Origin of the sequence: Erythrobacter aurantius, assembly GCF_023823125.1 — a bacterium.
Taxonomy (GTDB): domain Bacteria; phylum Pseudomonadota; class Alphaproteobacteria; order Sphingomonadales; family Sphingomonadaceae; genus Erythrobacter; species Erythrobacter aurantius.
Genome location: NZ_CP090949.1, coordinates 55,015 through 111,692, shown reverse-complemented (window position 1 = coordinate 111,692; position 56,678 = coordinate 55,015). Strand labels below are relative to the sequence as shown.

The 56,678-nt window shown below is 59.8% G+C and carries 55 protein-coding genes and 1 pseudogene (2 of these 56 only partly in view); 35 read left to right on the top strand and 21 right to left on the bottom strand.

Features of this window, described 5'->3' with window-relative positions:
- The 4 genes in view from purT to purU are tightly spaced (at most 38 nt apart) and all read left to right on the top strand, a layout consistent with a single transcriptional unit that may run on beyond the window.
- Positions 1-794, top strand: the 3' portion of a protein-coding gene (gene purT, locus L1K66_RS00560; protein ID WP_252259042.1) for a formate-dependent phosphoribosylglycinamide formyltransferase. It extends 385 nt beyond the left edge of the window; 794 of the gene's 1,179 nt are visible here — the last part of the coding sequence; the start codon falls outside the window, past its left edge; its stop codon occupies positions 792-794.
- 38 nt (positions 795-832) lie between these two features.
- Positions 833-1,843, top strand: a complete 1,011-nt coding sequence (locus tag L1K66_RS00555; RefSeq protein ID WP_252259040.1) for an NAD(P)H-dependent flavin oxidoreductase — start codon at positions 833-835, stop codon at positions 1,841-1,843.
- 6 nt (positions 1,844-1,849) lie between these two features.
- On the top strand, positions 1,850-2,653 hold the full coding sequence (locus tag L1K66_RS00550) for a DUF4198 domain-containing protein (RefSeq protein WP_252259038.1): 804 nt from the start codon (positions 1,850-1,852) through the stop codon (positions 2,651-2,653).
- A complete protein-coding gene (gene purU / locus L1K66_RS00545; RefSeq protein ID WP_252259036.1) occupies positions 2,650-3,504 on the top strand; it encodes a formyltetrahydrofolate deformylase in 855 nt (284 codons plus the stop codon). Before L1K66_RS00550 ends, purU begins: the two co-directional genes overlap by 4 nt.
- Here purU and L1K66_RS00540 read toward each other — a convergent pair.
- Entirely contained in the window at positions 3,501-3,902 is a 402-nt protein-coding gene (locus L1K66_RS00540; protein WP_252259034.1) for a hypothetical protein, read from the bottom strand. The genes purU and L1K66_RS00540 overlap by 4 nt on opposite strands.
- An 84-nt stretch (positions 3,903-3,986) precedes the next feature.
- Positions 3,987-6,149 carry a PQQ-dependent dehydrogenase, methanol/ethanol family gene (locus L1K66_RS00535; RefSeq protein ID WP_407931963.1) on the bottom strand — a complete coding sequence of 721 codons (2,163 nt, stop codon included), beginning with the start codon at positions 6,147-6,149 and terminating at the stop codon, positions 3,987-3,989.
- A gap of 126 nt (positions 6,150-6,275) precedes the next feature.
- On the opposite strand from L1K66_RS00535, the gene L1K66_RS00530 reads away from it, so the two are divergent.
- On the top strand, positions 6,276-7,160 hold the full coding sequence (locus L1K66_RS00530; RefSeq protein ID WP_252260545.1) for a dienelactone hydrolase family protein: 885 nt from the start codon (positions 6,276-6,278) through the stop codon (positions 7,158-7,160).
- A 360-nt stretch (positions 7,161-7,520) separates the two neighbouring features.
- Here L1K66_RS00530 and L1K66_RS00525 read toward each other — a convergent pair whose 3' ends face one another.
- The 4 genes from L1K66_RS00525 to L1K66_RS00510 all read right to left on the bottom strand — a co-directional run bounded on the left by L1K66_RS00525 (position 7,521) and on the right by L1K66_RS00510 (position 13,546).
- Positions 7,521-8,489: a complex I NDUFA9 subunit family protein gene (locus L1K66_RS00525; RefSeq protein WP_252259033.1), complete on the bottom strand. Its 969-nt coding sequence runs from the start codon at positions 8,487-8,489 to the stop codon at positions 7,521-7,523.
- A 142-nt stretch (positions 8,490-8,631) separates the two neighbouring features.
- The gene (locus tag L1K66_RS00520) at positions 8,632-10,521 is read right to left on the bottom strand and encodes a hydantoinase B/oxoprolinase family protein (protein ID WP_252259031.1); all 1,890 of its coding nucleotides are present in this window, start codon (positions 10,519-10,521) and stop codon (positions 8,632-8,634) included.
- A 3-nt stretch (positions 10,522-10,524) separates the two neighbouring features.
- A complete protein-coding gene (locus L1K66_RS00515) occupies positions 10,525-12,582 on the bottom strand; it encodes a hydantoinase/oxoprolinase family protein (RefSeq protein ID WP_252259029.1) in 2,058 nt (685 codons plus the stop codon).
- A gap of 43 nt (positions 12,583-12,625) precedes the next feature.
- Positions 12,626-13,546 carry a hydroxymethylglutaryl-CoA lyase gene (locus L1K66_RS00510; RefSeq protein WP_252259027.1) on the bottom strand — a complete coding sequence of 307 codons (921 nt, stop codon included), beginning with the start codon at positions 13,544-13,546 and terminating at the stop codon, positions 12,626-12,628.
- A gap of 186 nt (positions 13,547-13,732) precedes the next feature.
- Between L1K66_RS00510 and L1K66_RS00505 the strand changes: the two genes are divergently transcribed.
- Positions 13,733-14,914: a CaiB/BaiF CoA transferase family protein gene (locus L1K66_RS00505; protein ID WP_252259025.1), complete on the top strand. Its 1,182-nt coding sequence runs from the start codon at positions 13,733-13,735 to the stop codon at positions 14,912-14,914.
- A 4-nt stretch (positions 14,915-14,918) separates the two neighbouring features.
- Here L1K66_RS00505 and L1K66_RS00500 read toward each other — a convergent pair whose 3' ends face one another.
- Complete coding sequence (locus tag L1K66_RS00500; protein WP_252259024.1) at positions 14,919-15,596, bottom strand: GntR family transcriptional regulator; 678 nt, start codon at positions 15,594-15,596, stop codon at positions 14,919-14,921.
- A gap of 225 nt (positions 15,597-15,821) precedes the next feature.
- Here L1K66_RS00500 and L1K66_RS00495 point away from each other — a divergent pair, with 225 nt between their 5' ends.
- The 8 genes from L1K66_RS00495 (at position 15,822) to L1K66_RS00460 (ending at position 23,741) form a co-directional block, all read left to right on the top strand.
- Positions 15,822-16,565, top strand: coding sequence for an aspartate/glutamate racemase family protein (locus tag L1K66_RS00495; RefSeq protein WP_252259022.1), 744 nt, complete (start codon positions 15,822-15,824; stop codon positions 16,563-16,565).
- On the top strand, positions 16,565-16,996 hold the full coding sequence (locus tag L1K66_RS00490; RefSeq protein WP_034955552.1) for a nuclear transport factor 2 family protein: 432 nt from the start codon (positions 16,565-16,567) through the stop codon (positions 16,994-16,996). The genes L1K66_RS00495 and L1K66_RS00490 overlap by 1 nt, the downstream gene beginning before the upstream one ends.
- The gene (locus tag L1K66_RS00485; protein WP_034955551.1) at positions 16,996-17,406 is read left to right on the top strand and encodes a nuclear transport factor 2 family protein; all 411 of its coding nucleotides are present in this window, start codon (positions 16,996-16,998) and stop codon (positions 17,404-17,406) included. Before L1K66_RS00490 ends, L1K66_RS00485 begins: the two co-directional genes overlap by 1 nt.
- Before the next feature lie 80 nt (positions 17,407-17,486).
- Positions 17,487-20,021, top strand: coding sequence for a TonB-dependent receptor (locus L1K66_RS00480; RefSeq protein ID WP_252259020.1), 2,535 nt, complete (start codon positions 17,487-17,489; stop codon positions 20,019-20,021).
- A gap of 27 nt (positions 20,022-20,048) precedes the next feature.
- A complete protein-coding gene (locus L1K66_RS00475) occupies positions 20,049-20,681 on the top strand; it encodes an isochorismatase family protein (protein WP_252259018.1) in 633 nt (210 codons plus the stop codon).
- Between the two features lie 91 nt (positions 20,682-20,772).
- Positions 20,773-21,921, top strand: a complete 1,149-nt coding sequence (locus L1K66_RS00470; RefSeq protein ID WP_252259016.1) for an acyl-CoA dehydrogenase family protein — start codon at positions 20,773-20,775, stop codon at positions 21,919-21,921.
- The gene (locus L1K66_RS00465; RefSeq protein WP_252259014.1) at positions 21,921-22,934 is read left to right on the top strand and encodes an acyl-CoA dehydrogenase family protein; all 1,014 of its coding nucleotides are present in this window, start codon (positions 21,921-21,923) and stop codon (positions 22,932-22,934) included. The genes L1K66_RS00470 and L1K66_RS00465 overlap by 1 nt, the downstream gene beginning before the upstream one ends.
- A gap of 9 nt (positions 22,935-22,943) precedes the next feature.
- Complete coding sequence (locus L1K66_RS00460; protein WP_252259012.1) at positions 22,944-23,741, top strand: enoyl-CoA hydratase-related protein; 798 nt, start codon at positions 22,944-22,946, stop codon at positions 23,739-23,741.
- Positions 23,742-23,744: 3 nt separating this feature from the next.
- Here the strand turns inward: L1K66_RS00460 and L1K66_RS00455 are convergent, their stop codons facing one another.
- From L1K66_RS00455 to L1K66_RS00440, 4 genes are all read right to left on the bottom strand, one after another.
- Positions 23,745-24,464 (bottom strand): hypothetical protein, encoded by a 720-nt coding sequence (locus L1K66_RS00455; RefSeq protein ID WP_252259010.1) that lies wholly within the window; start codon positions 24,462-24,464, stop codon positions 23,745-23,747.
- The gene (locus L1K66_RS00450) at positions 24,461-25,891 is read right to left on the bottom strand and encodes an O-antigen ligase family protein (RefSeq protein ID WP_252259009.1); all 1,431 of its coding nucleotides are present in this window, start codon (positions 25,889-25,891) and stop codon (positions 24,461-24,463) included. The genes L1K66_RS00455 and L1K66_RS00450 overlap by 4 nt, the downstream gene beginning before the upstream one ends.
- Before the next feature lie 129 nt (positions 25,892-26,020).
- Positions 26,021-26,296: a hypothetical protein gene (locus tag L1K66_RS00445; RefSeq protein WP_252259007.1), complete on the bottom strand. Its 276-nt coding sequence runs from the start codon at positions 26,294-26,296 to the stop codon at positions 26,021-26,023.
- 140 nt (positions 26,297-26,436) lie between these two features.
- Complete coding sequence (locus L1K66_RS00440; RefSeq protein WP_252259005.1) at positions 26,437-26,994, bottom strand: lasso peptide biosynthesis B2 protein; 558 nt, start codon at positions 26,992-26,994, stop codon at positions 26,437-26,439.
- Between the two features lie 31 nt (positions 26,995-27,025).
- Here L1K66_RS00440 and L1K66_RS00435 point away from each other — a divergent pair, with 31 nt between their 5' ends.
- The 3 genes and pseudogenes from L1K66_RS00435 to L1K66_RS00430 all read left to right on the top strand — a co-directional run bounded on the left by L1K66_RS00435 (position 27,026) and on the right by L1K66_RS00430 (position 29,629).
- The gene (locus L1K66_RS00435; RefSeq protein ID WP_252259003.1) at positions 27,026-28,936 is read left to right on the top strand and encodes an asparagine synthetase B family protein; all 1,911 of its coding nucleotides are present in this window, start codon (positions 27,026-27,028) and stop codon (positions 28,934-28,936) included.
- A 32-nt stretch (positions 28,937-28,968) separates the two neighbouring features.
- A pseudogene (locus L1K66_RS16520) lies at positions 28,969-29,067 on the top strand (lasso RiPP family leader peptide-containing protein); the annotation flags it as partial.
- 421 nt (positions 29,068-29,488) lie between these two features.
- A complete protein-coding gene (locus L1K66_RS00430; protein ID WP_252259001.1) occupies positions 29,489-29,629 on the top strand; it encodes a hypothetical protein in 141 nt (46 codons plus the stop codon).
- Between the two features lie 21 nt (positions 29,630-29,650).
- On the opposite strand, the gene L1K66_RS00425 is transcribed toward L1K66_RS00430, so the two are convergent.
- Entirely contained in the window at positions 29,651-30,130 is a 480-nt protein-coding gene (locus tag L1K66_RS00425) for a hypothetical protein (RefSeq protein ID WP_252258999.1), read from the bottom strand.
- 30 nt (positions 30,131-30,160) lie between these two features.
- Between L1K66_RS00425 and L1K66_RS00420 the strand changes: the two genes are divergently transcribed.
- Together L1K66_RS00420 and L1K66_RS00415 are read left to right on the top strand one after the other, a co-directional pair.
- Positions 30,161-30,358 carry a hypothetical protein gene (locus L1K66_RS00420; protein ID WP_252258998.1) on the top strand — a complete coding sequence of 66 codons (198 nt, stop codon included), beginning with the start codon at positions 30,161-30,163 and terminating at the stop codon, positions 30,356-30,358.
- A 35-nt stretch (positions 30,359-30,393) separates the two neighbouring features.
- Positions 30,394-30,669, top strand: coding sequence for a PqqD family protein (locus L1K66_RS00415; protein WP_252258997.1), 276 nt, complete (start codon positions 30,394-30,396; stop codon positions 30,667-30,669).
- Here L1K66_RS00415 and L1K66_RS00410 read toward each other — a convergent pair.
- Positions 30,666-32,333, bottom strand: a complete 1,668-nt coding sequence (locus L1K66_RS00410) for an ABC transporter ATP-binding protein (protein ID WP_252258995.1) — start codon at positions 32,331-32,333, stop codon at positions 30,666-30,668. The two genes, L1K66_RS00415 and L1K66_RS00410, sit on opposite strands and share 4 nt — an antisense overlap.
- On the bottom strand, positions 32,330-33,487 hold the full coding sequence (locus L1K66_RS00405) for a nucleotidyltransferase family protein (RefSeq protein ID WP_252258993.1): 1,158 nt from the start codon (positions 33,485-33,487) through the stop codon (positions 32,330-32,332). Before L1K66_RS00405 ends, L1K66_RS00410 begins: the two co-directional genes overlap by 4 nt.
- A gap of 181 nt (positions 33,488-33,668) precedes the next feature.
- Between L1K66_RS00405 and rfbA the strand changes: the two genes are divergently transcribed.
- The 10 genes from rfbA to L1K66_RS00355 all read left to right on the top strand — a co-directional run bounded on the left by rfbA (position 33,669) and on the right by L1K66_RS00355 (position 43,805).
- Positions 33,669-34,559, top strand: coding sequence for a glucose-1-phosphate thymidylyltransferase RfbA (gene rfbA, locus L1K66_RS00400; protein WP_252258991.1), 891 nt, complete (start codon positions 33,669-33,671; stop codon positions 34,557-34,559).
- Complete coding sequence (rfbC, locus tag L1K66_RS00395; protein WP_252258989.1) at positions 34,556-35,098, top strand: dTDP-4-dehydrorhamnose 3,5-epimerase; 543 nt, start codon at positions 34,556-34,558, stop codon at positions 35,096-35,098. The genes rfbA and rfbC overlap by 4 nt, the downstream gene beginning before the upstream one ends.
- Positions 35,098-35,955 (top strand): dTDP-4-dehydrorhamnose reductase, encoded by an 858-nt coding sequence (gene rfbD, locus L1K66_RS00390; RefSeq protein ID WP_252258987.1) that lies wholly within the window; start codon positions 35,098-35,100, stop codon positions 35,953-35,955. The genes rfbC and rfbD overlap by 1 nt, the downstream gene beginning before the upstream one ends.
- On the top strand, positions 35,948-37,006 hold the full coding sequence (gene rfbB, locus L1K66_RS00385; protein WP_252258985.1) for a dTDP-glucose 4,6-dehydratase: 1,059 nt from the start codon (positions 35,948-35,950) through the stop codon (positions 37,004-37,006). Before rfbD ends, rfbB begins: the two co-directional genes overlap by 8 nt.
- A gap of 113 nt (positions 37,007-37,119) precedes the next feature.
- On the top strand, positions 37,120-37,725 hold the full coding sequence (locus L1K66_RS00380; RefSeq protein ID WP_252258984.1) for a class I SAM-dependent methyltransferase: 606 nt from the start codon (positions 37,120-37,122) through the stop codon (positions 37,723-37,725).
- Positions 37,722-38,927, top strand: coding sequence for a polysaccharide pyruvyl transferase family protein (locus L1K66_RS00375; RefSeq protein ID WP_252258983.1), 1,206 nt, complete (start codon positions 37,722-37,724; stop codon positions 38,925-38,927). The genes L1K66_RS00380 and L1K66_RS00375 overlap by 4 nt, the downstream gene beginning before the upstream one ends.
- Positions 38,928-39,012: 85 nt before the next feature.
- Entirely contained in the window at positions 39,013-40,149 is a 1,137-nt protein-coding gene (locus L1K66_RS00370; protein ID WP_252258981.1) for a Coenzyme F420 hydrogenase/dehydrogenase, beta subunit C-terminal domain, read from the top strand.
- A 4-nt stretch (positions 40,150-40,153) separates the two neighbouring features.
- The gene (locus tag L1K66_RS00365) at positions 40,154-41,596 is read left to right on the top strand and encodes an oligosaccharide flippase family protein (protein WP_252258979.1); all 1,443 of its coding nucleotides are present in this window, start codon (positions 40,154-40,156) and stop codon (positions 41,594-41,596) included.
- A gap of 41 nt (positions 41,597-41,637) precedes the next feature.
- Positions 41,638-42,252, top strand: coding sequence for a CatB-related O-acetyltransferase (locus L1K66_RS16515; RefSeq protein WP_407931962.1), 615 nt, complete (start codon positions 41,638-41,640; stop codon positions 42,250-42,252).
- 293 nt (positions 42,253-42,545) lie between these two features.
- A complete protein-coding gene (locus L1K66_RS00355; RefSeq protein WP_252258977.1) occupies positions 42,546-43,805 on the top strand; it encodes an O-antigen ligase family protein in 1,260 nt (419 codons plus the stop codon).
- A gap of 45 nt (positions 43,806-43,850) precedes the next feature.
- On the opposite strand, the gene L1K66_RS00350 is transcribed toward L1K66_RS00355, so the two are convergent.
- The 5 genes from L1K66_RS00350 to L1K66_RS00330 all read right to left on the bottom strand — a co-directional run bounded on the left by L1K66_RS00350 (position 43,851) and on the right by L1K66_RS00330 (position 50,232).
- On the bottom strand, positions 43,851-45,302 hold the full coding sequence (locus L1K66_RS00350; RefSeq protein WP_252258975.1) for a hypothetical protein: 1,452 nt from the start codon (positions 45,300-45,302) through the stop codon (positions 43,851-43,853).
- 12 nt (positions 45,303-45,314) lie between these two features.
- Positions 45,315-46,304: a glycosyltransferase family 2 protein gene (locus L1K66_RS00345; RefSeq protein WP_252258973.1), complete on the bottom strand. Its 990-nt coding sequence runs from the start codon at positions 46,302-46,304 to the stop codon at positions 45,315-45,317.
- The gene (locus tag L1K66_RS00340) at positions 46,305-47,180 is read right to left on the bottom strand and encodes a glycosyltransferase (protein WP_252258968.1); all 876 of its coding nucleotides are present in this window, start codon (positions 47,178-47,180) and stop codon (positions 46,305-46,307) included.
- A gap of 114 nt (positions 47,181-47,294) precedes the next feature.
- The gene (locus L1K66_RS00335) at positions 47,295-49,505 is read right to left on the bottom strand and encodes a GumC family protein (protein WP_252258966.1); all 2,211 of its coding nucleotides are present in this window, start codon (positions 49,503-49,505) and stop codon (positions 47,295-47,297) included.
- Positions 49,506-49,509: 4 nt separating this feature from the next.
- A complete protein-coding gene (locus L1K66_RS00330) occupies positions 49,510-50,232 on the bottom strand; it encodes a polysaccharide biosynthesis/export family protein (protein WP_252258964.1) in 723 nt (240 codons plus the stop codon).
- 149 nt (positions 50,233-50,381) lie between these two features.
- Between L1K66_RS00330 and L1K66_RS00325 the strand changes: the two genes are divergently transcribed.
- The gene (locus L1K66_RS00325; RefSeq protein ID WP_252258963.1) at positions 50,382-51,071 is read left to right on the top strand and encodes a heme-copper oxidase family protein; all 690 of its coding nucleotides are present in this window, start codon (positions 50,382-50,384) and stop codon (positions 51,069-51,071) included.
- A gap of 22 nt (positions 51,072-51,093) precedes the next feature.
- Here the strand turns inward: L1K66_RS00325 and L1K66_RS00320 are convergent, their stop codons facing one another.
- Positions 51,094-51,576 carry a glycosyltransferase gene (locus L1K66_RS00320; RefSeq protein WP_252258961.1) on the bottom strand — a complete coding sequence of 161 codons (483 nt, stop codon included), beginning with the start codon at positions 51,574-51,576 and terminating at the stop codon, positions 51,094-51,096.
- Positions 51,573-52,031, bottom strand: coding sequence for a glucuronosyltransferase (locus L1K66_RS00315; RefSeq protein WP_252258960.1), 459 nt, complete (start codon positions 52,029-52,031; stop codon positions 51,573-51,575). The genes L1K66_RS00320 and L1K66_RS00315 overlap by 4 nt, the downstream gene beginning before the upstream one ends.
- 138 nt (positions 52,032-52,169) lie before the next feature.
- Between L1K66_RS00315 and L1K66_RS00310 the strand changes: the two genes are divergently transcribed.
- The 5 genes in view from L1K66_RS00310 to L1K66_RS00290 are tightly spaced (at most 60 nt apart) and all read left to right on the top strand, a layout consistent with a single transcriptional unit that may run on beyond the window.
- Positions 52,170-53,249 carry a CaiB/BaiF CoA transferase family protein gene (locus tag L1K66_RS00310; RefSeq protein WP_252258959.1) on the top strand — a complete coding sequence of 360 codons (1,080 nt, stop codon included), beginning with the start codon at positions 52,170-52,172 and terminating at the stop codon, positions 53,247-53,249.
- A 3-nt stretch (positions 53,250-53,252) separates the two neighbouring features.
- Positions 53,253-53,702: a MaoC family dehydratase gene (locus L1K66_RS00305; protein ID WP_252258958.1), complete on the top strand. Its 450-nt coding sequence runs from the start codon at positions 53,253-53,255 to the stop codon at positions 53,700-53,702.
- 60 nt (positions 53,703-53,762) lie between these two features.
- Complete coding sequence (locus L1K66_RS00300) at positions 53,763-55,694, top strand: DUF3604 domain-containing protein (RefSeq protein ID WP_252258957.1); 1,932 nt, start codon at positions 53,763-53,765, stop codon at positions 55,692-55,694.
- The gene (locus L1K66_RS00295; RefSeq protein ID WP_252258956.1) at positions 55,691-56,488 is read left to right on the top strand and encodes a peptidyl-prolyl cis-trans isomerase; all 798 of its coding nucleotides are present in this window, start codon (positions 55,691-55,693) and stop codon (positions 56,486-56,488) included. The genes L1K66_RS00300 and L1K66_RS00295 overlap by 4 nt, the downstream gene beginning before the upstream one ends.
- 17 nt (positions 56,489-56,505) lie before the next feature.
- A protein-coding gene (locus tag L1K66_RS00290; RefSeq protein WP_252258955.1) for a HupE/UreJ family protein crosses the window boundary here: on the top strand, positions 56,506-56,678 show its start. It continues 808 nt past the right edge of the window; only the first 173 of its 981 coding nucleotides appear in the window; its start codon is at positions 56,506-56,508; its stop codon lies off the right edge, out of view.

Here is a 56,678-nt window from a genome sequence, read left to right as displayed (position 1 = left end):
ATTTCGAGCAGGTCGAAGCCGCTGCCGCGCACACGGGCTTTCCCTGCGTGATCAAGCCGGTGATGTCGTCTTCGGGCAAGGGTCAGAGCAAGGTCGATGATACCTCAGGACTGCAAGCGGCATGGGATTACGCGGTCGCCAACATGCGCGGCGACCGTGCGCGGGTGATCGTCGAACAGTTCATCGATTTCGATTATGAAATCACCCTGCTGACGATCCATCACCGGGGCGGGATCAATTTCTGCCCGCCCATCGGCCACCGCCAGGAACGCGGCGATTATCAGGAAAGCTGGCAGCCTGCGCCGATGTCCGAAGCCGCCTTGGCCAAGGCCCGCGAAATGGCGGCGAAGGTGGTCGAGGCGCTGAAGGGCAATGGCAGAGGCTGGGGTATCTACGGGGTCGAATTCTTCGTGAAGGGGGACGAGGTGATCTTCTCCGAACTTTCCCCGCGCCCGCACGATACTGGCATGGTGACGATGGCGTCACAAGACAGGTCGCAATTCGATCTGCACGCCCGCGCGATACTGGGACTGCCGGTGTTCGGCGATCAGGCGGCGCGCTGCGGCGCTTCGGCCGTGATCCTCGCAGACCGCGACAGCGCCGACTTCGCTTTCGAAGGGCTGGCCGATGCGCTGGCGGTTTCGCCGGAGGTTGACGTGCGCATCTTCAGCAAGCCGACCACGCGCCCCTATCGCCGCATGGGTGTGGCTCTGGCACGGGGTCAGAATGCCGAGGACGCACGCGAATACGCCAAGGAAGCAGCCCGCCGCGTGCGCATTGCCTATCGCGACTGATTGATCTTTCGCAGGGGCGCGACTAACCGCGTTTTCCTATGACCGACTTTCCCAAGAGCGCGGCCCTGATGCAGCGCGGCACCGATTTCCTTGGCTGTGAACACGCGATCCTGTGTGGCGCGATGAGCTGGGTATCCGAACGCAATCTCGTTTCCGCGATTTCGAACGCGGGCGGCTTTGGCGTGATCGCCTGCGGGGCGATGACCCCGGAACTGCTCGATGGCGAAATCGCGGCGACGCGCGCGCTGACGGACAAGCCGTTTGGCGTGAACCTGATCACCATGCACCCGCAGCTGTTCGACCTGATCGACGTCTGCAAGAAACACGGTGTCGGCCACGTCGTGCTGGCGGGCGGCATTCCGCCCAAGGGCAGTGTCGAAGCGATCAAGGCGTTCGGCGCGAAGGTGATCGTGTTCGCCCCCACTCTGGCGCTGGCGAAGAAGCTGCTGCGTTCGGGCGGTGATGCTCTGGTGATCGAAGGGATGGAAGCGGGCGGCCATATCGGCCCGGTGGCGACCAGTGTTCTGGCGCAGGAATTCCTGCCCGAACTCAGCAAGGATCACGTCGTCTTTGTCGCTGGCGGGATCGGTCGGGGCGAAGCCATCGCGGGCTATCTCGAAATGGGGGCCTGCGGGGTGCAGCTGGGTACGCGCTTTGCCTGCGCCACCGAAAGCATCGCCCACCCTGAATTCAAGAAGGCGTTTTTCCGCGCCAAGGCCCGCGATGCCGAAACCAGCGTGCAGGTCGACCCGCGCCTGCCGGTGATCCCGGTCCGCGCGTTGAGGAACAAGGGCACGGAGGAATTCACCCGCAAGCAGATCCAAGTCGCCAAGCTGCTGGATGATGGCGCTGTCGACATGCTTGAGGCGCAATTGCAGATCGAACATTTCTGGGCTGGCGCGCTGCGCCGTGCGGTGATCGATGGCGACGTCGAGAACGGATCGCTCATGGCGGGCCAGTCGGTCGGCATGGTGACCAAGGAAGAGCCGGTTGCCGACATCATGGTGCAATTGATGCAGGAATGCGAAGCCGCACTGACGAGAAGGTAAGGGCCGATGATCCGCACCACCCTTGCCGCGCTGGCGCTCGGCATGTCGACCGCGGCAGCGGCGCATTCGTTCTGGCTGGAGCCTGCCGATCATACGATTGACACGGGAGAGGAAGTCCGGGTCGATTTCCGGATCGGCGATGCCGGTGAAGCCGGAGACTGGGCTGTCTATTGGGAACGGGTCGCGGCATTCAGGCTGCATGGCCCCGATGGTGTGATCGACCAGCAGCGCGCCTTGCGCATCACCGCTCCGGGGGAGAAGGGCGGCGCACAGCTTCGCCCGCGCAGTCCCGGCAGCTACATCCTTGCCTTTGAAAGCAACCCGAGCTTTTCCGATCTCGAAGCCGAACGGTTCGATCGCTATGTCGAACACGAAGGGCTGACGGCGATAGCCGCGCACCGCGTGGCGACGGGCGCAGCGTCGAGGAACGGCACCGAAATCTACATGCGCCGGGCCAAAACGCTGGTGCAGGTGGGCGACAAGATCACTCCCGACGTCACCCAGACCATCGGCCAGATTCTCGAAATCCGACCGCTGCAAAATCCTTTCGCGCTGGATGCGGGTGCGCCGCTCGATCTTCAGGTGTTCTGGCGCGGGCAGCCGCTGGGCGGGGCGATGTTGAGCGCGGCTCCACTGGATGCAAAGGGCGAGGTGAAGACATTCACCACCAGCGCCGACGGCGTCGTCCGGGTGGAGGCTCCCGGCGAGGACGCGATGCTCTATGCGGTGGTATGGGGTGTTCCCGCACCTAATGATGCGCGTGCGGATTACATCACCGTGTTCTCCAGCCTGACGGAGGCAGGCCGATGAGCGATCCCTTGATCCTGACGCTCGATTGCGCGGACCAGCCGGGGATCACTGCGCGCGTCACCGCCTTCCTGTTCGAGCGCGGGTGCAACATCCTCGACGCGCAGCAGTTCCGCGATCCGGGGTCCGACCGGTTCTTCATGCGCGTGGCCTTCGATCCGACCGGCACCTCGACCGAGGCGCTGCGCACGCGCTTTTCGAAGCTGGCGACCACTTTCGACATGAACTGGAAGATGGCGGCGGAAAACCGTCCGCGCCGCACCATCATCCTTGTCAGCAAGTTCGATCATTGCCTTGTCGATCTGCTCTATCGCTGGCGCACGGGGGAGCTGAACATCGATCCGGTGGCGATCGTGTCGAACCACCCGCGCGAGGCTGCGATCCATATCGATATCGGCGACATCCCGTTCCACCACATCCCCGTGACCCCGGATACCAAGCCCGAGGCGGAGGCGCGTTTTCGCGCGCTGGCGGAGGATAAGCAGGCGGAACTGGTGGTGCTGGCGCGTTACATGCAGATATTCTCCGACGAACAGAGCTCGCATTTCGCCGGGCGCTGCATCAATATTCACCACAGCTTCCTGCCCGGTTTCAAGGGCGCGCGGCCTTACCACCAGGCGCATGATCGCGGGGTCAAGATCATCGGCGCGACGGCGCATTTCGTCACCGCCGATCTCGATGAAGGACCGATCATCCATCAGGATGTCGAACGCATCACTCACACCGACAGCGCCGAGGATCTGGTGCGCAAGGGCCGCGATATCGAACGCCGCGTGCTGGCCGAAGCGGTGCGGCTTTTCGTGCAGGAGCGCGTGCTGATGAACGGCCAGAAGACGGTGGTCTTCCGCGGCTAGTTCACCCCGCGCAGGATCTGCACGCGGTTGGGCACGCAGGGCACGCCATTGACCGGAGCGGTGTAGGCGCTGGAAAACGGCGGGAGCTGCCCGTTGGTCCAGTAGGTCGTCAGATACCCCCCGCCAAGGTTCGCGCTGTAAGGGCACAGGCCAAAGGAATAGGCCGGGGGCGTCGCGCTGGCAGGCGGCGAATAGCGCGATTGCCGTTCGCGCAGCCGGGCAAGCTGGGTGCGTTTGCGTTCAAGACAGACGCTGTCGTAACCGGCGAAATCGCCGTCCCGATCATAGACCGAACATTGCTCGTAATCGCCCGAGGAAAGGCTTTGCGCGGCGGCTGGTGTCGCCACGCCGAATGCGCTCGCCAGCGCAAAAGCGGTGATTGTGCCGATGTGTTTCATGGATACCCCCTGATCGCCTGACCCAGAGGGTATCCATGAAGGGTTTTAGCCCCGCTGAACGGGCCTGTTGTCTTTCAGCAAGGTTTACCGCCTTGCGACTTTGCCTGCTCCCTCGATAGCCTTGTCCTCGTTCGCGCGCTGGATCACATAAGCGCGGATCGCGTCGATCTCGTCCTTGCTCAGCGAGTCCTTGAACGAGACCATGCCGTTGTCCTTGAGGATGCCGTCATGCACCACCGCCTGCCAGCTTTCCGCATTGCCCAGCGTGCCTGAGCGGCGAAGGTCGGGCAGCACGGTCGATCCCACAGCGCCGGGCGCATGGCAGACCGCGCAATAGCGGGCGTATTTGCTAGCACCGAGCGCGATCGTTTCGGCTGAGGCGCGGCTGGGCGGCGGGTCTAACGGGAGCGCCACCAGCGGCTTCTCTTCGGGCAGGGCAGCCGTCCCGCCCAGCTTGAACACCATCAGGCGCGATACATTGCGCACCGGCCCGGCATCGTTGATCAGCCCGCCATCGGCGGTGATCGCATAGGCGCCGCCCCATCCGGCCAGCACCGCGACATATTGTTCGCCATCGACGGTGTAGGTGACAGGCGGAGCGACGATCCCGGTCTGTGCGGCAAAGCTCCACAGCTTCTCACCCGAGCCCGCCGCATAGGCCGCGAACTCGCTCGACGAATTGCCCTGGAACACAAGGCCCCCTCCGGTCGCCAGCAGCCCGCCGTTCCACGGGCCAGGGAATTCGACCGTCCAGCGTGCCTCCTGCTTGACCGGGTCCCACGCCACCAGCTTCCCCTTGACCGTGCCGTATACCTCGCGGCGGAAGCCCATGTCCGGCGGCAGGTCGCCCGCGCCAAGATTGTATCCGACGTTGAAGCCGCGCGCCCTGTCGGGCTTCCAGTCGGCTTCGGGGGCGTAGACGGTCGCGGCTTCGAACGCCGGGATATAGACCAGCCCTTCGCCCGGATGGAACGCCATCGGATGCCAGTTGTGACCGCCCAGCGGCCCCGGCAGCACCAGCGCCGGCTTGCCCGTCTTGTCGACCCGGGTTTCGGGATTTTCGATCGGGCGGCCGTTTTCGTCCAGCCCGGTCGCCCAGTTGATCGGGATATAAGGCTTGCCCGAAATCAGTTCACCGGTTGCCCGGTCGATCACATAGAAGAAGCCGTTCTTGGGCGCTTGCATCAGCACCTGCCGCTCCTCCCCGTCGATTTCCATATCGGCGAGGATGATGTGCTGGGTCGCGGTGTAGTCCCAGGTCTCTCCCGGAGTGGTCTGGTAATGCCACGCATATTCGCCCGTATCCGGGTTCAGCGCGACGATGCTCGAAAGGTAGAGATTGTCCCCTTCGCCCGTGCCGTCTTCACCAGGCGAGCGATAGGCGCGGTTCCATGGGGATCCATTGCCCACCCCGATGTAAAGCAGATTGAGATCCGGGTCATAGGCCATCGAATCCCACACCGTGCCGCCGCCGCCGATGCCGTTGTCGCTGCCCAGCACATCGCCAAACCACGTGTCGGCCGCCTTTTGCAGATATTCCGGATCATCCGATGAATCGCCATCGGGCACGGTGTAGAAGCGCCACAGCTCCTCCCCGTCCTCCGCCGAATAGGCCGCGACATAACCGCGCACGCCGAATTCCGCCCCGCCATTGCCGATGATCACCTTGCCATCGATCACGCGCGGCGCGCCGGTGACGGTGTAGCTCTTGGTCTGGTCGACGGTGGCCTTTTCCCACTGCACTTCGCCGGTGTCCCGATCGAGCGAGACCAGCCGCCCGTCGAGCGTGCCGAGGAACAGCGAATTGCCCCATGTGGCAAGCCCGCGATTGACGACATCGCAGCACGCCTTGACCGCGGTTTCCCCCGGAACCTTGGGATCATATTCCCACAGCTTCTCGCCCGTGGCGGCGTCGAATGCCTTCACCTTGCTCCATGCGGTGGTGAGGTACAGCTTGCCATCCAGCACCAGCGGAGTCGCTTCCTGCCCACGCGCGGTGTCCATGTCGGCAAACCATGCAAGGCCCAGTTCGCCGACGTTTTCGGCATTGATCTGGTCAAGCGGAGAGAAGCGTTGTTCGGAATAGGTGCGACCGTGGCTGATCCAGTTGGCGCTGTCCCCGTCCGCGCCGACCAGCATGGCGGCGGTGATGCCTTCGCCCGCGCCATCGCCCATCAATTCGCTGCAACCCCATGCGCCCAGTGCCGCCAGCGCGAGCAGCGGTGCGGCAAGATATGCCTTGTTCATTCTTCTCTCCCATCGGGTTCTCTGACCCGTCGGTAGGCATGTTGCCTTTGCCGGGAACGCTTGTCCATAACCAAGCGTCTTGATGGTGAAGATGCCGCGATATGGCTGACAATTCGGGAGAACATCATGTGTGATGAGGCGAAACTGAAACAGTGGGCGGCAGGTGTTGTCAGCCGCCGTGATTTTGGAGTTCTGGCCAGCGCTGCTACGGTGATGGCCTGCGCCCCGATGGAAGGCGGCGATGATTATGCGGCGGACAATGTCGCGCGCGATCTGGTTGAAAGCATGGTCAGCTTTGACACCGCCGACGGCACGATGGACGCGTTTTTCGTCCACCCCGCTGACGGTGCGCATCCCGGTGTGATCTTCTGGCCCGACATCGCCTCCATCCGCGAAAGCAAGCGCAACATGGCGCGGCGGCTGGCGGGGCAGGGGTATGCCGTTCTTGTGATGAACCCCTATTACCGCGATGTCGCGGGAGAACAGTTCGCCGATTTTGCCGGCTTCATCGAAGCGGGCGGGTTTCAAAAGGTGCGCCCGTGGCGCGGCAAGCTGGATGCCGATGCAGTGGGCCGCGATGCGGCGGCTGCGGTCGCCTGGCTCGATCAGCAGGACGCCGTCGATACGGCGCGCGGCATCGGGACGCAGGGCTATTGCATGGGCGGCCCCTTCACCGTCTGGAGCTCGGCAGCGGTTCCCGCCCGGATCAAGGCGGCGGCCAGTTTCCACGGCGGCGGGCTGGTGCGCGGCGATGATCCCAAGAGCCCGCACAACATGCTCGATCAGGCGAGCGCAAGCTATCTGATCGCCATCGCCCGCGACGATCACGCCGAAAACCCCGAGGCGAAATTGCGCTTTGCCGAAGCCGCAGGCCGCGCCGCGCGCCCCGCCAATGTCGATGTCTATGACGGCGATCACGGCTGGACCGTGCCCGACAGCCCGGCCTACGCCGAAGCCGCAGCGGAACAGGCCTATGCCGACTTGCTGAAGCTTTACCGGGAGAATCTGTAAGCCTTGCGGGGCGGGCGCTGCGGATGCTCGGCCCGCAGGTGATGTTTTCCTACTCGGGCAAATTCTGGCTTGGTGCGGCGGATGGAAACCGTGCAATCCGATTTAGTCGTCTTTGCGCCTCGCTCCGTTTGGGCGACTTGCGCCCATCCGGGTGACACTCTTGCGCCCGAAAGGCGACAGTTTGCACGGCCAAAGAGTGACGCTTTCGCGGGAATGAGTGACAGTTCGCCCGCTAGAGTGACACTTTCTCGGCCTGGGGTGACACTTTCCCGGCGAAAGGTGACACAAGCGCGGTTATTTCTTCAGGACAGTGTTCCATGTGTTCCACCCTGTTGGGAACGCACGGGCCGTCGCGGCGAATCAGCCGGCGCTTTCGCGGGCTTTGCTGCGCTCGTTCGACAGGCCAAACCGGCCAAAGCTGCGATAGCGGGTCATCCACTTGTCGAGGAACTGGCCCAGCGGGCGCGGCTCGATCCCCAGATCGGCAAATCCAGGCGCGCCTTCGCTGACGGTGCTGCCGGGCTGAAGCAGCGTCCACTGGTCGCGGCTCATCGGCGTGCCGGGAAGGCTGGCGAACAGGCCCGAAAGCCCGTCAGGCATGGCGATGAAGCGGCGCTTGCGGCCCTGTGCTGCGGCAATGCGCTCGTTGATCTCCATCATCGAAAGCTGTTCAGGCCCGCCCAGTTCGTAGGTGCGCCCGCCATGCTGCGCCGGGTTCTCCAGCGCGACGGCGATCGCTTCGGCGACGTCATCGACATAGACCAGTTGCAGCTTTGCCTCCGGCCCGAACACCGGCAGCACTGGCATCAGCTCTATTAGGCCGGCGAACATGTTGATGAAGCCGTCGTCCTGTCCGAAAACGATCGAAGGGCGCAGCACCGTCGCCTCGGGGAAGGCGGCGAGGACGTTCTGCTCGCCCTTGGCCTTGCTGCTGGCATAGGCGGTGGAGGACGACGCATCGGCGCCGATCGCGCTGACATGGACAAAACCCTTGGCGCCGCCTGCCTTGGCGATGGCGGCCATCCGGCCCGGTGCCTCGCCCATGACTTCGCCAAGGTCGCCGTCGAATGCCCCGACAAGGTTGACGACGTAATCCGCCCCGTGGAGCGCGGCCTTGAGGCTGTCTTCACGGGTGATGTCGCAGCGTGCGAACTGCAACTGGCCGAGATTGGCAAGCGGCTTCAGCGGCCATGCCTTTTCGGGATTGCGGCTGGCGATGCGCACCCGCGCGCCGCGCGCGAGCAGCGCCTGGGCAACGTAATTGCCGATAAAGCCGCCACCGCCGAACACGGTGACGAGAGAGTCGGAAAGAGGCGAGGCGATGGACATGGCTCAGATCCCTTTTGAGCACGTTCGAGACGGAGAAACTGCTGCGTCCCATGCGTCAACACGGCGCAATGGGCAAGGGTCGCGGTGTGCTGCCGGGACGAAAGGCGGCATCCGATCCCTCAATGCCGCCTTTCGACGTCTGCTATTCGGCCGCCTCGCGCATGTCCGTATGCCACACGGGCTGGATCGGGGCGGGGAGGCCGGTTTCCGCTTCGCAGGCCGCTCGCAGTTCTTCGATACCGGGACCGTAGTCGAACAGCGGTAGTTCGCCGCGTGTCGCCTTGATTTCGGCACGCAGGGCTTCGGTCGCGCTTGCGTCCACCGCGCCTTCTGCGTCGGCCACTACGCCATAAGCGCGCGCGCCTTCGGGTGTGACCAGGCCTTGCCGGATTTCGAGCCCGACGATTGCCGGATCGCGTTCGAGCGGATCGCCCCATCCGCCTCCGCCCCAGGTAATGTAGTGCAGGAGATCTCCCGCCTTCACTTCGACATCCTCGACCTTGTTGCCGACGATTTCGGTGGAGCCGTCAGCGCGCTCGAGCACTTTCCGGGCGCGCATTCCCGGATGCCCGCCGTTCACGCCCCAAGGCGGCACGAACCAGCGGTCATCATGGATTGCAATGTTGCCATCGGCGAGGAAGCGGTAGGTCATGTGAATGCCGTTGCCACCGCGGTGCACACCGGCACCGCCGCTGTCTGGCTCGGTCGAATAGCGTTCGATCCGCAGCGGGAAATAGCGTTCGAGGAATTCGTTGGGCACGTTGGTAAAGCCCGGCCAGAGCGAGTGTCCGTCCGGCCCGTCGCCCAAAGGCCGTCCCGGAATGCCGCCGAAACCGATCTGGAACAGCTGGAACCACTCGCGGTTGCCCTTGCTGGTGTCCCAGCCGGAATAGAACAGGTGCGGCGAGGAAGAGAATCCGGCGGCATTGAGGAATTCCGGGGTTCCCTGGCCCAGCAATCCGCCCAGAATGTCGAAGATCCGGCCCAGCGCATGGGTTCGGCCCGAAAGTGCGGCGGGGAATTGCGGCTTCAGCAGCGAACCTTCGGGGATGCGCACTTCGATCAGGTCGTAGAACCCGTCATTGAACATGATCTGCGGGTCGAAGACCATGATCATGTAGATGCCGAAGAACATCTTGAACATGTTCTCGTTGAGATAGAAGTTGATCGAAGCCGCCGATTGCGGATCGGTCCCGTCGAAATCGAGGATGACCTTGTCGCCCTCGCGTCGCATCGTGCACTTGATCTTGTAAGGGCCATAGCCCTTGCCGTCGTCGCAGATGTAATCCTCGAAGCTCTTGGGCTCTTCCGACACCGCCATCCCGATCAGCGCCTTCATGGCGCGGTGATTGCGATCAAGCAGTTCCTGCGTGGCGGAGACATAGACATCATCGCCAAACCGGTCTGCCATCTCGATCACACGGCGCGCAGCCACACGGCACGACGCGATCAGCGCGTTGAGGTCTGCTTGACACCAGTCGGGCTTGCGCGTCTGGTGCATCACCAGCTTCATCAGGTCGGAATTGTATTCGCCTTTCTTCCAGATCTTCACCGGAGGAATGCGCACGCCTTCTTCAAAGATGCTGGACGCGCCGATGGGCATGGAGCCTGGCACCATGCCGCCAATGTCGCTCTGGTGGCCGAACATCGCGGTGTAAGCGAGCAGGCGTCCGTCCTTGAACACGGGGAGCAGCACCAGCCAGTCGTTCGAGTGGCTGATGGCCCCTTCGCAGGAATAGGGATCGCTGAGGAAGATCATGTCGCCATCTTCCAGCGTGTCGTCATAGCCTTTCAGGAAGCCGTCGATGAAGCTGCCGAACTGGCCGACAATCATCTTGCCCGCAGGATCGGCGATCAGCGGGAAGGCGTCACCCTGTTCGCGAATGCCGGGGGACATGGCGGTGCGCACCAGCGTCGCATCCATCTCGATCCTGGCATTGCGCAGCGCGTTTTCGATGATGTCGAGCGTGACGGGGTCGATCTTGACGCGCTCGAACGGGGTGGGGTTGGTTTCGATGATCTGTGCGGGCATTGTTCAGGCCTCCTGCACGGGATTGATGAGGATGTTGCCGACCTTGTCGACGGTCGCGACGCAGCCGCTTTCGACAAGAGTGGTCGAGTCCATTTCGGTGATGATCGCGGGGCCGGGGATTACGTCCCCCTGACGCAGGCGCGCGCGGTCATAGATCACCGCCGCCTGCTCCCGCCCGTCCATCCACAGAGTATGGTCGCGTATCTTCGCCGCCGAGGGATCGCCATCGCCCATCGGCAGTTCCGCCGCGGGAAGCGCGGGCGCCTGACCCAGCGCCACAGCGCGCAGGTTCACGACTTCGTGCGGGGTGTCCATGTTGAAGGTGAACAGCCGCAGATGCTCATCATCGAAGCGCGCCAGAATGCCTTGGATCCCGTCCGCTTCGAGCACCGATTTGTCGATAGTCAACGGCACTTCAAAAGCCTGCCCCGCATAGCGCACGTCGACTTCGAACTGCACCGTGATCTGGTCTTCCGGGATGCCATCAGCCAGCAATTCACCCCGCGTCTGCGCCGCCATTTCATCGAGCACCGCTTCAAGATCGGCGACGCTCGTGTCCTTGGCGAGCCGGGAGAAGCTGCGCGCGGTTTCAGTGCGCATCTGCGTGGTCGCGTCGCCCAAGGCGCACAGAACGCCGGGTGAAACCGGGGAGACGGCAGGCCAGCTGCCCATCAACCGGGCAACTGCGTTGACATGCAGCGGGCCTGCGCCGCCAAAGCCCATCAGCGCGAATTCGCGCGGGTCATAGCCCTGTTGCACGCTGATCATGCGCAGCGCGCCGAACATGTTTTCGTTGACGATATCGATGATCCCGCGCGCCGCCTCCATCAGAGTGACGCCCAAAGCATCGGCGATGGTCTGCACCGCCGCTTTTGCCCCCTCGCGATCAAGCCGGAAGCTGCCGCCCAGCAGGTCTTCGGGAAGATAGCCCAGCACCACGTTGGCATCAGTCACAGTCGGCAGAGTTCCGCCCTTGTTATAGGCAACCGGTCCCGGCACCGCGCCCGCGCTTTCCGGGCCGACGCGCAGCGCCTTGGTCAATTCGGGAACGTGCGCGATCGAGCCGCCGCCTGCGCCCACCGTCTTCACGTCCAGTGCCGATGCCCGCACGGACAGGTGCCCGACTTCGGTGGTGCGCACCCGGCGCGCTTCCAGCCCTTCTATCAGGGCCACGTCGGTAGATGTGCCGCCGACATCCAGCGTCAGGATGTTCTTGAGCCCGGCGTTCTTCGCCACCCATTTCGCGCCGGTAACGCCGCCTGCGGGGCCGGACATCAGGATGTTGACCGGATGCTCTTCGGCCTTGTGGCTGCTCATCAATCCGCCGTCAGAGCGCAGCAGCGACAGCTTGCCCTCAAGCCCTTTGTCCTCAAGCTTGGTGCGCAGGTTCGAGACATATTTGCTCACCACCGGACGCACCGCCGCATTGGCGACGGTCGACAGCGTACGTTCGTATTCCTGCATTTCGGGCAGGACTTCGTGGCTCAGTGACACCGGGATGCCGGGCAATTCTTCCGCAGCGATTTCGCCGATGCGCTTTTCATGCGCGCCGTTGACATAGGCGTTGATGAGGCTGACCGTCAGCGCTTCGATCCCGTTCGCCTTCAACTTGCGCAGGGCAGAGCGCACCGCGTCTTCATCAAGCGGGCGCACTTCCTTGCCGTCCGCACCCATCCGGCCCGGGGCCTCAACCGTGTCTTCGAGCGCGGCGAGCGGCTGCGGCTTGGGCCAGACGATCCACGCGGCAAGACCACCGGGGACGAAGCTGCGCGCGATCTGCATGATGTCGCGATAGCCTTCGGTGGTGACCAGCCCGACCTTTGCACCCTTGCCTTCCAGAACCGCATTGGTGGCGACGGTGGTGCCGTGCAGGAAATAGGCGATATCCTTGGCCGAAACGCCCGCCTCGGCCGTGATCGCCTTCACCCCGTTGAGAATCCCTTCGGAGCTGTCGTGCGGGGTCGACGGGGTCTTGTGCCGCCAGAACTTGCCCGTGGCCTCATCAAACAACAGCAGGTCGGTAAACGTGCCGCCCACATCAACGCCCAGTCTGTAAGTCATACTCTCTCCCGGATCGCCCCTATGTCGGGCCGGTTTGGAATGGTCAGGCCGCGCGTGCGACCCGTGAAGGCAGTTCGCGGCCCAGGACCTGTGCAAAGCCGCGGTTGGTCTGGATTACGGCATCAAGATCGATGCCGGTGTCGATCCCTGAACGCTCCATCATGTAGATAAGGTCCTCGGTAGCGATATTTCCCGTCGCCTTGGGGGCGAAGGGGCATCCGCCCAGTCCACCTAGCGAGGCATCGAACGCGCGAACGCCTGACTTGTAGGCGGCCCATGCATTGGCGATGCCTGTGCCGCGCGTGTCATGGAAATGGCAGCGCATGGGGATGCGACCGCCCAGAAGATCGCCCAGCTTGCCGAACAGGTCTTCGACCTGTGCGGGCACGCCCACACCGATCGTGTCGGCCAGAGCGATTTCGACTGGGTCTTCGGTGGCCATTTCCTCGGCAATGGCCAGCACCGTTTCGGGCTTGACCTCGCCTTCGAACGGACAGCCGAACGCTGCCGAAATGGTGACTTGTGCGGAAAGCCCCTCAGCCTTGGCAAAGCGGATCATGGCGCGATTTTCGGCGATCCCTTCGGCGATTGTCTGGCCCTGGTTCTTCTGCCCGAAGGTATCGGAGGCAACCAGCACGCAGCCCGCCTGGTCTATTCCGCGCTTGCCGCCATCCTTGGTGGCCAGGCCGCGCATGACCCCCCGCTTGTTCAGGGTCAATCCGATGTAGGTGACGTCATTGCGATCGGGCAGGCCGGCGATGACGTCTTCGGCATCGGCCATTTGCGGGACGCGGGCAGGATGAACGAAACTCGCCACCTCCAGCCGCCGCGCGCCATAGCTGATCATGCGATTGATAAGCGCCAGCTTGTCAGCGGTCGATACGATATCCGGCTCGTTCTGAAGCCCGTCGCGGGGGCCGACTTCGACGAGTTCGATACTCGGCTGCGAGCCTGTTTGGGACATGAGGATTCGCTCTTGCGTGCTGACAGGGATGCGAGACAGATACGCAAATTGTATACAAATGCAAATGCCATGATATAGGCGCAGCAACCCCTGACCGCCTTCTGTAAGCGCCTGAGTACCTTTTAGGCTGCTTTCAGCACCTCCTCTGTGTCGTTCAGGGTGAATGCGAATCGGAAAGGTTTTTTCATGGCTCAGGGTGCACTTGCCGGACTACGGTTGATCGAGATGGGGCAGCTCATCGCGGGGCCGTTCTGCGGGCAATTGATGGCCGATCATGGCGCCGAGGTGATCAAGATCGAGCCTCCCAAGGTAGGCGATGCCATGCGCAATTGGGGGCAGGGTATCCCGCTGTGGTTCTCCGTCGTTGCGCGCAACAAGAAGTCGATCACGCTGAACCTGCGGGAGAAGGAAGGGCAGGATATCGTCCGCAAGCTGGCGGCAAAGTCAGACTTCCTGCTCGAAAATTTCCGGCCCGGAACGCTGGAGCGGTGGAACCTGGGATGGGATGAACTCCACGCCATCAACGAAGCGCTGATCATGATTCGCGTATCAGGCTATGGCCAGTCCGGCCCCTATTCGGCCCGCGCCGGATATGGCGGCATCGGCGAGGCGATGGGCGGAATGCGTTACATTGCAGGTGAGCCGGATCGCCCGCCCAGTCGTGCCGGTCTGTCGATCGGGGATTCGCTTGCAGCGACCTACGCCTGCCTTGGCGCGCTGATGGCGCTCAACCACCGGCACCAGACCGGCAAGGGCCAGGTGGTGGATTCGGCGATTTACGAAGCCGTGCTTGCGATGATGGAATCGACCGTGTCCGAATACACGGTGACGGGCCATATTCGTGAGCGGACCGGATCGATCCTGCCCAAGATCGCGCCTTCCAACGTCTATCCGACGAGCGATGGCAGCGTGCTTGTGGCGGGCAATCAGGACAGTGTGTGGAAGCGCATGGCGACGATGATGGGGATGCCCGAACTGGGCGATGATCCGCGTTTCAACAGCCACGTCGCGCGCGGCGCCCGTCAGGCCGAACTCGATGACCTGATCGGCGAATGGACGAAGCAATATACGAGCCAGCAAGTGCTTGATATGTGTGAGGAACATGGTGTTCCGGCGGGCAATATCTATCGCGCTCCGGAAATGCTCGCAGACCCGCATTTTGCGGCCCGCGAATCCATCATCGAGCGCCCGCACCCGCGGCACGAAAACTTCAAGATGCAGAATGTCGCCCCCCGCCTTTCGGAAACTCCCGGCCATGTCGAATGGGTCGGCCCCGAGCTGGGTCAGCACAATGAGGAAATCTACGGCGAGCTGCTTGGTATGGACAGCCGGGCGATGAGCGACCTTCAGGATCGCGGGATCATCTAGGCGGTTATTCCGCGGCCTCGCGATCGTCATTGGCTGCAGGCGAGCTTTCGGCTGCGTCAGCGAATGTGTGGAATGCGCGGCGCAGGTGGCTACCCATGACACCTTTCGCCCAGATCGGATCATGCGCACGAAAGGCTGCAATCAATTCGTCGTGATCGCGTGCAGATTGCTTCAGGTCATCGACGGAGTAATTCCGTGCCGTTCGCAAAACGATGGGCTGTTCAACCAACTGTGAAAGCACGTGAGCCAAGCGAGGGGAGCGTGCGGCGTTGGTGATGATTTCGTGGAATTCCCGATTGAGATCCAGGAATCGAACCACGTCTGGCGGTTCGCATTCGACTGCCTCGTGCAGCTTGCGATTGAGAGCTTCTAGCGCGTCGATCTCTGCGTCGCTTAATCGATTTGCCGCTCGCTGGGCAGCGTGGCCTTCGATCATCTGCCTCAGCGTGAACATTTCGTCGATATCGTCGCGCGACCAATCGGCAACGAAGATCCGTTTCGAAGGGCTGCGCACGAGCAGCATTTCGGTTTCGAGGCGCCGCATTGCTTCACGCACGGGGGTGCGGCTGACACCGGCGATTTCCGCCAGCTGTTCTTCGGTGACCTGAGATCCGGGCGCGGCATTTCCGCTCAGCAGAAAAGCGCGAATCTTGCTGTAGGCGGTGTCCGAGGCGCGGCTCATGAAACCGCTCCGGCAAGCAGGGCTGAAGGGGTTTGAAAGGAGGCTGAAGGCGTCACAGAGCTTCGAGCCTGACCTTCAACGTCCGCGAGACGCTCCAAGATGTGACCAAATTCCAACATTGGAGATCCCTTCCAACAGCATTTCCACGCCAATACCAATTTTCCTTGACGATCACAAATTGTATACAATAGGTCGCATGCGAGGGAGACTTTTGGAATGCCCCCAATGCACCGCATCAAGGTAATTGTCCCGATCCCTATGGATGAAGCGGGAGTTGCCAATCGTGCCGAGCAATTGCCGGAGGGTTTCGTTCGCTCCGGTTTCCAGCCTGAATTCGAAGCAGTGAAATGGGGGGCTGCGTTAGGCGACTCCTACCATGATACGCTGCTGATGGACTGGACGGTGTTCCAAGCTGGAGTGACTGCCGAGGCGGAAGGCTTTGCCGGAGTTCTGATTGACACGGTGAGCGACAGCGGGTTGCGGCCCTTGCGTTCGGCCTTGAACATACCCGTGGTCGGCCCTGGCGAGGCCAGCTTCGCCATGGCGATGATGCTGGGAAAGAAGTTCTCCGTTCTCACCATGTGGCCCGAATGGTTCCCGCTCTATCAGAAGACATTGACCGAATATGGCTGGTGGGACCGATGTGCTTCTCTTCGCTCGATTGATACGAGGCCTGATGTAACCGAATTGCTGGAAGGCAAGGAGGAAGTGGTTTTCGCCAAGCTGAAGGCGGAGGCCACCAAAGCAATCGAAAAGGATGGCGCTGACGTGATCGTGCTCGGCTCCACCACGATGCACCAGTCGGCCGCCTATCTCGATAGCGAGTTGCCGATCCCTGTGCTGAATCCCGGGCAGGTTGCCTACAAGCTTCTGGAAACCCAGATCGAACTGGGCCTGACCCATTCGAAGAAGGCTTTCCCCGCACCCGAAGTCCCCAAGACCGAAGATATCCGAAAGGGGTGGTACTGATGAGCGAATGGAGTGAAGGCGGCCCCGGCCAGGCGCCACAACCCTATCCCTATTACGTCGATATCGTGACCAAGCGCTATTTCGACGGGGTGGACAACAAGCAAATGGACAAGGTGCTTGATTGTTTCACACCTGATGCCAGCCTGCACGAAGTGACCAGCGACACTCTGCATCAGGGGCGTGACGCGATCCGTGCCATGTTCGTCAAGCTGTTCGCCGACTTTGAAAGCATCTGGCACGGCAATTTCGTTCACACCGCCGATCCCCAGAGCAATGCGATCTGCAGCCAGTTCACCGTGCTTATCACCCCTAATGGGGGCGAGGAATTGCGGTACGAGAACTGCAACCGCTTTTATCTGAAGGGCGACAGGTTTCACCGCGTGTATGTCTATATGTCTGGTGACAATCTGCTGAAGGAAGGAGACGCCTGATGCAGTACGAACCTTCCCTTTCGCGGGCTGAGCTCATCGACTTTGCGACGATGAAGTACTTCGCAAATGTCGATGCGAAAAACATGGAGGCGACGCTGGATTGTTTCCATGACGAGGCGCTGTTCTGTGTCCAGACAGCCTTCACAAGGCACAGCGGCAAGGCCGAAATCCGGCGCATGTTCGAAGATTTCTTCGGTGCATACGAAACCATAATCCATCGCGATTTCACCTGCACCGTTGACGAGGCGCACGGGCGGATTGCGGCCAGTTTCGTGGCCGAACTGCACGATGCGGACGGCGCGGTCACGCTCCTCAACAATACCAATTTCTGGCGCATGCGACCCGGCGTTGACGGGCCGAAATTCCAGGAAGTCTACGTCTATATGAGCGGCGCCAACGTGCTCACCTAAGGGCGCGTTCAGCCAATACCGAATTCCGACGGGAGGGGTCGGGTTTCAAACACAGGTTCGATTCAGGGAAGGACCAGGCAATGAAAATATCCAAGACCACCCTCGTTTGCGGCGCTGCAGTTGCCGCGCTTGCAGCCACCGCTCCTGCGCATGCGCAGGACAACGAGGCCGGCGAAACCGCGCAGGAAGGCGATAACGCCATCATCGTTACGGCCCGCCGGCAGTCTGAAACATTGGCAGAAGTTCCTGCCGCCGTGACCGTGTTCACCACCGAAACGCTGCAGCGGGCCGGGATCGAGCGTGCTGACGAATTCGTGCAGCTGACACCGGGCGTCACCATCGTCACGGGCACCGCCGAAGCGGGCGACACCCAGATCAACATTCGCGGCATCAACGGCGCGCGCGACGCGGAAAGCTCGGTCGCGCTGGTGGTCGACGGTATTCTCAAGACCAACACCGCGCAGCTGAACCAGGATCAGGGCACACTGCGCCAGATTGAAATCCTGAAAGGTCCGCAGGGGGCGCTTTATGGCCGCAACGCTGCCGCGGGCGCGATCGTCGTGCAGACGCTCAAGCCAGGTGACTTTCTCGAAGGTGGCGTTGTCGCGCGGGTCGCCGAAGACAACACCTACAGCGCCAACGGCTATATCTCGACGCCAATCGGCGATGGGGCGGGGCTGGTCCTGTCCGGCAGCTACTTCACCAGCGACGGGTTCTTCTTCAACCGCTTCCTTAACGACAAGGTCGTCGATGATCAGGAAATCTGGTCGATCGACGGGCGCTTCGTTGCAGATCTGGGCCCGAACACCGAGCTGGATCTGAAAGCGCGCTATGCCGACCTTTCTGGCGCGTCGATCAACTTCAACGCAGCCTTCCACCTGCCGAATTTTGCAGGGGTCGATCCGGCGTTCTTCGAGGATGTGAACCAGCATCCGTTCGACTACTACTCGAACATCCGCCCGACAAACGATCAAACCACTTTCGAGGCTTCGGCCAAGGTTGAGCATGACTTTGGCGACGTTACTCTGACAGCGTGGGCGCTTTACAGTGATGTCGATCAGGCGTTGACTGCTGACGGCACGTCGGCGGACTTTGCAAGGTTCACTTTCCCCGGAGCCACTCCGGCTTCGGTCGCGGCGTCAAATTCGTGCTTTGGCACGACCGCACAACTCACTGGCTTCCCGATCAACGCGCCCACCTTTATCGGCCAGACGCCGATCCCGTTCATCTTCGATCCGGCAACCGGATCGACGTTCGGGCCTTACAGCCCGACAACGTGCGATGGGACCCAATACCAAAGCCGGGAGCAGACCGATATCAGCGCGGAAATCCGGCTTGCGTCGAATGGCAGCGGGCCGGTCGAGTGGCAGATCGGAGCCTATTATCTGCACATCGATCGCGAAACCGGCGTGAGCCTTGGTGCGGATCTGGGGCAGGGTGTAATCTCGCAGCTCTACAATGCGCCGGATTCCGCGAACCCCACGACGCAGCTGTTCAACGACGATTTTTCGACTGATGTTTATGCGGCGTTCGCCTCGGTCGATTTCGAAGTGACCGACCGTTTCGAAATCGGAGTTGCGGGCCGTTATGACGTTGAAGAGCGCTCGGCGCGCAATCTCGTCCCGACCGTTTTCGATCCCTTCACCGGCGGCCCGATAAATCCGGGCCAGCAGGTCGTGGGCGGTGTGGTCCAGCCGATTGCCGACCAGTCCGAAACCTTCAAGCAATTCCAGCCGAAGATTTCGCTGCGTTATGAATTGGCAGACGATGTGAACTTCTACGCCAACTGGGGCATCGGCTTCAAATCGGGCGGGTTCAACAACCAAGGCTCAGCCGCGATCGTCGATCAGAACTTCAACCAGTTCATTGGCACCAACGTCCTGATCGAGGATATCTATCGCAAGGAACGCTCGAGCGCTTTCGAGGCCGGGATCAAGGGTTCGACCGCCGGTGGCCGCCTGACCTTCGATCTGGCGGGTTATTACACCGAAATCGACGACATGCAGTTCTTCGAATTCTTTGTCGGCGCGTTCGGCCTGCTGCGCGTGGTTTCGAACATCGACGAAGTCGAAGTCTACGGTGCGGAAGCCAACCTGACGTTCGAGATCATTCCGGGCTGGGACATCTACGGTTCGGCCAACGTGACCGAAAGCGAGATCAAGGCGAACGCCTCGCGCCCGAACACGGTCGGCAACGAATCGCCATACACCTCGGACTACACCATCAACATGGGCACTCAGATCGAGGCACCGCTGGCGGATTCGTTCGATCTGGTTGTGCGTGCCGACTACCGGATTACCGGCCCCACGTGGTTCCATACTGTCCAGGACAACACGTCGCCGACCTTGTTCAGCGGTCTGTTGCCGGGTTCGGCGCTGGGGCTGCCGGCTTTTGTGGGTGATGCCGACTATTCGATCACCGAGCGTGAAGCCTTCGGCGTGCTTGATCTCAGGGTCGGGCTTGAAGGCGAAACGTGGAACATCACCGCATTCGCTGACAACCTGCTCAATCGCGAGTATCTGAACGAGGTCATTCCCGCTATCGAGTTTGGCGGATCGTTCATCTCGCCCGGCGCGCGTCGCCGGTTGGGCGTGGAATTCGGCTACAAGTTCTGAGGCAGACTGCAAAAGGGAGCTCTTCGGGTGAGCAATAATGAAGACGTACAGAGCAACTATGCTGGCGTCTTCGATGGACGGATCGGGTTCGGCCAGCGGCCGGCCCTGATCCTGATAGATTTTGTCGAGGCGTATTTCGCGCCCGACAGTCCCTTGTATGCCGATGTACGCCCGGCTCTCGACGCGGCGCTTGCCCTAAGGTCGGTGGCGCGTGAGGCCGGGGTGCCGGTGATCTACACCAATGTCGTCTATCACTCTTCCATGAAGGACGGCGGACGGTTCGCGCAAAAGATCGGAGCGCTTTCGAGCTTTGTACGCGGCAATCCTTTGGGTGACTGGCCCGAAGGGTTGGAGCCGGGAGAAGACGAGCTGGTAATCTCCAAGCAATACGCCAGCTGCTTCTTCGGAACTTCACTGGCCGCGACGCTGACAGCGGGCGGGCATGACAGCCTGATCATCACCGGGCTTTCCACCAGCGGGTGCGTGCGCGCCACTTGCGTCGATGCTTGCCAGCACGGCTTCATCCCGATCGTAGTGGAGGAAGCGGTGGGCGATCGGCATGACCATGTCCACCAGGCCAACCTGTTCGACATGAATTCCAAATATGGCGATGTCGTCAGCCTTGCGGAGGCGAAAGCGCATCTCGCATCGCTCGCATAGGCTTCGCACTCCCAAATATGTGGCTGGAAACCTGCGGTTTGCGTGGCAATACAGCATGAGCTAGCGAGCAATCAGGAAATTATCCGCGCCCATGTTCCAATTCCCTCGTCTCGAATTCGATCCTTCCGCAGATGCCCTGCGGGAAGAGGTTCGCGGCTTTCTTGCCGACGAGCTTCAAAGCGACGGTTTCACCCCGGCTGCGGATTGCTGGGTTTCTGCTGCCGATCCCGAATTCAGTCGCAAGATGGGCGCGCGTGGCTGGCTCGGCATGACCTGGCCCTCGGAATTTGGCGGGCATGATCGTCCCGTCGCGCACCGCTTTGTTGTGACCGAGGAGATGCTCGCGGCAGGTGCGCCCGTCGCTGCGCACTGGATCGCTGATCGCCAGACCGGCAGCCACATACTGCGCTATGGCACGCAGGAGCAAAAACAGACGATCCTGCCCCGCATTGCCGCGGGGGAATGCTTCACCGCAATCGGGATGAGCGAGCCGCAAGCGGGATCTGACCTCGCGGCGATCAAGACTTCTGCCCGTCGTACCGATAATGGCTGGGTCCTTTCGGGCCGCAAGATCTGGTCCACCGGGGCGCATTTCTCGCACTACATGATCGTCCTTGCGCGAACCTCCCCGGCCGAAGGGCGCAACCGGCAGGTTGGTCTGTCGCAATTCCTCGTCGACCTCTCGCTTCCCGGCATCGATATTTCCGGCATCCGCGATCTGGGTGGAACTCCGCATTTCAACGAGACTTTGTTCGACAATGTCGAACTTCCCGAAGACGCACTGTTGGGCACCGAAGGCAATGGCTGGGCGCAATGCATGGGCGAACTGGCGCTGGAGCGTTCCGGGCCGGAGCGTTTCCTGACATCGCTTGTGGTGCTGGAAAAGGCGCTGCCGTTGATTGCGGCCTATGCCGATGCACGGCGCGCGGTAGAGGTCGGATCGATCCTCGCCAATCTGCGTGTGCTGCGGCGCATGTCGCTGGGTGTGGCGGAAATGCTGGAGCGCGGTGAAAGCCCGGCAACCGCCGCCTGCGTGGTCAAGGAAATGGGCAATCGGCTGGAGAATGACATCGTCCAGCGGCTTCGCGGCATGCTCGCCGGTATACCCAGGCACGCATGGCCCGATGGTTTCGACGGTTTGTTGCGAGAGGCAATACTCCACCTCCCGTCGAATACCCTGCGCGGTGGCACCACCGAAATCCTGCGTGGCATCATTGCCCGTGAAATGGGGATGCGGTGATGGACCGGGATGACTTCGCGATGATCGCAGAGGGGCTGGATCGAATTCTGACCGATGCCCCGCTCGACGCAATCGACAAGGCCGGAGGGCTTGGGACTGAAGCCGATGCCCTTTGGCAGACGCTGGAGGAGAGCGGATACACCTTGCTTTGCGCAAGTGAGGGGCATGGCGGTTCCGGCGCCGCTCTGGCGGATATCCTGCCGCTGGCAGCACTCGCGGCGCGGCACGCGGCTGCGGCCCCCTTGGCCGATACCATTCTTGCAACCGGACTATTATCAGCAGCAGGTCAGCAGCCACCGGCATTGCGGATCGGATTGATCGACCCGCTTGCTCCCGATGCTCCGATTGCTCATGCCAGCCAGAGCAACGCCGTGCTTTCACTTGAAGACGGCAGGCTCCGCTTAATGCGGATCGAAAGCGGCGACATTCGGTCGGTGCATCAGACGGAGGATGGCGCGGGGAAACTTTTGCGCCAGCCAGCCGATGTTCTTGTCGATTGTGCCGCGCCCGAATGGCTCATACCGGACGCTTTTCGCGCGCTTGCTGCCTTGATCAGGGCTAGCCAGATGGCAGGTGCGATGGAGGCGGTGCTCGGCCTCAGCCTGGACTACACCCGCGATCGTGAACAGTTCGGACGGCCCTTGGCCAAGTTTCAGGCGATTCAGCACCATCTTTCCGATATCGCCTGCGAAACGGCTGCGGCGATGGCTGCTGTCGAGATGGCGGGCGATGCGCTTTGCGCGGACGCCAAGGTCGGTCCGCGCGTGATCGACGAGATCGCTATTGCCAAGACCCGATGCGGTGAAGCAGCCTCGCGTGTCGCTGCTGCCGCGCATCAGGCGCATGGTGCGATGGGCTTCACACGCGAATACGCGCTGGGTCGCTACACCCGGCGGCTATGGCAATGGCAGGACGAATTTGGCAGCGAAACGGAGTGGGCCGAATTGCTCGGCAAAGCCGTGCTTGCCGATAACGAACCCCGCCTATGGCCGCGCATCAGCCAACCCATTTAGGAGACACCCATGTCCGATCCCGTTCTCTACGCCAGCGAAGGCAGCGTCGCCACGATCACGCTGAACCGTGACGAGACGCGCAACGCGCTGTCGGATGAAGTGATCGCCGCGCTGCTTGATGCGCTGGCCCGGGCCGAGGGCGACAAGTCGATCAGTTGCGTTATCCTGACAGGGGCGGGCAAGGCATTTTCGTCAGGCGGCAACCTGCGCGATATCGGCGCTATGACTGCCGAGAAGGGTATGACTCCGCTTGAGATCGAGGAGTGGTACACCACCGGCATCCAGCGCATCCCGTTGATGATGGAGCAGCTTACCGTTCCCGTGATCGCCGCCGTAAACGGCCCGGCTATCGGCGCCGGCAACGATCTGGCGACCATGTGCGACATGCGGATCGCTTCGACCCGTGCGGTTTTTGCCGAGAGCTTCCTGAAAGTCGGGATCATCCCGGGCGATGGCGGCGCATGGTTCCTGCCGCGCATCGTCGGATACGCGCGGGCTGCGGAAATGCTCTACACCGCCGAAGCGATCGATGCGGACAAGGCGCTGGCCTGGGGGCTTGTCAGTCAGGTGGTGGAGCCTGACGACCTGATGGATGCGGCAAACCGTTTGGCGGCAAAGGTCGTCTCAAATCCGCCTTTCGCCCTTCGCAAGGGCAAGGAGATCATGCTTTCGGCCCAGCGAATGGGGCTGGAAGACAGCCTTGCCAAAGCGGCGATCACGCAGGGCGTGCTCCAGCAGATGGAGGACCATCAGGAAGCAGTCCACGCCATCCTTGAAAAGCGAAAGCCGCAATTCAAAGGGCGTTAATGCCTAGCACTGATCGTCAACGATCTCCGCAAAGCTGGCGCCGATAGCCTCGTCACGCGCGGACACAACGCGGCCTGCTTGTTCAAGTAAACCGCAGTCGTAGCGAGCGCCTTGCGCAATTGTTGAGCGGACAATTTCTGCGAAGGCATCGGGCGGCATGACCCGTGCCCCGCGATTCATGAACTGGTTGTGCCACCGTTCGCCTCCGCTGACGATGTCGACCAGAGTCGTACGGCCAGCCCCTTCGGGTTCGGCGAGAACTTCGCGACCGAGCTCTTCCAGCAACTCGTCACGTGTATCGCGGCGAAGGAACAGCGCGGCATATCGTCGCGCCGCTTCGGGCTTGTCGCCTGCTGACAGAGCCAGTCGCAGCATCGATTCCTGCGCCAAAGGATCGCGCCACCCGCGTTGCGCGGCATACTGGATCGTCAGCGTACCCTGATTGTAATCGCCTGCTGCAAACTGTGCCTGTGCCAACACTCGAAGATGCTCTGCGGGCATGGGTCGGCGTGAAACCAGCTTTTCCGCTTCCGAAAGCGCCAGAACTGGGTCCGGGCCCGCCAGCGCGTTGGCAGCGATCGGAAACTGCGCGGCTGAACGAAACAGCTCGGGCACACCTTGGGCAATCGCGCTTGTCCTGCGCGTTTGCCGGTCAAGCTGAAGCCCGGCGATTATCACGGCCACGATTGCGAGCGTGGCGATCCAGACGAGGCGGGCGATCATGGAAGGATCTCCTGCTTGCGGCTGGACGATGCATCCGGCGTGAATCGGCCAAGCAGGCAGAGGGCGAAGCCTGCCACCGCTAGCATCGACATGTTTCTGAGCGGATAGTCCGTGATCGATTGAAGCGCCACAACGGCTAGGATGGCTCCGCCGCTCCATGCGATCCAGCGATGGGGCTCGGTGCGCGCACGCCAGCACAGCCAGCCGATCAGGCAAAGCCAAAACGCGGCGAGAGCAAGGCCCGGCAATCCGGTTTCGATCGCCAGCTCCAGATAGTCGTTGTGCGCACGACCTGCCTTGCGCAGGGTCATGTTCTCGAGAGATTCGTCGATCTGGAACACATCATCAAAGGTCCCCGTGCCGGATCCGACCGGCCAATATCGGTCTGCTGCGTAAACCGCATCTTCCCAGATATAGCTGCGCGCGTCCTCGCCGCCCGATGTGAAGCGATCAGCGACATCGCCGATCCGACCCGGTGCAGCCGCTGCCAGCCCTGCGACCACCACAAGAACAAGTGCGATGGGAATCAATCCGAAGAGTGCAGCCTTTGCGCCAGTGCTCTTTGCGCCAGGCCGTCTATTCAGACGCTCCAGCAGCATTTGCAAAGCCAGCAATCCCAGTGGCAACGCCGCGAGAACAAGCGCTGTGCGTGAACGGGTCAGCAGGATCGCCACGATCAGGAAAAGCATGATGCCGATGCGCAATGGCAATGCGATTGAATGGAAGCGAGGCGGCACGGGCAAGAAGGATGCGAGTGAGAGAGCACTGACGAGGAACAGTCCGGTTGAATTGCGGTTTGCAAAGGTTCCGAAAAGCACGCCAGGCATTGGGTTTTCAGGGTAGAGGACACCCACTTCGCTGTTCGATAGCACCTGCGGAATGCCGAGCGCGAAATTGACGAGCGCCAAGCTTACGATCAACCAGCCAGCGAGGATGAGCGAATCACGCGATGCCCTCCAGCCTATGGTGACAACGGCCAAGGGAACGACAAGCGCGCTCAAAGCCAGCATGGTGCGAATCGGGTCGACGCTCAGTGCAGCCCAACCCGGTTCGCCAACCAGACCGAATGACTGTGCAACCAATTCCCGTCCGGGCATGTTGTGCCACACGGATGGCGGAAGCGGAATGACGTAGGCGAGCGGCAGGGCGATCGAGAGTGCGATCAATACCCGCAGCAGCAACGGCGCTGATTTCCAGAAGTTGAAGAAGGCTTCGCGATGGAACGCAAGCGCAGTGAGAGCGGCGAGTTGCACAATGAGATTGGCGAGCCCGTACTTTGATCCCCCTCCGCCGAACGCGACGGCAAACAGCAAGACTGCCAGAAGCGCATAAAACGCTGACTTGCTGGCAGCAGCAGACCCGACAGGATCGGCCTTATCTCTTTGAAATGAAAGGGTTGGCTTGATGGTGTCTGTAGTGTCAGCCATGGCAATCCCGACCAATAGACTGTTCGAAAGCAGGAAGTTCCTGCTGGACGTCAGGCAAAGAAAAAGCGCCCGGAAACATCCGCGCGCTTCTTCTTTCGCAACTCACCGATGGAACGGCAAGCGACTGAATTAGGTGCCCGGCGACTGACCGTTGTCGTCGTTGTCGGCAACCGCAACGATACCTACGATCGCAGCAGCAGCAGCAAACAGGGCGATGATGATGCCCGGCGTGCCACGCAGCGATTCACCTTCAGCTTCGCGTGCCATGCCCGGCTGGGCAGTGGTTTCAGCGGTGTAGACCGGCGCATTGTCGCCAGCACGGGTGTTAGCCTGAGCAGCAATCGGCGCGAAGGCCATGCTAGCTGCGGCCGCAGCAACCATTAGACGAGACGTCGTTTTGATCATCGAAATAGCCCTCTATTAAACTCTTACGGGACAATCCCTACTGCAGTGCAGCAAGTTTGACAACCTCGGGTTACAAAAAAAGGGTAAATGAAGGCTGATCAAGGGCGCGAGAACGGGTCGGTCGGTCGGCTTACTTGCGCCTAACCCGGGCAATCGGGCGTGACCTCGTTCTGCGAATCGCGGCTCGCTGACGAATCAGCGAGGATGACCGAATATTTTTCGATATCGCCGCCCGTGATGACCAGGCCATCGTGGATCAGCCAGGCATGAGCGCCAAATGGCCCGTCCTTCGGGTTTTCGACCCCGATCTGAATTTCACTGGCAGCACCCTTGGCCAATAGCCAGTTCTGAGCCGCGATCGCTTGGATGAGGCAGTCGCTCCGCCAAGGCAAACGATCCGAAATACGCGGCAGGACATACGATATGCGCGCCAGTTTGGCATGTGAAATGGCAATGTCCCGAACCGAATGCTTGATTGCATTGCGATTGCGCAGGGGAATGGCGCGAGCTTCCAGCCGTGAAAAGATCAGGCGAGCGCGAATCAGCTCGGCTAGCCCGCGCAAGCCGTATCCGGCCAGCCAAGGAATGTCCTTTAGGCTTGGCCGTTGTCCCGTGGCGGGAATGTGAGGTGATTGCGCCAAATTCATGTTGTGCCTATGACCAGCGCCCTCATGGCACAGGGTGATCAACCCTGCCAAGCATACCAGCGATCAGCCCGGGAATTTCATCGTGTCCGCCATCAGCGCCATTTTCTCGTTCGACGGTGTGAACGAGGGCGAGATCGACACCATGCTGGAATCGCTTAAGCAGATTCCTCATGACGCTGCGGGCAGTTGGCGATCCGGCCCTTTTGTGCTCGCGGCGAGTACGCTTCACACGACCGCGGAATCGCGCGAGCAGGACCAGCCGTGTGTCAGCGAGGATGGCAAGCTGGCGATCGTGTTCGACGGCTATTTGCTTAACCATCTGGAACTGCATGCCGACCTCTCCCTACTTGGACAAAAGGTACGCAATCTTTCTGACGCCGAAATTGCGTTGCATTGTTACGAAGCTTGGGGCGACAACTTTGCAGACAGGCTGCAGGGCGAATTCTCGCTTATCATTGCCGATGCAAGGCGCGGCAGGCTGCTGGCTGCCCGCGATCACCTCGGCTTTGCCCCGCTGTATTATCGGCTTGATGGCTCACGGCTGATCATCGCATCAGATTTCCGCACCATTAGCGCTCTGACCCGGGCTCCCATGGAGCCGAACCTGCGTTACCTTTCGCAGATCATTACCAATCGCTGGTATCTGAGGGACGAGACACCCTGGCGTGAGGTCAACCGGGTAAAGCGTGCCCATACGCTTGTGTTTGACGGCCAAAGGCTATCGCAACCGCGCTATTGGACCCCGCCCGCGGACATCACCATCCGGTACAAGAGCGACGCCGAATATGCAGAGCATTATCGCGAGGTGTTGTTCGATTGCGTCCGGCGCTCGTCCCGATCCGATCGTGAAGTGGGCATCGCCGTAAGCGGCGGGCTCGATTCTTCTTCAATCTTTTCGATTGCCGATGCGTTGGAGCGCTCAGGCAAATTCCTGGCGCCTGGGTTTCGTGGGTATTCGCTCGCGGCAGCAGAGGGCAGCAATGCGTTCGAATTGCCCTACGCTCGTGCCGCGGCAGCGCATGTGGGGCGCGAACTGGTGGAGCGTCCGCTGTTCGACCCGGAAATCGACTGGTACACTCAGGATGCCCAGTGGCACCGCGACATCCCCACACCCTCGAACGGTGCAATGATGCTGGATATGGAGCAGCAAGTCGTTGCCGACGGTGCTCGGGTGTTCATCAACGGCAGCGGCGGTGATAAATGGCTGCAGGGCCACGAAAATTGCTACGGCGAATATCTTGATGAATTCGACTTGGCCGGTTTTGGCCGAACTCTGAAAGAAGAAATCGGGGCATTCGGCCTGCGATCGGCGGGATTGCAATGCTTGCGGCAGACGGTCGCTTGGGCAGCACCGAAGGGAGTCCGGCGAGTGATTCGGCGACGGCTTCGTGAGCGCCGCCGGAAGCAGGACATTTCCTTCGGATGGCTCGCTCCGGAATTGCGGATCGCCTTGAAGGAGGCCGAGGAGCTGTACGAGGCAACGCTTCCGGAAGATCCGATCGAATGGGCGAAGCAGAACTTGGCGACATCTCCTCGTGGAGACCTTACTCACGCCGTCATGCGCCGCCAGCGGGCCAAGATCGGGCTCGAATCGAGGCATCCGATGCTAAGCCGGGCCTTCATGGAATTCTCGCTGCAGACCCCTGCGCACATCAAGCGTCGGGGTAACGTGACCAAGGTAATCCACCGAGCGGCGATGGAGCCTTTCCTGCCAGCAAAGGTCCTTAACCGCACAACCAAGGCTAACTTCACTAACGAGAAAATCGATTCGCAATTCGCCGATTACGTGCGCCGTCATGCTCCTGAGCGGCTGCAGGATTTATGCGATCTAAGGGGGCTGGAGCCGCTTCTGGCGATAGATTTCTCCTCGCCCGAAGGAGATTATTGGGCATGGGAAATTTGGGGTCTTTACGCAGCCGCAGCATTTTTGTATCAGTATAAATACGTAACCGAGATTAACCCTGCCACTGGGGTGCAACAGGACAGGAACTGAAGATGATCAAGACGACTGAAAAAGCAAAATAGGAAGCTCCGAAGCTGACCATCTTCGGTTCGGTGCGCAATCTGACCGGCGGCAGCCAGACGCGCTTCCGTGACGGCGCAGCGACCAACTCGCGCTTCTAATCCTGTTCTGCCGGGGTTGCGGGCGACAAAGTCCGCAAAAACCGAGGCAGTTTGAAAAGTTTAAGGCACTCCATTACGGGGTGCCTTTTTCTTTCCTAAAGTGCTGAATTTCACACGGTTTTCCGATCTTGCGCTGAAAATTGTGAAGCGAGCAGTGGGTGGCAAGACTGAAGGCTCCGTGCCTTGCGTAATTGGTCAGCCGCGCAAGCGCCGATGCAATTCGATAGACATTCTCGGGCTTTGGGGGTCGCGGTTGGCCGAGAGACGAAGGGCAAAATGGGAATGACCGGATGAAGCGTGGTTTCCCGCAAAACCAGCGCTCCTTGCTGAAAAACCCGAATCACTCTTGCGCCAAGGTTACCCGATTCGAAGCAAACTGCGGGTTGGCGTGGGGGAGTTCTTGCCGCTAGAGGCGATAATCATGGACTGGACCCCGGAAAAGCCCAGAGAACAGGAGGCGTTGGCCAGCGCTCCTTATGATCGCTGGGTTGCGCCCAACGGCGCGTGCATTGCCGAATTTCACCGGCACGATGCCGGGTTTCTGCTACGCTTTCCTTATTAGGCGGATTTTCTGTTGAGCCGGTCAGGTGACGACGGCCTTTTTTCCATAACCGGCTGGCCGGTGCCTGAATGCGACGCGCAATCGGTTGTGAACTTGTATCATAACGCGATCCAGCCAATCCTCGGCAATCACGGCGGCGGCTTGTTCCTCCATGGCAGTGCGGTCAGACTGAAGGATGGCGGCAGTGGGGCAGAGGGAGCTGTCGCATTTCTTGGACTGTCGCGCGGCGGAAAGACAACGCTCGCAGGCTCTTTTGCGCGGTCCGGATATCCTTTCCTGACCGAGGATGTCATCGATCTGCGGCACCGTGATGGTCGCTATTGGTTGCAACCCAAGCGTTCCAAGTTGCGCTTGTTCGCTGACATCGCCCGGTTCCTTCTCGGAGAGGATGCCCGCTTCGAGGACGAAGACCTGAAGCAGGATGTCGAAGCCGGAGGAACGTTGCCTTTTACACGCGAGGAGGTTCCGCTCCGGCAGATATATGTGCTGGGTACCGATCATCGCGCACCGCTCGGGATCCGGCGCCTATCCTTGCCCGAAGCGCTGACGACGCTGATGCCGCACGCCTTCATCCTTGATGTCGAGGACAAGCCGCGCCTGAAGGCACACTTTGCCCGGATGGCTGACCTGACACAGGACATACCCTGCTTCGCGCTTGACTTTACCCGCGACTATGCGGAGTTGCCGCAAGTGCGGCGTGCGGTGCTGGAGAATTTCTCCGGAAACTGACGCGAGATTTGGGGGTATCTTGACTGCTTATGCAGATGACTGATCGCTTTGTTGTTTCGGAAGATGTCGTTGCCCGCGAAGTCGGCGGGGAGGTGGTCCTGCTCGATCTCAATAGCGGGCAATATTTCGGCCTCGATTCCGTGGGCGGGCGCATCTGGGAATTCCTGAGCGAGCGGGCCCATACTCTTGCAGAATTGTGCGACCTCATCGAAGCGGAATTCGATGCCCCTCGCGAGCGTATTGAGGCCGATCTGCTGGCTCTTGCTACAGAGTTGAAGGCACAGGAACTTATCGCCGCCAGCAGCGCCTAGGCGTTTTCGATCCCGACTTCGCGCGCGCCATCGGGGCCGAGCTTCAAGATTCTGTCGGCAAGCGCAAGGCTGGCTGGACGATGCGTAATGATGATCACGGTGCGGCTTTTCAGCGATTCGACGCAATGCTCGACAAACGCCGCCTCGCTTTCGAGGTCGTACATGCTGGTTGCCTCGTCGAAGATCATGATCGGGGGATCACGATACAAGGCCCGCGCCAGGGCAATCCGTTGCCGCTGCCCGCCTGACAAACGGATCCCGTGATCACCGATGACCGTATTCAGCCCATCGGGCAGTTTCGCAATGAAAGCATCGGCTTGCGCCAGTCGCGCGGCCTTTGCGACTGCCGCTGCCGGATCGGTCGAAGGCTGACCGAAGGCGATGTTTTCCGCGATGGTGCCGTTAAACAGAAGGGCGCGCTGGGGAACATAGCCGAACTGGCGGCGGAACTGTTGCACCTGGAAATCCGCAATATCAGTTCCATCGAGGGTGATGCGCCCTGATTGCGGCGCGTAGAAGCGCAATAGCAGGCGCACCAAAGTGGATTTGCCGACGCCGTTCTCGCCGGTGAGCGCGACGATTTCTCCCGGAGCGATTGCCAGATCCAAGCCGCTGAACACCGGTGGTCTGCCGGGATAGCTGAAATGCAGCGAATCGAAACCGATGGCTCCCTTGGCTCGTTCCAAGTCAGCCCCGCTTGAGTGGCCGGGCTCAGGATCAAGCGCCAGCACTGTCTCCAGCCGCGCCAGAGTTCCGCGAGCCATCTGGTACATGCCGTACATATTGGCCAGCGATCCGATCGGGCGGGTCAGCAGCGCGGCGTAGAGAAGGAACGCAAAAACGTCGCTTGGCGTGCGCGAGCCATCGGTCAATTGTTCGCTGCCGATCACCAGAACACCGATTGCGGCAAGCGCTGCACAAAGCGTCATGATCGGGCCGATAACGGCTTTGAGTTGCGCCTGACCGACGGCAAGTCGGCGAGAATTCTCGGCCGCCGCAGCAAATCCGGCGCGATGGTGTTCTTCAGTGGCGAACGCCTTGATCGCGGGGAGCATTTCCAGATCGCGTTCAGCAATCGCGATCAGTTCGACTTCTGCGGCGCGAACCTTTCCCGAAAGCTCCCGCAATCGCCTGCCAGCCAGTTTTGCCATCACGTAGAAAACCGGAACCAGCAGCGGCACGACCATCGCCATCGTGGGATCGATCCAGAAAAGGATTACCACCGCGCCAACGGCAGTCAGGATCATGGCGGGGGCGTTGGCCAGCGTGCTGGCTAGGAAATCGCTGAGATTTCCCACCTCGTAGGAGGTTAGGGCCAGGACATCGCCCGATCGCTGCTCGTCATGGAAACTGAGCTGCATCAGCTGGACGTGATTGTAGATGCGCTTGCGCAGTTCGGTGAGGATACGAGTCGAAGCGCGTTCGGAAAGGATTGTCGCAGCAATGTTGAGTGCGGTCAGTGCGACCAGCGCGGCGACTAGCAGCTTCAGGGTGCTCGACAGATTCACTGAGCTCTGGTCAGAGCCAACCACCCCGCCCAGAAGTTGTGCGCCGAGCCACGGCACTGCCAATGCCGCTACCGAACTCAGCAGCGTCAGCCCGCTTATCAGCGCGAGCTGCCAATGAAACCGCCGGGCCCATTCAAGCCAGAATGCGACGCTCACCGCGACACCGCCCGGCGCACTGCCCGGCCTGCGGTTTCGAACAGCAGTCTGCCTTGCAACAGCGGTGTGGGCCATCCTTTCGCGGCCGGATATTTGTCGAGCAGATGATCGCGTGGCGGAAAGGCGCGCATGGCAAACAGCCGCCATTTCTGGTCAAGGCTGCGGGCCTTGCGCAGGTCGATCCAGAACTGGCCCAGACTGTCAGGATCGTCGAAATATCGTGCCAGCGTCGGATTGAGCGGCTCGCGATCAAGCGCGTCGATCAAGCCAGCCGGAAGCTCGCTGTGCAGGTCTTGCACCATGCCGCGCAAGCTGTGAGCAACCAGCGCGCCCACCCCATGCCGCTGGCAATGCTCTTGCAACCGCTGCCAGTCTTGTGGAGTCATGCCGCGTGCCATCAGGTCAAAATCGATGGACCATATCAGCCGCCGCGGGCTGACCAGCCGCCCGCCCTCCGCATCATAGCCATGCAATGCGTGCCATTTCTGATTGATCGTGGCGTGCAGCATCATCGTTGGCAGATCGGGCCTGAATGCGCCCTCGCAAAATCGTGGAACCGGGGCCTTCGCATCGAAAAAGGCATCGATCGGGATGATACCTTGGAGCACCGGGCGATCTGACGGCTCCCAGTGCAGATCGACCGAATGGACAAAGAACCCGGCGGCATCGTGCAACCAGCCTTCTTGATAATAGAGTCCATGCGGATCGATCCGGCGATACCAGCCGAGCTTTTCGAAGATCGCCCTTGTGCGTTCTCTGAATTGCGGGCGAACAAGCAGATCGGTGTCGCCGCGCCGCCGGACGGCAGGCTCCTCATGCAGCGAATAGGCAAGCGCGGTGCCTTTCATCAGCACGCTTTCGATGCCCGCTTCGTGCAGGGCGCGAACCAAGGCTGAAACGGTCTTGTGATGGGTGGTCTCCCACAGCACCATCAGCCGCGCTTCTTCGCCAATCCGTTCAAGCAAGGCTTCCGGCCAGCCATCGAGCCCCCCTGCGTTATTGTGCAACAACAGTGGGATGCCGTGGTATTCGATCCGCTCCCATACATCCTTCCAGCCGATGGAGTCGGGCAGTGTCCAACGCGCCTCCACCTGCGCCCGCAAGGAGCGCACCGAGGCGGCGAGGAATCCGTCGATCGAAACCGTATCGGTCATGTGTCTGCAGGTTGATCCCGGCTGATTTGACTGCGCAATTGCGCGTAATGCGACAAATGCCCGGCTTTGGCCAGCTTCCAGAAACCCCGACCGGGACAGGGGGAGATTAGGTGTTGACCACTAGTATCCTTGCTGCAATGCGGAATCGCCTGAGACGGGCGGCTGCAAAAGGGTGGGGAAAGTGGCGCAAGCACGCAAGGGTATCATTCTGGCCGGCGGTTCGGGCACGCGGCTCTATCCCCTTACCCGCGGGGTATCGAAGCAGCTGATGCCGATCTTCGACAAGCCGATGATCTATTACCCGCTCAGCACGCTGATGCTTGCCGGTATTCAGGATATCCTGATCATCACCACACCGGAGGATGCGGAGCAATTCCAGCGCGTGCTGGGCGACGGCTCGGACTTCGGCGTCAACCTCAGCTATGCCCAGCAACCCAAACCCGAAGGGCTGGCGCAAGCGTTTCACATTGGCGCCGATTTTGTGCGTGGCGGGCCGAGCGCGCTTATTCTGGGCGACAATATCTTTTACGGCCACGGCCTGCCCGAATTGCTGAGAAACGCGAATTCGCGAGACGAAGGCGCGACGGTTTTCGCCTATAGGGTCAACAATCCCGAAGCTTTCGGAGTGGTCGAATTCGATCGCGATGGGAAAGCCATCTCGATTGAGGAGAAGCCCAAGGCTCCCAAGTCGAACTATGCGGTGACTGGGTTGTATTTTTACGATGAAACCGTGGTTGATCGTGCCCGCGACCTGAAGCCTTCACCGCGTGGAGAGCTGGAAATCACCGACCTCAATCGCCTGTATCTCGATGAAGGATCCATGTCGGTCGAAATCATGGGGCGTGGGTTTGCTTGGCTGGACACAGGCACGCATGCCTCGTTGCTCGATGCTGCGACCTATGTCCGCATTACCGAGGAACGGCAGGGTCTGAAGATTTGCTGCCCCGAAGAAATCGCGTGGCGTCAGGGGTTCATCACGACAGACCGTCTGCGCGAGATTGCCGAGCCGCTGCGCAAATCGGGCTATGGCGAATATCTGATCCAGTTGATTGAGCGGCCGGCCCTGTCGTGAAGATTATCGAAACCGCGATTCCGGGACCGTTGATTATCGAGCCGCGCGTGTTCGGTGATGCTCGCGGGTTCTTCATGGAAACCTGGAATGATGCCGTATTCCGCGAGGCGGGGCTTGATCTTGCGTTTGTGCAGGACAACCACAGCCGCTCGGAAAAGGGCGTGCTGCGCGGCCTGCATTTCCAGAACCCCGGGCCGCAGGGCAAACTGGTGCGTGTAACCAATGGGGCAGTCTTCGACGTCGCGGTCGACCTGCGTAAGGACTCGCCGCATTTCGGCAAGTGGATCGGGGTGGAACTGACCGCCGAGAACAAGCGCATGTTTTGGGTGCCCGAAGGCTTTGCGCACGGCTTCCTCACGCTCGAGGATGACACCGACTTTCTCTACAAGTGCACTGCGCCCTATGCGCCGCAATCGGAGCACACTCTGGCTTGGGACGATCCGTCCGTCGGCATCGAATGGCCTGTTGCCAATCTCGCACCGATCATTTCGGAGAAGGACGCAAAGGGCCTCGCGCTCGCTGACGTCCCGGCGTTCTGATGAAGGTTCTTATCACAGGAGCAGGCGGACAGTTGGGCAGCGCGTTGCAGCGCACCGCCCCTGCGCATGCCGATATCAACGCCATTGATGTCGATGATGTCGATCTGACCGATGAAGCGATGCTGCGCGCGCGGCTGGTTGTCGAAGCGCCCGAAGTGATCATCAACGCGGCGGCTTACACTGCCGTCGACAAGGCCGAAGCGGACGAAGATCTGGCCCGCGCAATCAACGCCGATGCCGTCGCCGTCATGGTCGAAGCGATGGCGGAGCAGGGCGGGAAGCTGGTTCATGTTTCCACCGACTTCGTGTTCGATGGCACCTCATCACGGGCCTATCGCCCCGACGACGCGCGCGATCCGATAAGCGCCTATGGACGCACCAAGGCGGCGGGCGAGGATCATCTGCGCGATTGTGACCTGCTTGTACGCACCGCTTGGGTCTATGCCGCGGGCGGCGGCAATTTCGTGCGCACCATGATCCGGCTGATGAAGGAACGCGAGGAGCTTGGCATTGTTGCCGATCAGATCGGTTCGCCAACCTGGGCTACGGGGCTTGCGCAAACGATCTGGGGGCTTCTCGACAAGGGTGCGAATGGCACTTTCCATCACAGCGATGCAGGTGTGGCGAGCTGGTATGACTTCGCTGTTGCCATTGCCGAGGAAGCGCACGCGCTTGGCCTGATAGACCGAATTCCGCGCATCAATCCGATCACCACCGCAGATTATCCGACACCTGCGCAGCGTCCGGCGTTTTCCCTGCTCGACTGCCGGGAAACGCGTGCCTTGCTGGGCAGTGCGCCGGTTCATTGGCGCACCAATCTTCGAACCATGTTGAAAGAGGAAAAGGCCCTTGGCTAATTTGCTCGTAACCGGAGGGGCCGGATTCATCGGCGGCAATTTCGTGCATTTCTGGAATGCCCGGCATCCCGACGATCATCTGATCGTGCTCGATGCGCTGACATATGCCGGTAACCGTTCGACTCTTGAAGGCGCGCCGCATGCCGAACTGATCGTCGGCGATATTCGCGACACCGCTCTGGTCGAACAATTGCTGCGAGAACGCAAGATCGCCACCATTGTCCACTTTGCAGCGGAAAGCCACGTCGACCGCTCGATCAGCGGCCCCGATGCCTTCATCGACACGAATATTCTTGGCACCAACAGCCTGCTGAAGGCAGCACGTGCCGTGTGGCTGGCGGGTGACGGACGCGAACACCGGTTCCATCACATCTCTACCGATGAGGTGTACGGTTCGCTCGGGCCGGAAGACCCTGCCTTTAGCGAGACCACGCCCTATTCGCCCAATTCGCCCTATTCGGCATCAAAGGCGTCGTCCGATCATCTGGTGCGGGCTTATCACCACACCTACGGGCTGAATGTCACCACCAGCAATTGCTCGAACAACTACGGCCCATACCAATATCCCGAAAAGCTGATCCCGCTGTTCTGCCTCAACGCGCTGTCGGGCAAGAGCCTGCCGATTTACGGCGATGGCATGAACGTGCGCGACTGGCTGCATGTCGAGGATCACTGCCGCGGGATTGAAGCTTGCTTGCACAAAGGTGTGCCGGGGGAAACCTACAATATCGGCGGAGGGGCGGAACTGCCCAACATGGAGGTGATCGACGCGATCTGCCGTGAAGTCGATCTGGCATTCGAGGAAGTCGATGGCCTGGCCGATCGCTACCCTGATGCGCCTGCCGCAAAAGGCATGAAGAGCGAGACGCTCAAGACCTTCGTCACGGACAGGGCGGGCCATGATCGGCGCTACGCCATCGACGAAACCAAGGCCCGCAACGATTTGGGATATGCCGCCACGCGCACTTTCGAGGAAGGTCTGCGCCAGACACTTCGCTGGTATCTTGAGCGTGAGGACTGGTGGCGGCCTTTGCTCGGGGCCTCGAAGTAGAGCCTGCTGATATGAGTGAGAGTGCAACTCCCCTGATGCGCCGCGACGAAGGACGCCTTTTCAAGCGGCTACAGGCGCGCTTCCGAAGTGCGCGCTTTGCCAGAATCCAGGCGATGATCGAGGATCTCCTGGACCAACGCGAAGAGATTCGCATCCTCGATGTCGGAGGGCGCGCGGAATACTGGAACATGCTCGCCCCGCATCTGCGCGGGAGAGTTCAACTCACCTTGCTGAACTACGGTGAGGAACTGGCCGCCTATTCGCAGAATGTCGTCGATGGCCTGCGGTTCGAAAACGCCGCCGGGAATGCCTGCGCGATGCCGCAATACGAAGATGGCGCGTTCGATCTCGTCCATTCCAACTCGGTGATCGAACACGTCGGCAGCTATTCCAACATGCGCGATTTCGCCTCCGAAGTGCGCCGGGTGGGGCGCACCTACTATGTGCAGACGCCCAATTTCTGGTTTCCAATCGATCCGCACAATGCATTCCCGATGTTGCACTGGATGCCCGACCCACTGCGCATGTTCGCTGTCACAAGGTTCAACCTAGGGGTCACCAGGAAGGTTGACTTCGCCGGAGCTGCAGCCCGTCTAGATGGAACGAAAATGATCAGCCGTTCCTATTTCCGGGCCCTGTTCCCCGATGGGGAGCACTCGAGCGAGAGGATGGCTCTGGTATTCGTGAAATCGCTTATCGCGACACGGGGAGCCGGATGACCGAAGCCCGCCCCCTGCATGTCGGGATGCTATGGCATTCCTGCCTTTCGGAAAATCTCGGCGTCGGCGCACTCACTGTCGCCAATGCCAACCTTATCGGCGCGGCGATCGAGAAGGCCGGTCGGCGTCCGGTCTTCCATATGATGGGCGTTCGCGGAGCATTCGATTACAGCCATGAAATCGTTTATGAAAATGATTTCGAGAATATCGGTTACAAGGCGCTGGCCAATCCCTTTTCCAGCCTGCATCGCCAGATGAAGCGATGCGACATCGCATTCGACATCGGCGGCGGGGACAGCTTTTCCGACATTTACGCAGCGCGGCGATATTGGCTCATCATTGGCTCCAAGATCGCCGCGATGCGAGGTGGCGGACCGCTGGTGTTAAGCCCGCAGACGATCGGTCCGTTTCACACAGCAAGGGCGCGCCATGCCGGTGTTGGGGTGATGAACCTTGCCAGCCGGATCTTCGCGCGGGACGAAAAATCTTTGTCGCTGCTTGAGCAGCTGGGTATGGGATCGAAGGCCGAGCTGACTACCGATGTCGCCTTTGCACTCCCGTTCACGCCTGCGCCGGACAAGGATGATCGTGACCTTGCCAATGGAAAGATCAGGTTTGGCCTCAACGTCTCGGCATTGCTGTATCGCCGCGATCTCGCCACTGGCGACCGGATCCGGCTTACGGTGGACTATCCCGCACTGATTGACAGCCTGCTGGAACGCGCGACGGCACACGAACGCGTGGAGCTCCACCTCGTCCCACATGTACTCGCGGCAGCGACGCCTTATGAAGATGATTACGCATTGTCGGAAGAACTGGCGGCCCGTTATCCCGCCGCAATCCTGCCGCCGCGTTTCTCGGGTCCTTCCGAGGCAAAGAGCTATATCGCCGGGCTTGACCTGTTTGCCGGCAGCCGGATGCACTCGACCATCGCCGCGCTTTCGTCGGGTACCGCAGTTGTGCCGCTTGGATACAGCCGCAAGTTCAGCGGCTTGTTCGATTCGCTCGGCTATAATTGGAATGCTGACCTGACGTGCGAAACCAACGAGGCCGTTCTGGCCCGGTTCGACCGGGCTTTGGCAGACCTTCCCGCCCTTCGTGCAGAGGCGGTTGCCGCCAATACGGAAGCGCAGCGCAGACTGGACTCCTATCGGTCCTTCCTTGATGCCCTGATCGCCGACATGGTGTCCCGCAATGCTTGACGTGGAAACCATCACCAAGAACGGGCTTTGCTCAGGATGTGGGTTGTGCGCGGGCATAAGTTCTGCCGACACGCCTGCGATAGTCATGCGCGATTCCCCGGCCGGCTATCGTCGGCCGGAGGTCATTGCACAGGTTCCTGCGCATCAGGCACAAATGATCGACGCAGTCTGTCCTGGCGCCAACATCAGGCATAGCGCCGGGGATCTTGAGGCAGAATATCATCCCGTTTGGGGGCCTCTGGTCGGGGTCAGGCTTGGTTGGAGCAAGGATGACGAACTGCGCCGCAATGCCTCATCGGGCGGCGGGCTTTCTGCAATACTTGCTCAACTCCTGACGACTGGCGCCGTCGATTATGTCGTGCAGACATCGGTTTCGCCTGAATCCCCCGTCAGGAACGCTCTGAAGATCAGCACCGGCCGCGACGATGTCTTCCATTCCGCCGGGTCGCGCTATGCTCCGTCATCACCTCTTGAAGACATTGGCAAGCGGCTCGATGCGGATGGGCGTTTTGCCTTTGTTGGCAAGCCCTGCGATGTTGCCGGATTGCGCCAGCTGGCGCGACACGATCCCAGAGTGAACGAAAAAGTGCCCTACATGCTTGCCTTCATGTGCGCCGGTGTGCCCAGCTATCGTGGTACTTCGGCGCTTCTGAAGGAGATGGGCGTCACGGACGAAGCGGACATTGCTGCCTTTCGTTATCGCGGCGACGGCTGGCCCGGATTTGCGACCGCCGAATTGAGCGACGGGCGCCGGTTCCAGATGGACTACGACACCAGTTGGGGCAGCATCCTCAATCGCCACCTGCAGTTTCGCTGCAAGATCTGTCCTGACGGAATTGGCGAATTCGCCGATATCGTTTGTGCTGACGGCTGGCACTGCGATGATAATGGAAACCCGATGTTCGACGAACAGGATGGGCGCAGCATTGTCCTGACCCGAACTCGCAAGGGCGAGGAACTGGTGATGGAAGCCATCGATGCAGGGATGCTTGTCACTCAACCCTTGTCCATTGATGCGATTGCGCAAATGCAACCGTTTCAGGCCCGTCGCAAAGGTATGGTTTTGCCTCGACTGGCCGCGATGGCAGCGGTGCGGCGCAAGCGCCCGCGCTTTGCCGATCTTGCTCTGGCCGAGAACACTCGAAGGCTTGGTCTGAAAGAGAGCCTGCGGAGCCTGCTGGGAACCTTGCGCCGTTTGCTTGCTGGTCAGGGAACGGAATAGCGCTGTGGCGCGCGGCGGCTTTCTCAAGGCGGGGTCTACGCTCGGTCTGGGCTATGTCGGCGAACATGCCCTGCTGTTCATTCGGGTCCTGCTGGTGGCCCGGTTTCTGGGGCCCGAGTATTTCGGGATCAGCGTCACCTTTCTGCTGGTCGTCAGCACCTTCGCTCTAATCAGCGATCTCGGAATCGAGAAATATCTGATCCAGGTCGACGAAAGCGAACTGGGGTCGACCAGACCTACCTTGGCAACGATCCTGCTGGTGCGCGGATTGTTGATGGGCTGCGCAATCCTGCTCCTTGCCAACTGGATCGCAGCGAGTTTCGGCAATCCGGAGCTTGGCTGGTTCTATGCCTGCGCTGCGATCATTCCGGTGATCGAGGGCTTCAGAAACCTCGACCCGCTAGCACAACAACGAAAGATGCAGTTCGCGCCGTACGTGAAGATGCAAATCGGCGGATTGTTGCCCGGGGTGGTGCTGACGATTGCTCTCGCATTCGCGACCGAAAACTTCATCGCCATCGCTGCCGGCTGCGTTTTGACCGCCATAATCTCGGTCGCCTTGTCGCATATTCTCGCATCGGAACGCTATCGCCTGGGCTTTGATCGGCGCGCCTTCGGTGCTGTCCTGATTTTCGGCTGGCCGCTGCTTTTGAACGGCATTGTTATTTTCCTCGCCACTCAGGGTGACAGGATCGTCATTGGCACAATGGCCGGAATGCTTGATCTTGCGGGCTATGCAGCGGTTGCCGCGCTGACCGCCGGTGCCAGTGTTTTCTTCGCACGGCTTTGCGGCAATTTATTCCTTCCATTGATGTCGGAGGCGCGGGGCAATTTCGCGCTCTACAAGGAACGTGCACGCACGACTGGCGCAGCATGCTTGTTCTTGCTCTCTGCGGTGCTGTTCCCGCTCGCGACGCTGGGGGGGCCAATTGTCTACCTGCTGTTCGGACCGGAATATCAGGCCGATCCGCTCTTGGTGACGTTCTTATCCATTCTTGCCGCGGCAACTGTAATGAGGGCATGGTGCGTGGTCATATCGCTTAGCCTGGGGGGCACCACCGACCTTCTGGCTGCCAATGTCCTCCGGGTTACTGGACTGGTTGGAGCGTACTTTGCCATTTCATCGGGCCATGGCATCGTCGCTGTGGCCGCGTGTATGTGTGCGGGCGATGCCGCCGCGACGTTCCTCGCTTTGTTCCGGGTGAGCCGTCGCTCCCCGGCGGCAGCGCCTTCGTGCCTTACATTCGGTTTGATTTTTGCAATTATGGCGCTTGGACTGATCACACTCAATTCGATGTTCGATCCCTTCGACCATCTGGCTTTGACCACGATAGCAGCAGCGGCGACCAGTTTGCCTGGGATGATAACAGCCTTGCTGATCTCGCGCGATTTGACCAACAGGATACGTAAGGTCATTTCTATGATCAGGCTTAAGCCGGTCAAGTGAGACCGGCTCTCGAGCGCAAGAATGTTGTCCGGAGAATTCCAATGCTGCGTAGGATTGCAGGAAAAATAAAGAGAATCCTGAAGTCGGATGAGTTTTCTAGTGTGAAGCTGAGACGAGAAATATTCGCTCAGTATGAAATAGAGGTCGGCTTATATAGTTATGGCTGTTTCGACCCGACTCGAATTGGAAGAAAAACGCGATTTGGAAGATACTGTTCTGTTTCACCTACGGCTTACATCTTTCGACGGAATCATGGCTTGGAGTTCCTAGGGCTCACTCCTTATTTCTATAATGAACTTCTAGGTGTCGTTGAGGAGGATAAGATTCCCCATGAGCCGCTGGAGATAGGAGATGACGTCTGGCTTGGGCATGGCAGCGTGATCTTGCCATCGGTCAAACGGATCGGGCGGGGGGCAGTGATCGCAGCCGGGGCGGTCGTGACCAAGGACGTGGAGCCCTATGGGATAGTGGCGGGCAACCCGGCAAAACTAATTAGAAAGCGCTTTAACGACGAAACGATTGAAAAGATCGAGAGATCTGGGTGGTGGAAAATGACACCATCTGACTTGAAGAGAGAAATCGGTATCCAACCCCAACTATTCTTTGAGCCTCAAATTCATCTCAGAGATCGCCAACTCGCGGTATTTCGGTCATGAGGCTTGTAACTTGCTTTTCGAATTCGGTTCCCTAAAGATTTGCGATGGCATTGCTTCAATTGCCTTGCAGTTACGATCTGGCATCAACCTGAATTGGTCGACCGATACATCGGAATAGCATTTCGCCCTGACCAACGTACCGCATGCAAAGCCAATTTTTTTTCACCAGATCCCAAACCGACCTTTGCTCAAATCCAAAAAGTAGCTAGGACATCCTAGTGGCTACTACCTACCGATCAGTGACGCCCCATGTGTCGGAGGGCCTATCAGGATTCCGCCGGAGAGCCGAAAGCGTGATCCCTGTCTATTTGGCGGTGGCATTACTATATTTCCTTTTCATCCCTGAGCAATTTAACTTCCGGATTTTCGGGGTTTATCTGCCGCCTTATCGTGTCTTCGTCATGGCCGGGGCGATCTACCTATTGGCTGGAGCGTTTTCAGGTAGACTTCGGTTCGCATGGCCCGACTTATTCATCGCATCAGCTGTAGCTTGGGTTTGGCTAGCGTCGTATATGACAAGCGGCAGTATCGGTACTGCCTTGGTTCAGGGTGGTGCCCATACTATCGACATCGCGCTCGCATATTTTTTGGCTCGAGTTGGCATTCAATCCCCCCGTGACTTGCGCCTCTTCCTGATTGCTAGTGCTCCGGGATTAGCTATCATCAGTGCCACCGTTGTGTTGGAAGCAATCACACATGTGAGAATTATCCAATCAGCCGCGTCAGCCGTCACGGGACAGCCAATGCCGCTTAGAGGTGATACGCGTATGGGGCTATTGCGCGGCGCAGCGAATTTCCCTCACCCGATCTTGGCGGGCATTTTCCTTGCCAGCTTCTTAACCATTTTTCTTGGCTCGGGTATTAAAGGCTGGCCGAAACTTTTTGGTATCTTCGCCGCCATGGGTGCCTTCTTCTCAATGAGTTCCGCAGCATTGCTCGGTTTGGTCTTCGGAGCTCTCTTATGGGCCTACAATTGGCTGACCGAACGATTTTACAATTTTAGCTGGCGACTGCTGTTGGCTTTTTCCTCGGTCGTGTTTGTCATAGTTGAAACGGTAAGTAACACGGGCACATATGGATTGCTTGTTCGATACGCTTCGCTCAACACTGCCTCGGCATACAATAGAATTCTGATCTGGAAGTACGGTACGGAGAACATTGAGCGAAATCCATTCTTTGGAATAGGCTATGATGACTGGGACCGCCCAGATTGGATGCATTCAGGTTCATTCGATCACTTCTGGCTGATTATGGCACTCAGATTTGGGATCCCGGCCTCGATCCTTCTTATCTTCGCGACCGTGTGGGGAGTGTATTGCGTCGCCCGCAATTCAGAAAGTTTGGGTTCTGTTGACCGGCGTCTGCTGCGCGGGGTGGCGATCGCTTTGGCGGTGTTCGCACTGGGAGTTAATTCGGTCTCCTTGTGGTTATCCGCCTTGGTGTGGTTCTTTATGCTCTTGGGTATCGCGGTGAGCCTAGGTGATTATAAACAGCCTAGGATTATTCGGTATCGCTGGCATGTTGAGAACAGCAGTGAAAAAGCCTCAGCGTAGATCGCTGTGGACGATCTTTTTTGCTGAAGTCCTATAGGATGCTCACTATCGGGTTGTCATAAGCATTTTAATCTTTCGCATTGCTCGATCTGGGCGCCTAATCCCACGCATCAATTTCTCGCGATAGTCACGCCAATCACCGTATGCATTGATTGGGACTCGCAGTAGTTCATCCCAGTTCGCTTGGATCAACCGTTTAATCATCCCGTTGTCGAGCCGCTGTTCTGGCGGTATCGATCGCATACGCCTAAACTGTGGATACGAAATGAGCGGGTGCACAGAGCGAGGTCCATTGGCTATTCTGGGTTGTGCGTAAGCCCATGGCCCCATCCGCAATTCAAGGTACGCAAGATCTAAGATCTGAAATGGGTCAAGCCCACTTGGGAGTGTTTCGTACCAAGAAGACACGGCCTTATAGGTTGGCTTCGAATGAGGAAGCTTCAATCGGGCCATGATAAGCTTTGGCGATATGAGAGTGCTATTTTGCAGCTGATTTGGCCAAAGGAATCCACGGCCAACCTCCCCTCCTAACCCTCCAACGAGGAAGCCGCCTGCTAATGGCTGCACCGATGGGAAGAAAGTCTTATTCGCGCCGGCCAATGCGTGTCCTGCCCAATATGACCAATCGGCCTGCTGAACCTTGGTTGCCCTCTTCTCTCCCAATCTAATATGTTGCAATTGATGTCGCGTTGCCAACTCGCTGGCAATTGCGCTATCCATTGCCCCTGTTTGGTACTCAACAGTGACGAAGCTTAGAATATCCTTCATGCTTCGGAGCATTGCCAAAAGAGCTCGTGTCTCATTTCCGCCAGTAAGCGCGACATGCACAGGCGCTATTGACACCAATGATTTTGTAACCCCCACAACCTCTGATGTCATGCCGTCAACAATGCCATCAACGGCGTCGGAATAATCGGGCATGGTCAGGGGTAAACGGCTTGTCTGAAAATCCGAGGTAGATACGCGATGGTTTGGCAGAAGTCTGAAAATACCTTCATGAGCAGTCAGGCCTCCAGTGATCCAACCATCTTGTTCAACTTCGTTCTCTTTTCTCAGTTCTTGATTCAAGCGTGCATCATAGTCTTCTCCCGCAATCAAGCATGCATGAGACGCGAGTTGGCGGCTGACCGGATCGAAGACCGCTCCAACTGTTGCACAAGCATCAGGCCGCAATTCTATGTTCGAGTCTTGATCAATTAAGCACAGCCAACTTCCCGAAAATCGTTCCGAGATTTCTTGCCATGCCTCTTCAAGGCCTTGAGAGGAAGGAATCGTGACACGGTCACGGGCAACAGCTTGAACTTGAAGATCAATGACCTTGCCTAACAGCCAACCCAATCGATTATCGTCCTGCCAGATCTCGATCAAATCGAGCGTTCCGTCTATGAACAGGATCCAATTTGTATTCAGCTGCACCTTATGGAGGTCTAAGGTTTCAGCTTCCATTGAGGTGATGAGATATTTTCCGGAAATGGAAACAGCAGACACGTCAGTCATACGAAACTTTCTCTATGGCATCTTACTTCCTGCACGATTTAATCGCGCAAGCAAACCCCTCTCCGGATCGTATCCGAAGCGCCAATAGCTGGGCCGCGTCGCAAGCAATCTGTTGCTATCGCGCAGAACCTTGAATTGTTTGCCTACGGGCGACATCAACATGCCAATGGCGAAGCGCTGGACCGCGCCTAGCCAAATCAGGAAAATGGCAACCCACTGGCGGGGCTTTGACCAGTGCAGCCGGGCAAACTGCATTATGCCCGCCGTCAGATATACCACGCGCATTGGCGACGCAGCCTCTCCATGGCCGATATCATGATGGGCACGCGCCTTTGCAATCCGCCAGAATGTATGCCCTGCAAGGTGCAAGCGGCAGAAAAGGTCCACTTCCTCGCAATACAGGAAAAACCGTTGATCCAGACCGCCGGCTTCGTCCCACGCACTTCTGGCGATCATGACGAACCCTCCACTCAACACTTTCGCGGGTTCGTCCTTTTCAAACGTTTGCCCGCTTCGAAGCGCAACTCGCGAACGGCCCACCAGGCGGCTAGCCATTTCGCGAAGTGAAGGAACATGAACTGTGTTCCCGACATCGGGATCACCGTTCCGATCAAGCGTCACACCGCCCCAAGCCGATCCATCGGCATGGCGTTCGCTTGCATCAAGCAAAGCGTCGATTGATCCCGGATGCAGTTCAACATCGGGATTGAGCAAGAGAAGGTTTGTACCAGTGGCAAAGCGGGCAAGCAGATTGTTCCCACCAGCAAAGCCAAGATTCCCCTCACTCGGGACAATCCTGACGTCAGGGAAATCGGCCCTGACAACAGCTTCGGTGGTGCCGTCGCCCTGATCTACGAATAGTATCTCATAGGCAGACCTGGTGCATGCAGCGGCTACCGAATTCAGGCAGTTCCGAATTAGGGCTGCCGAATTGTAGCCGACGACAAGAATGCTGACGTTCGGACTCCCGGGGCCACCAGCATGCGGTTCACTTGCTTGCATTCATGCCCCCCGGGAGCTGAGGTCCCGCGTCCATTCCGTTCGCTTGCCGAACAGCCGCTTGCGGCGCATCTCAATCCTTACGAGAACCTTGGCGGTCAGAAAAACCGCGAGATCGAAAGGGCCAGTTCCGCTTTTCAACGCGCCACCAAGCCCGCCGCCTTCTCTCGCGATATCGACATAGGCGCTGGGGTAGTCCCTTTTTACGTCTGCGTTGCCCTCTATCCTCCGCGCTTCGACCTTCACCTGTTGCCACAGGGTTTTCGGTGGCCTGACGATCGAGAACACTTCCCTGCCTAGGGCATCACTTTGAACAAGCCGCTTCTGCTCGTCGGGAAAGCGGGTATGGATCCAGATGTCATCCCCGATGATCGGCGGAAATTCACCAATGCTTTCAAGCGCGGTCTGGGAAAGGCCGTAACATCCGGCACCACCTTTTCCCGACTTGGCAAAAGGCTGTTTGAGCCATGCCGCGTAGTAGGCCTTGATCCATCGGTTGCAGTGTCCCAGCTCAAGCCTGATTTTTGGCGAAGCAGTCATGACATCCGGTTCGGTCAACACCACCGCCATCGCCAGTAGAGATCGGTACGAACATTCGATATCGGCATCGAGGTAGATGCGGGGAAACCGGGACGCGATCGCGTTCGCAGCATTGATCGCTTTTGTTTTTGAGCCGGTCGGGAGATCAAGAACGGTTGCCTGCGGAGCCGCCATCTTTGCCAAGCTGACCGTATCGTCACTGCACCCGTTCGCGGCTACAATTACTTCGACACTCCCGTCATCGGGGGCTTCGGCCAAGGCGGTCTTGAGGCAGCGCTCAATGACCGCTGCTTCGTTGTGAGCGGGGATAATCAATGTGAAGGGTAGGGACTTGGTCACGTACCTGAACTTCCGCGGTTAGATTGCAGCCCTATCGCAAGGGGTGATCCTTGCACTGGTGGCGTGGGCCCTTGCTCAATCTGAGCAACGGCCCACGCCATTGAAGCCAAGCCGTTATCGACCTGAACCATACTCGTAATAGCTGTACTGATACCCATAGGAATGACCGGCTTCGAGCGCGCGATACTTCGTCAGGATCAGCCCGAGGACATTGCCTCCGGCACTGCGCAGGCGCTTCACAGCATTGCGGGCCTGAGAGAAGGGTGCCTTGTTCGCTTCAAGGACGAAGATGGTGCCATCCATGAGACGAGCGAGAAGCGGTGCGTCTGCAAGGCCCAGAACCGGGCAGGAATCGAAGATGATCAACGAATACTCGTTGCGGTACTTGTCGATGAATGCCGCGAATTCGTCAGACGATAGAATTTCCGTCGGATTGGGCGGAACGGCGCCGACAGGCAGGACTTCGAGGTTGTCATGAACGCCCTTGACGACGGCATCCTCAAGCTTGGCGTGACCAAGTACAACCTCGACGAGGCCGATCTGTGGGCGTTCCAACTCCAGCAGTCGTGCGACTGACGGACGACGAAGGTCTGCATCGATAAGCAAGGTCTTGCGGCCTGACCGGGCGAACAAGTCAGCAAGGACGACGGCGGTGGTCGACTTGCCTTCTGACTCGTGCGTGCTGGTCAATTGCAGGACGTTGCGACTGCGCGGAAGCGAGAAGTCGATCGCAGCCTTGATCGAGGCATAGGCTTCCATCAGCGAGGTGAAGTTGTTCGAACTTTCGACCTCGATATCCTTCTCGCTCACATGCGGGGTGTGCCCGATGAGCGGAAGGTCGATCTTCTGCTCGACTTCATCCAGCGAGCGGATTCGATCGTCGAACATTTCACGCAAGACTGCGAGGCCGGCAGCGAGACTGATGCCAAGCACGAGGGCGAGGCCAAGGTTCTGAACCAGGCTCGGCGCATAAGGGCTACCGGGTACAAGCGCGCTTTCGATCTTTGTCATCGTGCCGCTGTTCACGTTGGCAGCACTGCTGATCTGGTTGTAGCGTTCAAGCAGCGAGCGCAGTTGCTGTCGCAAAGCTTCAGCTTCGCGCTCAAGCACGGTCAGCTGAACCATTTCGTCTTGCTCGGCGAGGGATTCGCTTGAAAGCGATCCGAGTTCGCTTTGCAGCGCCTGCTCCTGATTGCGTGCGACGATGAACTCATTGCGAACGGTCGCCTTGATGTCGGCGCTGCTGCGCTGGATCTGCTCGTCAAGAATCGCAATCTGGGCAAGAAGGTTGCGAATTTGCGGGAATTCGTCGCTGTAGCGCTGGCGCAGGTCGGACAGCTCGGCGAGCTTTCCGGTGCGATCAGTCACAAGCCGTTGAAGTACCTGATTGTTCTGTACTTCTGGGAGCTGAGAAGCCGGCAGGTTCTCGATTGCACGCCACTTCTGCTCGGCCGCAATCCGTGCGGCGCGGGCATCAGCAACCCGCTGGCTGATATTCGCCAGATTCGAATTGGTGATAGTCGAACTGCTTGTGCTGCCGTCTTCGGAAACCGTAGGCTGGACAATAATGCCGCTGCTGCGGGCATAGGCATTTGTATTCCGCTCTGCTTCCTCAAGCTTGCCACGAACGATGTCGATCTGGTCTCGCAGATAATCGATCGCGTATTCGTTGCCTTCGACCGTTTCTCGTGAGTCCGACGCGATAAAGGCATCCGCATAGGCGTTCGCCATCTCTGCCGCCAAAGCCGGATTGTCGGACTGGAATGTGATCGGAATAACCCAGCTTTCAGCCGGAACTTCGGCAATGACGCCTTGCGAAAGCACCGTGGCAGCCATGGCATTCTTGGCTTCGAGCCACTGCTCGTCGGTCATGTCAGGAGAGCGAGCTTCATCGATGTTGCTACCGAGGAGGTCGTATCGCTCACCCAATTGACGATCAGCGACGACGATCTCTGCAAGGCTTCGGCTCTGGATCAGTTCGACCTGAGTTGCCAGATAATCGCCTACCTGATTGCTTGCGATCCCTTGCTGTACGTCCTGCCCCTCGAGAATGAAGGCACCATATGGTGCCACACTTACCTTAGCCGTGGCCTGATACATGGGCGTGGCAAGGAGAGTGATGATCAGTCCGACCGTCAGTGCAGCAAGTATCACACCTGCGAACAGCCAACGCTGCCGATAGACAATGCCCCTGATCGTCGCGAGACTGATCAGTTGCGGCGCCTGCGGAGCAGGATGAGCCAGCTGATTCTCAGGCAAATAGGCCTCTAGCCAAGTGCCACGGCCGTCCGGTTCGGACGGGTCAATGATGGACCGATCGTTCATTGGTTCAGTTGTTACTGTTGTTTATCGCTGCAACCCCGAAGATGCCGAAGGCAGGCAGGGCTTGAAGCAGGTTCTGGTAGAATACGGACAGACCGTCGGTTCCCATCACCACCCGATCGCCCGGCTGGAGTACAGGATCAAGCATCGTACCTTGGCTGACCTGCTGGTAATCGAATTTGGCGATCATGATGCCCTGCGGGCTTTCGCGGAACACCGCGACTTGCTGGCGCTTGGCGACATTTGTCGGGCCGTCAGCCAGAGCAATCGCGGACGAAAGGCGCGCACCCGGCTGAAATGCATAGACGCCGGGATCTTCCACGGCACCTTCGACGGTCACGAGGTGCGACGCGTATTCGGCGATGTTCACACTCACCATCGGTGTGCGCAGACCCGCGGCGAGCAGGCGGCGAGATACGTCTTGCTCCAGCTGCTTGGTCGTCATTCCGGCAGCCGGGATCGAGCCGAGCATCGGCAGAGACACTTCGCCATCGACGCCAAGCCGGACATTCTCGATCGACAGTTCCGGCTCACGGAAGACATTGACCGAGATCTTGTCCGAAGGGCGAAGCATGTAGGTCGTCGCCCTCGACTGCGAATAATTGACCTGTCCAAGATCAGTGCGAGCCTGGCTAGCCGCTGCGCCGATAACCGGTTCCGGTGTCGAAGCACATCCCGAAAGAGTGATGGCACTGGCGAGCAGAGCCACGCCAAGACGTTTGCTGTTCATAGATTTCAAGGCCACTTGGTCCCCCGTCGCTAAGAGGTTTTCCTTAGACCGGGGTTCCCTGATGTGCAACCGCCTTCCGGCCCCTGTCGGGAGTCGTAGCTGTAGCTATTGTTTCGATATGAGACGCAGATGCCGCAATGCAGCAAGGCTTGGGCAACTCCATACGGCTCTCCCATCCGACAAAGATGCTGAGGGACGGCAAAAGCGGGTTGAAGGATGGCAACCAAGGTTTCAAACGGACCGAAGATGTCAGAGTGACTATTTCCGGAGGCGAACACCGAATGCAAGACGGGCCATCAACCCTCAGCCTGATCGCGGCCGCATTTTACGCGCTTGTACTCGCGGCCAGCCTGCTTGCCTGTCGCACAGGTCAGGTGCAGCGCCAGCATGGTTGGCAGGTGGCCAGTTGGGCCGCGGTTGCCGTTTTTTTTCTGGTGCTGATCGTCTCGAGGATCTTCAATGTCGAGGAGGCCTTGCGAGCTGACCTTCGGGAATGGTTGCAGCTGCAGGATCTGCGCGAGGGTCGGCGCAGCTATCAGGGCGTGATCATAGCCATCGTTCTGGCACTGTTTGCAGCTCTCGGGCTTTACACGGCCTACCATGTCTCAAGGCGCATGTCCGGGCGTCGCAACATTGCCGTGGCCGTCGCGATCGCAAGTTGCGGCGTTATGGTCGCGGTCATCGCCATGCGATCAATCTCTCTCCATGCGATGGACACGCTTCTGTATGGACCCTTGAAGCTGAACTGGACCGGCGATCTGGGCGCGAGTGCCGTCGTGCTGGGAGCCGCGGTCTATTACACCCTTTTGCTCAAGGGGCGGATAGCATCCCGCCGCTAGCCGGTAAGGCAGATACCCGGCATCAGATCTGACCGCCTTCGATGAATCGGCCGATCGCTCCGCGCAGTTGCCGCGCGGTCGCAGACACTTCTGGCCGCGTTTCGGCCATGGCAAGACCTTCGGCGATCCGTTCGGCAAGATCGCTTTGTTCCATCGCAACAAGCAGGCCCGACCGCCCTTCGAGATTGCGGACAGTTGCAACCTGATGATCGTTGCGGTGCTCGCCATGATCGAATCGGCGTGGGAATAGGATGATTGGTGTCGAGAATCGCTGCGCCGTCAGGATCGTCCCGATCCCGGCGTGGCTGACGATCAGCCGGCTGCGCTGTATCAGCTCTTCGAAATCACCTGGGCCGATCTTTTCACGCGCGGTCATGTTGACAGGGGAGTAGTTGCCCTTGCCGGTCTGTGCGATCACTTCCATCCCCAGCGAAGGCGCCAGTTCGTCCATCGCGCGGATCAGGCGATCAAAACCCAGCTGCATGCCTACGGTGACAAGGATCACAGCACAGCTCCACGATATTTGACCTTTGGGTCTTCGGCCAGATCGGGCCACTGCGTCAGGCATTCATGCGCAAGGCTGCGCGAAAGCCTGCCGCACATTGAAAGCTGTTCGCCATTGGCCACGCTGTCGATCCACAATGTGCGCGCGCCTATCAACCGGCCAGCCATAAGGCAGAAGAAGCCCGGGGCGGCACCGGTGGAGAGAACCACATGCGGGCGATGTTTCAGCACCACCCACAGCGCGACAATGCCGCAAAGAGCGGATCGGATCGGGCGGTTCTGGTTGCAATCCGGCAGAGTGTCGACATCAGTAATCCCGCGCTGGCGGGCGATCTCTGCTTCGGTTGTGGCAAAGCGCACGTCATATTCCTCCAGCGTCGGGCGAAGCAGCATCAACTGCTCCCAATGCCCGCCGCCCGATGCGACAGCGAGCACTTTGCGCCGGGGTTTTGTCATATCGGGTCGAGGTCCTTTGCCGGATGGTTCGCGACCCAGCCTCTATTGCTGCTGTCCGCGAAGTGTCAATTGCGCCGGTGAACCTCTTGCCCTTGGCCGGATGCGGCGGCACAGAGGCGGCAAAGGGAGAGTCAGGTAATGAGTGAGAAATCCGGCCCGCTTGCAGGGCTCAAGGTGATCGAGTTTTCAGGGATCGGACCGGGCCCGCATGTGGCCATGCTCTTGGCTGATCTGGGCGCCGACGTGGTACGCATCGATCGCCCCGGCAGCGGTGTTTCGAATCCCGTGGTCGAGCGTGCGCGGCACCGCGCCGAAGTCGATCTCAAAAGCGATGAAGGCAAGGCATTTTGCCTTGACGCTGCGGTCAAGGCCGACGTGTTGATCGAAGGTTTCAGGCCAGGCGTTATGGAGCGTCTCGGGCTTGGGCCTGACGAACTGCTCGCGCTCAACCCGCGTCTCGTCTACGCCCGCATGACGGGGTGGGGACAGGACGGGCCACTTGCCCATGCGGCGGGCCACGACATCAACTACATCGCGATCACCGGTGCGCTTGCCGCAGTCGGCAAGGCTGGCGAAACCGCGACACCGCCGCAGAATCTGGTCGGCGATTTCGGCGGCGGTTCGATGTATTGCGCCTTCGGCATCATGGCCGCGCTGTATGAGCGGTCGCAATCGGGCACGGGTCAGGTGGTGGATGCGGCCATCGTCGATGGCGCGACCAGCCTGATGAGCTTCTTCTTCGGCGTACGCGACAAGCCGTTCCTTTCGACCGAGCGCGGCAAGGGCATGCTGGGCGGAGCGGCGCATTTCTATCGCTGTTTCGAATGCGCCGATGGCAAGGAGGTGTCGGTTGGTGCGATCGAGCCGCAATTCTATGCCGAACTGCTGGCCAAGTCTGGCGCGCCCGCCGAATTGGCACAGGCGCAGATGAACCCTGCAAACTGGGACGAATATGCCGAACAGCTCGCTGCCTTGTTCAAGACACGTCCGCAGGCCGAATGGGTCGAACTGCTGGAAGGCAGCGACGCTTGTTTTGCCCCTGTGCTGACATTGGACGAAGCACGCGAGCACCCGCACATGAAAGCGCGCGGTGCCTATGTCGAGCATGATGGCGCATGGCACACAGCCCCTGCTCCGCGGTTCAGCCGCACGCCGGGATCTGTGCGGTCGAGCCGGAATGATGGTGCTGAAATCGTCGCCGGCTGGTCGAAGGATTGAACGATGGCAGGCCGGTATTTTGACGAATGGCAGGTCGGCGATGCGATCGAGCACGAAATCCGCCGCACCGTTACGGAGACGGATAATCTGCTGTTCTCCACGATGACACACAACCCGCAGCCTCTGCACCTTGATGTGGAGGCGGCAAAGGCAAGCGGGTTTGGCCAGATCCTCGTCAATTCGACTTTCACCTTCGCTCTGCTTGTGGGGCTGTCGGTGGGGGACACGACGCTGGGTACGCTGGTGGCGAACCTGGGGTTTGACAAGGTGGTGACGCCCAAGCCGGTGTTTATCGGCGATACCTTGCATGCGCGCAGCGTGGTCAAGGAATTGCGTGCCAGCAATTCGCGCCCCGATGCCGGGATCGTCACCTTCACGCACGAACTGCTCAATCAGCGTGACGAGGTGGTGTGCCGCTGCGAACGTTCTGCCTTGCTTCAGCGCAAGGGTTAGCTTGACGAACCGGGCCAAGCCCGCGCACATTCGGGCTCGGGAGAAATAGGGAGGGAATCCATGCACAAGTCATGGGTTGGGCTCGCTGCGGCAAGCCTGATGACGATTGCGGTAGCAGGATGCAGCGGCGATGCGGCGCTGGATCCGGCTCAAACCGGTGATGGCGAAAATACGATCGAACTCGCCGAGTTTCCCGATCGTCCCTATTGGGGCGACACGCACCTCCACACCGACAATTCGATCGACGCTTTCGGATTTGGCGTGAGGCTGGGGCCGGAGGATGCGCTGCGGTTTGCTCGGGGTGAGGAAGTCACCGCCACTACGGGGGCGAAGGCCCGGCTTTCCAGACCGCTCGATTTCCTCGTCATCGCAGACCATTCCGACGGGCTTGGTGCAACCCGCAGGCTGTATGACGCGCCGCGCTGGTACGTCGATTGGGTGATCGGCGACGAAACCGTGCTGCGCTGGTATGACCTGATGCACGAAGGGCCAGAAGGATCGCAGCAAGCTATTGCCGAACTGATCACGGCGGCCGCTAACGGAACTTTGCCCGAATCCTTCAGCGATCCCGAACAGGCGCGGGAAGGGACGGAAGACATCTGGAACACCCAGATTGGCCTGCTCGATCGCTACAATGAGCCCGGTGTCTTTACCGCCTTTGCAGGCTTCGAATGGACGCTAATGCCGGACGGCAACAACCTGCACCGCGTCGTGATGTTTCGCGATGGCAGCGACAAGACCCGCAAAATCCTGCCGTTCGGCGGGATTGACGCGGATGTGCAGCAGCTGTGGGAATACATGGCCTCCTATGAAAAGGAGACCGGCGGCAATGTCCTGGCGATTCCGCACAACGGCAATCTTTCGAACGGGTTGATGTTCGAAATGACTATGCCCGACGGTTCGCCGATGACGTCAGAATACGCCGCAAGGCGGGCCAAGGCGGAGCCGGTGGTCGAAGTCACCCAGATCAAGGGCGACGGGGAAACCCATCCCTTCCTTTCTCCCAATGACGAAATGGCCGGTTTCGGCGTCAAAGGGTGGGAACTGGGCAACCTCCCGCTTACCCTTCGCAGCACTCCTGACATGTATGCCGGTTCATACGCCCGCTCTGCGCTGTTGCGTGGGCTCTCGCTGGAACAGCAACTGGGTGTGAACCCCTATGCGTTCGGCATGATCGGGTCGACAGACAGCCACACGGCGCTGGCTTCCGGAGACGAAGACAACTTTTTCGGTAAACACACAGGCAACGAACCCGCCAATCAGGGCAGGGCGATGGAGCCGCAGAACCTCGGCACGCGTGAGGGGCGGTTCGGCTGGCATTATCTCGCCGGGGGCTATGCCGCCGCCTGGGCGCGCGGCAACACCCGTGCGGAAATCTTCGATGCCTTCAAGCGGCGTGAAGTTTACGCCACCACCGGCCCGCGCATGAGTGTGCGGGTATTCGGCGGCTTCGATTTTTCAGCGAGCGACTGGGATGGCGATTGGGTGCGGGCCGGCTACACCCGCGGTGTGCCAATGGGAGGCGAACTGACCGATGCGGGCACGGCACCGACGTTCCTGATCAGCGCGCTGAAGGACCCTGACGGTGCCAATCTGGACCGGGCGCAGGTGGTAAAGGGCTGGGTCGATGCCAGCGGCGCGATGCAGGAGCGGGTCTATGATGTCGTGTGGAGCGACATGGACAAGCGGCCCCGCACCGCGCGCGGGCTGACTCCGGTGGGCGATACCGTCAACAGGGCGGATGCGACCTATACCAACACCATCGGCGCTCCCGAATTGCGCACCACCTGGACCGATCCCGATTATGCTGCTGGACAGCGGGCGTTCTATTATGTGCGGGTGATCGAGATCCCGACACCGCGCTGGACGCTGTTCGATGCGGTGCGGTTTGGTTTCGAGTTGACGGGCGATGCGCTGGAAGATGCCGTCGCGCAGGAGCGTGCCTATACCTCGCCGATCTGGCTCAAGCCCAAGGGTGCGGGGGCAACGTGAAGCTACCTGACTGGGCCCGCGAACCGCTGGTCCACTTCATCGGGCTCGGGGCGCTGGTCTATCTCGCGCTCACATGGGGCGGGATGCCCGTTGATCCGGCTTCACGCATGATCCGCGTGGATGCGGATCAGAAAGCGCAGCTTGCTCTGGGCTTCGAGCGGGTGATGGGTCGCGCGCCGACCGACGCAGAGCTTGACGCGCGGATAGAACGATATGTGCGCGAGGAAGTGCTCTATCGCGAAGCCTTGCGACTGGGTCTGGATCAGGGCGATGCGGTGGTGCGCCAGCGGCTTGTCGCAAAGATGGACATGTCCGCGAGTGCCGCCGCCGAAGTGGCGGATCCGGATGAGGCAGAACTGCGTGCCTTTTTCGAGGAAAACGCCAGTCGATATGCCGATGCGTTGTTGGTCAGTTTCGAGCAGGCCTATTTCTCCAGCGAAGCGGCGGCCCGCAATGCCATGTCGCGTGCGAACGGTGGTGAGGAGACAGGCGAGCCGATCAGCCTTCCGCGCCGCGTCGAGAATGAACGTTTTGCCGAAATCCAGATTCGTTTCGGTGAGCAATTCGCACGCGGGCTGGCGGCGCTGGATCAGGGCGCGCAATGGCAGGGGCCTGTGCCTTCCGGCTTTGGCTGGCACCTGGTCCGCCTGCAAAGCCGCAAACCCGTTGCGGCTGATTTCGATACAGTGCGCGACCGGGTCGAAAACGATTGGCGCAACGCCCAGATCGAGCAGCGCAAACAGCGTGCTTACGAGATCCTTCGCAGCGCCTACCGGGTCGACATTGCGAGGTGAGACACGCTCTGCGAGCCTTGCTGGCGATCCTTTTTGCGGCCGTCGCCATTCCCCTGAATGCGGATGAATTGCGCCCTGCCGTCATCGAAATGGTCGAGAGAGAGGCTGACCGATGGGTGATGGAGTGGAAGTTGCCAGTGACGGTATCGCGCGGACAGGGCGCACTGCCTGTCGCCTCTCCCGTTTACCC

What these genes read in the sequence shown, in the direction of transcription:
- L1K66_RS00470 (WP_252259016.1), top strand. Translation starts at nt 20,773, where the DNA reads ATGTTCCAATTCCCTCGTCTCGAATTCGATCCTTCCGCAGATGCCCTG.
- L1K66_RS00350 (WP_252258975.1), bottom strand. Translation starts at nt 45,302, where the DNA reads ATGACTGACGTGTCTGCTGTTTCCATTTCCGGAAAATATCTCATCACC.
- L1K66_RS00315 (WP_252258960.1), bottom strand. Translation starts at nt 52,031, where the DNA reads ATGACAAAACCCCGGCGCAAAGTGCTCGCTGTCGCATCGGGCGGCGGG.
- L1K66_RS00510 (WP_252259027.1), bottom strand. Translation starts at nt 13,546, where the DNA reads ATGTCCCAAACAGGCTCGCAGCCGAGTATCGAACTCGTCGAAGTCGGC.
- L1K66_RS00380 (WP_252258984.1), top strand. Translation starts at nt 37,120, where the DNA reads ATGATCGAGGATCTCCTGGACCAACGCGAAGAGATTCGCATCCTCGAT.
- L1K66_RS00310 (WP_252258959.1), top strand. Translation starts at nt 52,170, where the DNA reads ATGAGTGAGAAATCCGGCCCGCTTGCAGGGCTCAAGGTGATCGAGTTT.
- L1K66_RS00500 (WP_252259024.1), bottom strand. Translation starts at nt 15,596, where the DNA reads ATGAGCCGCGCCTCGGACACCGCCTACAGCAAGATTCGCGCTTTTCTG.
- L1K66_RS00495 (WP_252259022.1), top strand. Translation starts at nt 15,822, where the DNA reads ATGCACCGCATCAAGGTAATTGTCCCGATCCCTATGGATGAAGCGGGA.
- L1K66_RS00305 (WP_252258958.1), top strand. Translation starts at nt 53,253, where the DNA reads ATGGCAGGCCGGTATTTTGACGAATGGCAGGTCGGCGATGCGATCGAG.
- L1K66_RS00540 (WP_252259034.1), bottom strand. Translation starts at nt 3,902, where the DNA reads ATGAAACACATCGGCACAATCACCGCTTTTGCGCTGGCGAGCGCATTC.
- L1K66_RS00415 (WP_252258997.1), top strand. Translation starts at nt 30,394, where the DNA reads ATGACTGATCGCTTTGTTGTTTCGGAAGATGTCGTTGCCCGCGAAGTC.
- L1K66_RS00515 (WP_252259029.1), bottom strand. Translation starts at nt 12,582, where the DNA reads ATGACTTACAGACTGGGCGTTGATGTGGGCGGCACGTTTACCGACCTG.
- L1K66_RS00530 (WP_252260545.1), top strand. Translation starts at nt 6,276, where the DNA reads ATGTGTGATGAGGCGAAACTGAAACAGTGGGCGGCAGGTGTTGTCAGC.
- L1K66_RS00450 (WP_252259009.1), bottom strand. Translation starts at nt 25,891, where the DNA reads ATGGCTGACACTACAGACACCATCAAGCCAACCCTTTCATTTCAAAGA.
- L1K66_RS00485 (WP_034955551.1), top strand. Translation starts at nt 16,996, where the DNA reads ATGCAGTACGAACCTTCCCTTTCGCGGGCTGAGCTCATCGACTTTGCG.
- L1K66_RS00525 (WP_252259033.1), bottom strand. Translation starts at nt 8,489, where the DNA reads ATGTCCATCGCCTCGCCTCTTTCCGACTCTCTCGTCACCGTGTTCGGC.
- L1K66_RS00520 (WP_252259031.1), bottom strand. Translation starts at nt 10,521, where the DNA reads ATGCCCGCACAGATCATCGAAACCAACCCCACCCCGTTCGAGCGCGTC.
- L1K66_RS00480 (WP_252259020.1), top strand. Translation starts at nt 17,487, where the DNA reads ATGAAAATATCCAAGACCACCCTCGTTTGCGGCGCTGCAGTTGCCGCG.
- L1K66_RS00425 (WP_252258999.1), bottom strand. Translation starts at nt 30,130, where the DNA reads ATGATCGGTACCCAGCACATATATCTGCCGGAGCGGAACCTCCTCGCG.
- L1K66_RS00445 (WP_252259007.1), bottom strand. Translation starts at nt 26,296, where the DNA reads ATGATCAAAACGACGTCTCGTCTAATGGTTGCTGCGGCCGCAGCTAGC.
- L1K66_RS00455 (WP_252259010.1), bottom strand. Translation starts at nt 24,464, where the DNA reads ATGATCGCCCGCCTCGTCTGGATCGCCACGCTCGCAATCGTGGCCGTG.
- L1K66_RS00430 (WP_252259001.1), top strand. Translation starts at nt 29,489, where the DNA reads ATGGACTGGACCCCGGAAAAGCCCAGAGAACAGGAGGCGTTGGCCAGC.
- L1K66_RS00330 (WP_252258964.1), bottom strand. Translation starts at nt 50,232, where the DNA reads ATGAACAGCAAACGTCTTGGCGTGGCTCTGCTCGCCAGTGCCATCACT.
- L1K66_RS00375 (WP_252258983.1), top strand. Translation starts at nt 37,722, where the DNA reads ATGACCGAAGCCCGCCCCCTGCATGTCGGGATGCTATGGCATTCCTGC.
- L1K66_RS00550 (WP_252259038.1), top strand. Translation starts at nt 1,850, where the DNA reads ATGATCCGCACCACCCTTGCCGCGCTGGCGCTCGGCATGTCGACCGCG.
- L1K66_RS00345 (WP_252258973.1), bottom strand. Translation starts at nt 46,304, where the DNA reads ATGCAAGCAAGTGAACCGCATGCTGGTGGCCCCGGGAGTCCGAACGTC.
- L1K66_RS00405 (WP_252258993.1), bottom strand. Translation starts at nt 33,487, where the DNA reads ATGACCGATACGGTTTCGATCGACGGATTCCTCGCCGCCTCGGTGCGC.
- L1K66_RS00535 (WP_407931963.1), bottom strand. Translation starts at nt 6,149, where the DNA reads ATGAACAAGGCATATCTTGCCGCACCGCTGCTCGCGCTGGCGGCACTG.
- L1K66_RS00555 (WP_252259040.1), top strand. Translation starts at nt 833, where the DNA reads ATGACCGACTTTCCCAAGAGCGCGGCCCTGATGCAGCGCGGCACCGAT.
- purU (WP_252259036.1), top strand. Translation starts at nt 2,650, where the DNA reads ATGAGCGATCCCTTGATCCTGACGCTCGATTGCGCGGACCAGCCGGGG.
- L1K66_RS00490 (WP_034955552.1), top strand. Translation starts at nt 16,565, where the DNA reads ATGAGCGAATGGAGTGAAGGCGGCCCCGGCCAGGCGCCACAACCCTAT.
- L1K66_RS16515 (WP_407931962.1), top strand. Translation starts at nt 41,638, where the DNA reads ATGCTGCGTAGGATTGCAGGAAAAATAAAGAGAATCCTGAAGTCGGAT.
- L1K66_RS00460 (WP_252259012.1), top strand. Translation starts at nt 22,944, where the DNA reads ATGTCCGATCCCGTTCTCTACGCCAGCGAAGGCAGCGTCGCCACGATC.
- rfbD (WP_252258987.1), top strand. Translation starts at nt 35,098, where the DNA reads ATGAAGGTTCTTATCACAGGAGCAGGCGGACAGTTGGGCAGCGCGTTG.
- L1K66_RS00370 (WP_252258981.1), top strand. Translation starts at nt 39,013, where the DNA reads ATGCGCGATTCCCCGGCCGGCTATCGTCGGCCGGAGGTCATTGCACAG.
- L1K66_RS00300 (WP_252258957.1), top strand. Translation starts at nt 53,763, where the DNA reads ATGCACAAGTCATGGGTTGGGCTCGCTGCGGCAAGCCTGATGACGATT.
- L1K66_RS00335 (WP_252258966.1), bottom strand. Translation starts at nt 49,505, where the DNA reads ATGAACGATCGGTCCATCATTGACCCGTCCGAACCGGACGGCCGTGGC.
- L1K66_RS00465 (WP_252259014.1), top strand. Translation starts at nt 21,921, where the DNA reads ATGGACCGGGATGACTTCGCGATGATCGCAGAGGGGCTGGATCGAATT.
- L1K66_RS00505 (WP_252259025.1), top strand. Translation starts at nt 13,733, where the DNA reads ATGGCTCAGGGTGCACTTGCCGGACTACGGTTGATCGAGATGGGGCAG.